Annotated in this window: 66 protein-coding genes and 1 riboswitch; of the genes, 46 read left to right on the top strand and 20 right to left on the bottom strand. The window is 34.5% G+C overall.

Features of this window, described 5'->3' with window-relative positions; translation table 11 throughout:
• Window positions 1-90: 90 nt before the first annotated feature.
• The 11 genes from ykzP (at window position 91) to cbpA (ending at window position 12,659) form a co-directional block, all read left to right on the top strand.
• Complete coding sequence (gene ykzP, locus AC1Q8L_RS05610; protein WP_000240799.1) at window positions 91-243, top strand: protein YkzP; 153 nt, start codon at window positions 91-93, stop codon at window positions 241-243.
• A 228-nt stretch (window positions 244-471) separates the two neighbouring features.
• On the top strand, window positions 472-1,548 hold the full coding sequence (locus AC1Q8L_RS05605) for a putative 2-aminoethylphosphonate ABC transporter substrate-binding protein (RefSeq protein WP_000750893.1): 1,077 nt from the start codon (window positions 472-474) through the stop codon (window positions 1,546-1,548).
• Between the two features lie 19 nt (window positions 1,549-1,567).
• Complete coding sequence (locus AC1Q8L_RS05600; RefSeq protein WP_000006196.1) at window positions 1,568-2,569, top strand: putative 2-aminoethylphosphonate ABC transporter ATP-binding protein; 1,002 nt, start codon at window positions 1,568-1,570, stop codon at window positions 2,567-2,569.
• Window positions 2,570-4,327: a putative 2-aminoethylphosphonate ABC transporter permease subunit gene (locus tag AC1Q8L_RS05595; protein ID WP_025118328.1), complete on the top strand. Its 1,758-nt coding sequence runs from the start codon at window positions 2,570-2,572 to the stop codon at window positions 4,325-4,327.
• A 21-nt stretch (window positions 4,328-4,348) separates the two neighbouring features.
• Window positions 4,349-5,143: a phosphonoacetaldehyde hydrolase gene (gene phnX, locus AC1Q8L_RS05590; protein ID WP_000687381.1), complete on the top strand. Its 795-nt coding sequence runs from the start codon at window positions 4,349-4,351 to the stop codon at window positions 5,141-5,143.
• Between the two features lie 15 nt (window positions 5,144-5,158).
• Window positions 5,159-6,256, top strand: a complete 1,098-nt coding sequence (gene phnW, locus AC1Q8L_RS05585) for a 2-aminoethylphosphonate--pyruvate transaminase (RefSeq protein WP_001004781.1) — start codon at window positions 5,159-5,161, stop codon at window positions 6,254-6,256.
• The gene (locus AC1Q8L_RS05580) at window positions 6,253-7,437 is read left to right on the top strand and encodes a saccharopine dehydrogenase family protein (protein ID WP_025118330.1); all 1,185 of its coding nucleotides are present in this window, start codon (window positions 6,253-6,255) and stop codon (window positions 7,435-7,437) included. The genes phnW and AC1Q8L_RS05580 overlap by 4 nt, the downstream gene beginning before the upstream one ends.
• Window positions 7,438-7,477: 40 nt before the next feature.
• Complete coding sequence (locus tag AC1Q8L_RS05575; protein WP_000117666.1) at window positions 7,478-8,260, top strand: DeoR/GlpR family DNA-binding transcription regulator; 783 nt, start codon at window positions 7,478-7,480, stop codon at window positions 8,258-8,260.
• A gap of 420 nt (window positions 8,261-8,680) precedes the next feature.
• Window positions 8,681-10,981 (top strand): NEAT domain-containing leucine-rich repeat protein, encoded by a 2,301-nt coding sequence (locus tag AC1Q8L_RS05570; RefSeq protein ID WP_492339424.1) that lies wholly within the window; start codon window positions 8,681-8,683, stop codon window positions 10,979-10,981.
• A gap of 298 nt (window positions 10,982-11,279) precedes the next feature.
• On the top strand, window positions 11,280-11,909 hold the full coding sequence (locus tag AC1Q8L_RS05565) for a class II aldolase/adducin family protein (protein ID WP_000895987.1): 630 nt from the start codon (window positions 11,280-11,282) through the stop codon (window positions 11,907-11,909).
• Between the two features lie 126 nt (window positions 11,910-12,035).
• Window positions 12,036-12,659 (top strand): cyclic di-AMP binding protein CbpA, encoded by a 624-nt coding sequence (gene cbpA / locus AC1Q8L_RS05560; protein ID WP_001264204.1) that lies wholly within the window; start codon window positions 12,036-12,038, stop codon window positions 12,657-12,659.
• A gap of 160 nt (window positions 12,660-12,819) precedes the next feature.
• Here the strand turns inward: cbpA and AC1Q8L_RS05555 are convergent, their stop codons facing one another.
• Window positions 12,820-13,590 (bottom strand): divergent polysaccharide deacetylase family protein, encoded by a 771-nt coding sequence (locus AC1Q8L_RS05555; RefSeq protein WP_098311729.1) that lies wholly within the window; start codon window positions 13,588-13,590, stop codon window positions 12,820-12,822.
• A gap of 480 nt (window positions 13,591-14,070) precedes the next feature.
• On the opposite strand from AC1Q8L_RS05555, the gene AC1Q8L_RS05550 reads away from it, so the two are divergent.
• Window positions 14,071-14,352: an aspartyl-phosphate phosphatase Spo0E family protein gene (locus AC1Q8L_RS05550; protein ID WP_000495527.1), complete on the top strand. Its 282-nt coding sequence runs from the start codon at window positions 14,071-14,073 to the stop codon at window positions 14,350-14,352.
• 29 nt (window positions 14,353-14,381) lie between these two features.
• Here AC1Q8L_RS05550 and AC1Q8L_RS05545 read toward each other — a convergent pair whose 3' ends face one another.
• Entirely contained in the window at window positions 14,382-15,878 is a 1,497-nt protein-coding gene (locus AC1Q8L_RS05545) for a DUF3149 domain-containing protein (protein WP_025118332.1), read from the bottom strand.
• A gap of 195 nt (window positions 15,879-16,073) precedes the next feature.
• On the opposite strand from AC1Q8L_RS05545, the gene AC1Q8L_RS05540 reads away from it, so the two are divergent.
• From AC1Q8L_RS05540 to AC1Q8L_RS05525, 4 genes are all read left to right on the top strand, one after another.
• The gene (locus AC1Q8L_RS05540) at window positions 16,074-16,520 is read left to right on the top strand and encodes a MarR family winged helix-turn-helix transcriptional regulator (protein WP_000203336.1); all 447 of its coding nucleotides are present in this window, start codon (window positions 16,074-16,076) and stop codon (window positions 16,518-16,520) included.
• 159 nt (window positions 16,521-16,679) lie between these two features.
• Entirely contained in the window at window positions 16,680-18,374 is a 1,695-nt protein-coding gene (locus tag AC1Q8L_RS05535) for a M3 family oligoendopeptidase (RefSeq protein WP_098311728.1), read from the top strand.
• Window positions 18,375-18,513: 139 nt separating this feature from the next.
• On the top strand, window positions 18,514-19,047 hold the full coding sequence (locus AC1Q8L_RS05530) for a DinB family protein (RefSeq protein ID WP_000941977.1): 534 nt from the start codon (window positions 18,514-18,516) through the stop codon (window positions 19,045-19,047).
• Window positions 19,048-19,149: 102 nt separating this feature from the next.
• On the top strand, window positions 19,150-19,266 hold the full coding sequence (locus tag AC1Q8L_RS05525) for a DUF6254 family protein (protein WP_000038355.1): 117 nt from the start codon (window positions 19,150-19,152) through the stop codon (window positions 19,264-19,266).
• Window positions 19,267-19,277: 11 nt separating this feature from the next.
• Here AC1Q8L_RS05525 and kinB read toward each other — a convergent pair whose 3' ends face one another.
• Window positions 19,278-20,486 carry a sporulation sensor histidine kinase KinB gene (gene kinB / locus AC1Q8L_RS05520; RefSeq protein ID WP_000964151.1) on the bottom strand — a complete coding sequence of 403 codons (1,209 nt, stop codon included), beginning with the start codon at window positions 20,484-20,486 and terminating at the stop codon, window positions 19,278-19,280.
• Window positions 20,487-20,692: 206 nt separating this feature from the next.
• Window positions 20,693-20,736, top strand: a riboswitch (PreQ1 riboswitch).
• 93 nt (window positions 20,737-20,829) lie between these two features.
• Between kinB and queC the strand changes: the two genes are divergently transcribed.
• The 4 genes from queC to queF are packed head-to-tail and all read left to right on the top strand — an operon-like array spanning window position 20,830 to window position 23,208.
• The gene (queC, locus tag AC1Q8L_RS05515) at window positions 20,830-21,492 is read left to right on the top strand and encodes a 7-cyano-7-deazaguanine synthase QueC (protein WP_000711595.1); all 663 of its coding nucleotides are present in this window, start codon (window positions 20,830-20,832) and stop codon (window positions 21,490-21,492) included.
• Window positions 21,492-21,983: a 6-carboxytetrahydropterin synthase QueD gene (queD, locus tag AC1Q8L_RS05510; protein WP_000368414.1), complete on the top strand. Its 492-nt coding sequence runs from the start codon at window positions 21,492-21,494 to the stop codon at window positions 21,981-21,983. Before queC ends, queD begins: the two co-directional genes overlap by 1 nt.
• The gene (gene queE / locus AC1Q8L_RS05505) at window positions 21,976-22,692 is read left to right on the top strand and encodes a 7-carboxy-7-deazaguanine synthase QueE (protein ID WP_000036292.1); all 717 of its coding nucleotides are present in this window, start codon (window positions 21,976-21,978) and stop codon (window positions 22,690-22,692) included. The genes queD and queE overlap by 8 nt, the downstream gene beginning before the upstream one ends.
• Before the next feature lie 18 nt (window positions 22,693-22,710).
• The gene (gene queF, locus AC1Q8L_RS05500) at window positions 22,711-23,208 is read left to right on the top strand and encodes a preQ(1) synthase (protein WP_001986050.1); all 498 of its coding nucleotides are present in this window, start codon (window positions 22,711-22,713) and stop codon (window positions 23,206-23,208) included.
• A gap of 48 nt (window positions 23,209-23,256) precedes the next feature.
• Here queF and AC1Q8L_RS05495 read toward each other — a convergent pair whose 3' ends face one another.
• Window positions 23,257-23,442 carry a YkvS family protein gene (locus AC1Q8L_RS05495; protein WP_001165082.1) on the bottom strand — a complete coding sequence of 62 codons (186 nt, stop codon included), beginning with the start codon at window positions 23,440-23,442 and terminating at the stop codon, window positions 23,257-23,259.
• 260 nt (window positions 23,443-23,702) lie between these two features.
• Here AC1Q8L_RS05495 and AC1Q8L_RS05490 point away from each other — a divergent pair, with 260 nt between their 5' ends.
• Both AC1Q8L_RS05490 and AC1Q8L_RS05485 read left to right on the top strand, forming a co-directional pair.
• Window positions 23,703-23,858, top strand: a complete 156-nt coding sequence (locus AC1Q8L_RS05490) for a hypothetical protein (RefSeq protein WP_000461432.1) — start codon at window positions 23,703-23,705, stop codon at window positions 23,856-23,858.
• Window positions 23,859-23,946: 88 nt separating this feature from the next.
• The gene (locus tag AC1Q8L_RS05485) at window positions 23,947-24,549 is read left to right on the top strand and encodes a hypothetical protein (protein ID WP_000703093.1); all 603 of its coding nucleotides are present in this window, start codon (window positions 23,947-23,949) and stop codon (window positions 24,547-24,549) included.
• 35 nt (window positions 24,550-24,584) lie between these two features.
• Here AC1Q8L_RS05485 and AC1Q8L_RS05480 read toward each other — a convergent pair whose 3' ends face one another.
• Complete coding sequence (locus tag AC1Q8L_RS05480; RefSeq protein ID WP_000619546.1) at window positions 24,585-25,163, bottom strand: GNAT family N-acetyltransferase; 579 nt, start codon at window positions 25,161-25,163, stop codon at window positions 24,585-24,587.
• Between the two features lie 334 nt (window positions 25,164-25,497).
• Here AC1Q8L_RS05480 and ykzS point away from each other — a divergent pair, with 334 nt between their 5' ends.
• The 11 genes from ykzS (at window position 25,498) to AC1Q8L_RS05425 (ending at window position 35,100) form a co-directional block, all read left to right on the top strand.
• A complete protein-coding gene (gene ykzS, locus AC1Q8L_RS05475; protein WP_000356686.1) occupies window positions 25,498-25,692 on the top strand; it encodes a protein YkzS in 195 nt (64 codons plus the stop codon).
• A gap of 99 nt (window positions 25,693-25,791) precedes the next feature.
• Window positions 25,792-26,109, top strand: a complete 318-nt coding sequence (locus AC1Q8L_RS05470; RefSeq protein ID WP_000502199.1) for a hypothetical protein — start codon at window positions 25,792-25,794, stop codon at window positions 26,107-26,109.
• A 477-nt stretch (window positions 26,110-26,586) separates the two neighbouring features.
• The gene (gene nrdI / locus AC1Q8L_RS05465) at window positions 26,587-26,946 is read left to right on the top strand and encodes a class Ib ribonucleoside-diphosphate reductase assembly flavoprotein NrdI (protein ID WP_000959447.1); all 360 of its coding nucleotides are present in this window, start codon (window positions 26,587-26,589) and stop codon (window positions 26,944-26,946) included.
• Window positions 26,933-29,017: a class 1b ribonucleoside-diphosphate reductase subunit alpha gene (nrdE, locus tag AC1Q8L_RS05460; RefSeq protein ID WP_001215839.1), complete on the top strand. Its 2,085-nt coding sequence runs from the start codon at window positions 26,933-26,935 to the stop codon at window positions 29,015-29,017. The genes nrdI and nrdE overlap by 14 nt, the downstream gene beginning before the upstream one ends.
• An 81-nt stretch (window positions 29,018-29,098) precedes the next feature.
• The gene (nrdF, locus tag AC1Q8L_RS05455) at window positions 29,099-30,067 is read left to right on the top strand and encodes a class 1b ribonucleoside-diphosphate reductase subunit beta (RefSeq protein ID WP_001203025.1); all 969 of its coding nucleotides are present in this window, start codon (window positions 29,099-29,101) and stop codon (window positions 30,065-30,067) included.
• 215 nt (window positions 30,068-30,282) lie between these two features.
• The gene (locus AC1Q8L_RS05450) at window positions 30,283-30,663 is read left to right on the top strand and encodes a GntR family transcriptional regulator (RefSeq protein ID WP_000687503.1); all 381 of its coding nucleotides are present in this window, start codon (window positions 30,283-30,285) and stop codon (window positions 30,661-30,663) included.
• On the top strand, window positions 30,660-31,358 hold the full coding sequence (locus tag AC1Q8L_RS05445; protein ID WP_098311727.1) for an ABC transporter ATP-binding protein: 699 nt from the start codon (window positions 30,660-30,662) through the stop codon (window positions 31,356-31,358). Before AC1Q8L_RS05450 ends, AC1Q8L_RS05445 begins: the two co-directional genes overlap by 4 nt.
• Window positions 31,355-32,146 (top strand): hypothetical protein, encoded by a 792-nt coding sequence (locus AC1Q8L_RS05440; RefSeq protein ID WP_000080431.1) that lies wholly within the window; start codon window positions 31,355-31,357, stop codon window positions 32,144-32,146. The genes AC1Q8L_RS05445 and AC1Q8L_RS05440 overlap by 4 nt, the downstream gene beginning before the upstream one ends.
• Before the next feature lie 14 nt (window positions 32,147-32,160).
• Window positions 32,161-33,063 carry an ABC transporter ATP-binding protein gene (locus AC1Q8L_RS05435; RefSeq protein ID WP_098311726.1) on the top strand — a complete coding sequence of 301 codons (903 nt, stop codon included), beginning with the start codon at window positions 32,161-32,163 and terminating at the stop codon, window positions 33,061-33,063.
• Entirely contained in the window at window positions 33,063-33,839 is a 777-nt protein-coding gene (locus AC1Q8L_RS05430) for an ABC transporter permease (RefSeq protein ID WP_000475427.1), read from the top strand. Before AC1Q8L_RS05435 ends, AC1Q8L_RS05430 begins: the two co-directional genes overlap by 1 nt.
• Before the next feature lie 247 nt (window positions 33,840-34,086).
• Complete coding sequence (locus AC1Q8L_RS05425; protein WP_000558812.1) at window positions 34,087-35,100, top strand: CPBP family intramembrane glutamic endopeptidase; 1,014 nt, start codon at window positions 34,087-34,089, stop codon at window positions 35,098-35,100.
• Between the two features lie 28 nt (window positions 35,101-35,128).
• Here the strand turns inward: AC1Q8L_RS05425 and AC1Q8L_RS05420 are convergent, their stop codons facing one another.
• Both AC1Q8L_RS05420 and AC1Q8L_RS05415 read right to left on the bottom strand, forming a co-directional pair.
• Window positions 35,129-35,311, bottom strand: a complete 183-nt coding sequence (locus AC1Q8L_RS05420) for a DUF3913 family protein (RefSeq protein WP_000707107.1) — start codon at window positions 35,309-35,311, stop codon at window positions 35,129-35,131.
• 100 nt (window positions 35,312-35,411) lie between these two features.
• On the bottom strand, window positions 35,412-35,864 hold the full coding sequence (locus tag AC1Q8L_RS05415) for an Lrp/AsnC family transcriptional regulator (RefSeq protein WP_001175505.1): 453 nt from the start codon (window positions 35,862-35,864) through the stop codon (window positions 35,412-35,414).
• Window positions 35,865-35,987: 123 nt separating this feature from the next.
• Between AC1Q8L_RS05415 and AC1Q8L_RS05410 the strand changes: the two genes are divergently transcribed.
• The 3 genes from AC1Q8L_RS05410 to AC1Q8L_RS05400 all read left to right on the top strand — a co-directional run bounded on the left by AC1Q8L_RS05410 (window position 35,988) and on the right by AC1Q8L_RS05400 (window position 37,451).
• Window positions 35,988-36,401, top strand: a complete 414-nt coding sequence (locus AC1Q8L_RS05410; RefSeq protein WP_072939645.1) for a carboxymuconolactone decarboxylase family protein — start codon at window positions 35,988-35,990, stop codon at window positions 36,399-36,401.
• 10 nt (window positions 36,402-36,411) lie between these two features.
• Window positions 36,412-36,966, top strand: a complete 555-nt coding sequence (locus tag AC1Q8L_RS05405; protein WP_000184438.1) for a cysteine hydrolase family protein — start codon at window positions 36,412-36,414, stop codon at window positions 36,964-36,966.
• Between the two features lie 86 nt (window positions 36,967-37,052).
• A complete protein-coding gene (locus tag AC1Q8L_RS05400; RefSeq protein ID WP_000435265.1) occupies window positions 37,053-37,451 on the top strand; it encodes an SseB family protein in 399 nt (132 codons plus the stop codon).
• A gap of 39 nt (window positions 37,452-37,490) precedes the next feature.
• On the opposite strand, the gene AC1Q8L_RS05395 is transcribed toward AC1Q8L_RS05400, so the two are convergent.
• Window positions 37,491-38,411, bottom strand: a complete 921-nt coding sequence (locus AC1Q8L_RS05395) for a S66 peptidase family protein (RefSeq protein ID WP_000640065.1) — start codon at window positions 38,409-38,411, stop codon at window positions 37,491-37,493.
• A 115-nt stretch (window positions 38,412-38,526) separates the two neighbouring features.
• On the opposite strand from AC1Q8L_RS05395, the gene AC1Q8L_RS05390 reads away from it, so the two are divergent.
• Complete coding sequence (locus tag AC1Q8L_RS05390; protein ID WP_000495269.1) at window positions 38,527-39,615, top strand: NAD(P)H-dependent flavin oxidoreductase; 1,089 nt, start codon at window positions 38,527-38,529, stop codon at window positions 39,613-39,615.
• A 21-nt stretch (window positions 39,616-39,636) separates the two neighbouring features.
• Here the strand turns inward: AC1Q8L_RS05390 and dltD are convergent, their stop codons facing one another.
• The 5 genes from dltD to AC1Q8L_RS05365 all read right to left on the bottom strand — a co-directional run bounded on the left by dltD (window position 39,637) and on the right by AC1Q8L_RS05365 (window position 43,962).
• Window positions 39,637-40,812: a D-alanyl-lipoteichoic acid biosynthesis protein DltD gene (gene dltD, locus AC1Q8L_RS05385; RefSeq protein WP_001030287.1), complete on the bottom strand. Its 1,176-nt coding sequence runs from the start codon at window positions 40,810-40,812 to the stop codon at window positions 39,637-39,639.
• Window positions 40,809-41,048: a D-alanine--poly(phosphoribitol) ligase subunit DltC gene (gene dltC / locus AC1Q8L_RS05380; RefSeq protein WP_000807310.1), complete on the bottom strand. Its 240-nt coding sequence runs from the start codon at window positions 41,046-41,048 to the stop codon at window positions 40,809-40,811. The genes dltD and dltC overlap by 4 nt, the downstream gene beginning before the upstream one ends.
• A gap of 68 nt (window positions 41,049-41,116) precedes the next feature.
• Window positions 41,117-42,292, bottom strand: a complete 1,176-nt coding sequence (gene dltB, locus AC1Q8L_RS05375; protein WP_000127936.1) for a D-alanyl-lipoteichoic acid biosynthesis protein DltB — start codon at window positions 42,290-42,292, stop codon at window positions 41,117-41,119.
• On the bottom strand, window positions 42,289-43,803 hold the full coding sequence (gene dltA / locus AC1Q8L_RS05370) for a D-alanine--poly(phosphoribitol) ligase subunit DltA (RefSeq protein WP_000770503.1): 1,515 nt from the start codon (window positions 43,801-43,803) through the stop codon (window positions 42,289-42,291). Before dltA ends, dltB begins: the two co-directional genes overlap by 4 nt.
• A gap of 12 nt (window positions 43,804-43,815) precedes the next feature.
• The gene (locus tag AC1Q8L_RS05365; protein ID WP_000440293.1) at window positions 43,816-43,962 is read right to left on the bottom strand and encodes a teichoic acid D-Ala incorporation-associated protein DltX; all 147 of its coding nucleotides are present in this window, start codon (window positions 43,960-43,962) and stop codon (window positions 43,816-43,818) included.
• Window positions 43,963-44,299: 337 nt separating this feature from the next.
• Between AC1Q8L_RS05365 and AC1Q8L_RS05360 the strand changes: the two genes are divergently transcribed.
• From AC1Q8L_RS05360 to AC1Q8L_RS05340, 5 genes are all read left to right on the top strand, one after another.
• A complete protein-coding gene (locus tag AC1Q8L_RS05360; protein WP_001082810.1) occupies window positions 44,300-45,469 on the top strand; it encodes an amidohydrolase in 1,170 nt (389 codons plus the stop codon).
• A 224-nt stretch (window positions 45,470-45,693) separates the two neighbouring features.
• Entirely contained in the window at window positions 45,694-45,870 is a 177-nt protein-coding gene (locus AC1Q8L_RS05355; protein WP_000929009.1) for a hypothetical protein, read from the top strand.
• Window positions 45,863-46,309 (top strand): flavodoxin, encoded by a 447-nt coding sequence (locus AC1Q8L_RS05350; RefSeq protein ID WP_000041153.1) that lies wholly within the window; start codon window positions 45,863-45,865, stop codon window positions 46,307-46,309. Before AC1Q8L_RS05355 ends, AC1Q8L_RS05350 begins: the two co-directional genes overlap by 8 nt.
• A 24-nt stretch (window positions 46,310-46,333) precedes the next feature.
• Window positions 46,334-47,107, top strand: coding sequence for a hypothetical protein (locus AC1Q8L_RS05345; protein ID WP_000544579.1), 774 nt, complete (start codon window positions 46,334-46,336; stop codon window positions 47,105-47,107).
• 152 nt (window positions 47,108-47,259) lie between these two features.
• Window positions 47,260-47,421, top strand: a complete 162-nt coding sequence (locus AC1Q8L_RS05340; protein ID WP_000651086.1) for a hypothetical protein — start codon at window positions 47,260-47,262, stop codon at window positions 47,419-47,421.
• 2 nt (window positions 47,422-47,423) lie between these two features.
• Here the strand turns inward: AC1Q8L_RS05340 and AC1Q8L_RS05335 are convergent, their stop codons facing one another.
• Entirely contained in the window at window positions 47,424-48,326 is a 903-nt protein-coding gene (locus AC1Q8L_RS05335; RefSeq protein WP_000378974.1) for an aminoglycoside phosphotransferase family protein, read from the bottom strand.
• A gap of 83 nt (window positions 48,327-48,409) precedes the next feature.
• Here AC1Q8L_RS05335 and AC1Q8L_RS05330 point away from each other — a divergent pair, with 83 nt between their 5' ends.
• On the top strand, window positions 48,410-48,928 hold the full coding sequence (locus AC1Q8L_RS05330; RefSeq protein WP_000715250.1) for a hypothetical protein: 519 nt from the start codon (window positions 48,410-48,412) through the stop codon (window positions 48,926-48,928).
• An 81-nt stretch (window positions 48,929-49,009) separates the two neighbouring features.
• Here the strand turns inward: AC1Q8L_RS05330 and AC1Q8L_RS05325 are convergent, their stop codons facing one another.
• The 3 genes from AC1Q8L_RS05325 to AC1Q8L_RS05315 form a co-directional block, all read right to left on the bottom strand.
• Window positions 49,010-49,159, bottom strand: a complete 150-nt coding sequence (locus AC1Q8L_RS05325) for a hypothetical protein (RefSeq protein WP_000828707.1) — start codon at window positions 49,157-49,159, stop codon at window positions 49,010-49,012.
• An 18-nt stretch (window positions 49,160-49,177) separates the two neighbouring features.
• Entirely contained in the window at window positions 49,178-49,351 is a 174-nt protein-coding gene (locus AC1Q8L_RS05320; protein ID WP_000341062.1) for a hypothetical protein, read from the bottom strand.
• 76 nt (window positions 49,352-49,427) lie between these two features.
• Window positions 49,428-50,786: an MATE family efflux transporter gene (locus AC1Q8L_RS05315; RefSeq protein ID WP_000665559.1), complete on the bottom strand. Its 1,359-nt coding sequence runs from the start codon at window positions 50,784-50,786 to the stop codon at window positions 49,428-49,430.
• Window positions 50,787-50,972: 186 nt separating this feature from the next.
• On the opposite strand from AC1Q8L_RS05315, the gene uppP reads away from it, so the two are divergent.
• Complete coding sequence (gene uppP, locus AC1Q8L_RS05310; RefSeq protein ID WP_000796253.1) at window positions 50,973-51,764, top strand: bacitracin resistance undecaprenyl-diphosphatase; 792 nt, start codon at window positions 50,973-50,975, stop codon at window positions 51,762-51,764.
• 31 nt (window positions 51,765-51,795) lie between these two features.
• Here the strand turns inward: uppP and AC1Q8L_RS05305 are convergent, their stop codons facing one another.
• Window positions 51,796-52,383, bottom strand: a complete 588-nt coding sequence (locus AC1Q8L_RS05305) for a thioredoxin family protein (RefSeq protein ID WP_072939643.1) — start codon at window positions 52,381-52,383, stop codon at window positions 51,796-51,798.
• A 33-nt stretch (window positions 52,384-52,416) separates the two neighbouring features.
• Complete coding sequence (locus AC1Q8L_RS05300) at window positions 52,417-52,848, bottom strand: YrvL family regulatory protein (RefSeq protein ID WP_098311725.1); 432 nt, start codon at window positions 52,846-52,848, stop codon at window positions 52,417-52,419.
• A gap of 161 nt (window positions 52,849-53,009) precedes the next feature.
• On the opposite strand from AC1Q8L_RS05300, the gene AC1Q8L_RS05295 reads away from it, so the two are divergent.
• A complete protein-coding gene (locus AC1Q8L_RS05295; protein ID WP_000081434.1) occupies window positions 53,010-53,429 on the top strand; it encodes a MarR family winged helix-turn-helix transcriptional regulator in 420 nt (139 codons plus the stop codon).
• Window positions 53,430-53,584: 155 nt separating this feature from the next.
• On the top strand, window positions 53,585-53,740 hold the full coding sequence (locus tag AC1Q8L_RS05290; RefSeq protein WP_000184928.1) for a hypothetical protein: 156 nt from the start codon (window positions 53,585-53,587) through the stop codon (window positions 53,738-53,740).
• 22 nt (window positions 53,741-53,762) lie between these two features.
• On the opposite strand, the gene AC1Q8L_RS05285 is transcribed toward AC1Q8L_RS05290, so the two are convergent.
• Entirely contained in the window at window positions 53,763-54,998 is a 1,236-nt protein-coding gene (locus tag AC1Q8L_RS05285) for a dicarboxylate/amino acid:cation symporter (protein WP_000814809.1), read from the bottom strand.
• Between the last annotated feature and the right edge of the window lie 602 nt (window positions 54,999-55,600).

The following is a 55,600-nucleotide window of genomic DNA, read 5'->3' as shown; positions in this document are numbered from 1 at the left end:
TTATGTACTTGTTAACACTTGCCAGTAATAATTATTTTAAGTTGTTTCAAACTAGAGTAGAAAGTGATTTCTTGAGAGCAGGTGAATGTATTGGTAAAAAGAAAAGTGAAACAAAATGCGGCAATCAATAATAATAAAACTCCGAAAGAAAGCTTACCAGATGCAGAATTTGCATTAGAGTATGAAGGAGAAAATAGCGCAAAGTATGCTAATCGTAATTCAAAAAAAGGGAAACAAAAATGAGGCGTTTTTTACAAACGCCTCATTTTTTTGTGGGATTATAAAGGTTTTTTTAATTATTTGTAAATTTAGTGTTTTCTATTAGCAGAAAAATGCGAAAAAACATAGAAGTAGCAACGTATTACACAAAAACAAACAACAAACAAAAGATTAATGTTGGTTTAATACTGCTTTTACACTAGTTGTTTATATTTGAGTTGTACATAAGATTTGTAAAAGGAGAGAGAAACAGTGAAAAAAACAATCTTTAAAGCTGTAGCGACTGGAATGGTATTTTCGTTATTAATGGGGTGTGGTGCAAAGAAGGAAGAAAGTGCTGGAGCGAAAGTGAAAGATGACAAATTATCTGGATCATTAACTGTTTACACAGCAATTGAAGAAGAGCTTGTACCAATTTATCTTGATTCCTTTAAAAAGAAATATCCTGATGTGAAATTGAACATTGTACGTGATTCAACAGGAGTTATTACTGCGAAATTGCTAGCTGAAGGGAAAAATACACAAGCAGATGTTGTATGGGGAACTGCGGCATCAAGTCTATTAGCTTTAGATAAAAAAGATATGTTAAAAGGATACTCTCCAAAAGGAGCAGATCGTGTTCTTCCACAATTTAAAGATGATAAGCAACCTGAAAAATGGGTAGGAAATACTGCATTTATGACGGGGATTGCTGTAAATAAAGAAGAGTTAAAGAAGAAAAATTTACCGATGCCAGAATCATATGAAGATTTAACGAAACCAGAGTATAAAGGAACACTTGTTATGCCACATCCAGCATCATCTGGAACAGGATTTTTAACAGTTTCTGCATGGCTACAAATCATGGGTGAAGATAAAGGCTGGGATTACATGAAGAAACTTCATGATAATATGGCAAGTTATACGCATTCAGGATCAAAACCAGCGAAATTAGCAGGAGCAGGTGAATATCCAGTCGGTGTATCAATGGTTTATAGTGCTTTAAAAGAGAAACAAAAAGGTGCACCAGTTGAAGTTGTACTGCCGAAAGAAGGATTAGGGTGGGAAGTAGAAGCGAACGCACTTATTAAGAAAGATAATGCGAAAAATGATAAATTAGCACAAGCATTTTTAGATTGGGCAATTACTGATGATGTAATGAAGTTATACTTTGAGAAAAATGGATTTGCGACAATTAAAAATGATTATAAACTTCCAGAGGGATTCCCGAAAGATGTTACTGAAAAATTATATAAAAAGAATGACTTTAAATGGGCAGCAGAAAATCGTGACAAAATCTTAGAAAAATGGGAAAAAGAGTTTGGCCAAAAAGCAGAACCGAAAAAGTAAGTGAGTGGGAGAGAGAAAAATGAGCGAATATTTATCAATTCAACACATTCAAAAACAGTTTGATGCATTTACAGCGTTAAAAGATATTTCTTTTACTGTGAACAAAAATGAGTTTGTTTGTTTATTAGGCCCGAGTGGCTGTGGGAAAACGACGTTGCTTCGCATTTTAGCGGGACTAGAGGAACCAACGACTGGCAGTATAGCTGTGAATGGAAAAGATATTACAGCATTGCCTCCTGGAAAGAGAAACTTCGGAATGGTTTTCCAATCGTATGCTTTATTTCCGAATTTAACAGCACTTGAAAATATTGAATACGGCTTAAAGACAAAAAAATATGGGAAAGCAGAAGTGAAAGAGAAAGCGCTAGATGCGTTAAAACTTGTAGATTTGCTGAATGTAAAAGATAAATATCCTGCTCAAATGTCTGGTGGACAACAGCAGCGAGTAGCACTTGCACGTGCGCTCGCTCTGTCTCCAGATATTTTGTTACTCGATGAGCCGTTATCAGCTTTAGATGCAAAAGTGCGTGAAAAATTACGTAGGGAAATGCGTGATTTGCAAGAGAAAATAGGAATAACGACGATTATGGTAACGCATGATCAAGAAGAGGCATTAACGATGGCTGATAAAATTGTTGTAATGAATCATGCGGAAATTATGCAGATTGGAACACCAGAGGAGATTTATCAAAGACCAGCCAATCCGTTTGTGGCAGATTTTATTGGTTCTATTAATTTCTTTTCGAAAAATAACGAAGAACATGCAATTCGTCCTGAACATGTAACAATTGTACAAAAGGACGGTATTAAAACAGTTGTGGAAAGTATGGAATTTCGCGGATCTGTATATCGGACGGAAGTGCGAGTCGTAGAAGAAAACACACACCTTTATAATGAGAAAATTGTAGTGGATATATTAGCATCAGAAGTAGAAGCAACGGCTATTAGAAAAGGAAAGCCGATTCAAATCTCTTTCTCAGAAAATCATATGTTGTCATATGGAAAGAAGGTCATTGTATAGATGGAGATGTTAGAAAACTATAAGGTAGAAAGTACGAAAAAAAAGATTAAGAGAAGTATAGGGAAAGAGGAATGGATCCAAAGGCTCGTAATTATCGGTATGATTCTTTCCTTCCTTATCATACTTGTATTACCGCTATTACAACTATTTACACAAGCTTTTTATAATAAAGATGGAGTTTTCATTGGTTTAGCGAATTTCAGTAAATATTTCACAACACCAACTTTAGTTCAGTCTTTACAAAATACAGTATGGATTTCGGGCGCAACAACAATGATTTCAGTTGCAATCGCATTCGTTTACGCATATGCAATTGCCCGTACGAATGTTTTTGGAAAGCGCGTATTTCAGTATGTAGCGTTATTACCATTGTTTGCACCAACGATGATGCACGGTATAGCACTTACATATTTATTTGGTAATCAAGGGCTAGTAACGAAAGGAATGTTTGGTTTATTTGAAGGTATACAAATCCCTTTATATGGACCAATAGGAATTGTAATAGCTGAAGTTATGTATACATTTCCGCAAGCCTTTCTCATATTGCTAATTGCCTTTCAAGGATCTGATTATCGTTTATATGAAGCTTCTAATATGTTAGGAGCCAGTAAAACAAAGCAATTTTTCACGGTTACTTTACCTAGTGTAAAGTACGGATTAATTAGTGCAATGTTTGTTGTGTTTACACTTAGTTTTACTGATTTTGGGGCACCAAAAATTGTTGGTGGGCAATATAATGTGCTTGCTACTGACGTATACAAACAAGTAATTGGACAGCAAAATATGCCGATGGGTGCAACTGTCGGAATGATTTTATTAATCCCAGCTATATTCGCATTTGTAGTTGATCGTATTACGCAAAGAAAGCAGGCGAATTTCTTATCTTCAAAAGCAGTACCATACAGAATAATAGCTAATAAGAAAAGAGATGTAATCTCATTCATATATTGTAGTGTGATTACCCTTATGATCATTCTATTATTTGTTGCAGTTGGTATTGCTGCAAGTGTGAAAGTATGGCCATATAATATGAGTTTTACATTTGAGCATTTTAATTTTTCCAGTTTAACAGGAGATGGACTTGAAGCATTTAAAAATAGCGTAATTGTTTCAGCAGTTACAGCAGTTATTGGGGCGATCTTAACATTTGTATTCGCATATGCAATTGAGAAAATAGACCAGCTACAATTTTTTAGAAAAACAGGTTACTTTTTCTCTATAGTGCCGTTAGCGATACCAGGTTTAGTACTCGGATTAGGATATGTCTTTTTCTTTAGTCAACCAACGATTCAAATTCTTGGACTATCAGTAACGAATCCGTTTCATTCTTTATACGGAACAATCGCTGTATTAGTACTAGTAAATATCATTCATTTTTATTCTGTAACATTTGTCACGGCAACGACTGCCTTAAAGAAATTAGACCGGGAGTTTGAGCTTGTTTCGCAGTCGATGGATATTCCGTTTTATAAAACATTCTTCCGAGTAACAGTACCAATGTGTTTACCAGCAATTTTAGAAATGGTAATGTACTACTTCGTAAATTCAATGGTAACTGTATCGGCAGTTGTGTTCCTATATGCAGCTGATTTTAAACTAGCTGCCGTATCAATCGTAAATATGGATGATGCAGGAAATGTAGCGCCAGCAGCTGCAATGAGTGTACTTATTGTTGTTACAAATATTGTAGTGAGAGTTGTATATGAATGGGGAACGAAAGCACTTCGTAACCGAACTTCACAATGGCAAAAAAGATAAGTAAGAAGGGTGATGGACAGAATGAAAATTGAAGCAGTTATTTTTGATTGGGCAGGTACGACGGTTGATTACGGATGCTTTGCACCACTAGAAGTATTCATGAAGATTTTTCATAAACGCGGCGTTGAAATTACAGCAGAAGAAGCACGTAAGCCAATGGGATTATTAAAAATAGATCATGTAAGGGCACTAACAGAAATGCCTCGTATTGCGGATGAGTGGAAGCGTGTCTTTGGTCACTTACCAACAGAAGCAGACATTCATGAGATGTATGAAGAGTTTGAAGAAATTCTCTTTTCTATTTTGCCAAATTATGCTAAGCCGATTGATGGGGTAAAAGAAGTAATCGCTTCTTTACGTAAGAGAGGCATTAAAATCGGTTCAACAACTGGTTATACGAGAGAAATGATGGATATTGTAGCAAAGGAAGCAGCGTTACAAGGATATAAACCTGATTTTCTTGTTACGCCAGATGATGTTCCAGCAGGCCGCCCATACCCATGGATGTGCTATAAAAATGCAATGGAACTTGGTGTGTATCCGATGAACCATATGATAAAAGTAGGGGACACAGTATCAGATATGAAAGAAGGTAGAAATGCTGGAATGTGGACAGTTGGTGTAATTCTTGGAAGTAGTGAGCTCGGTTTAACGGAAGAGGAAGTGGAGAGTATGGATTCGGTAGAGCTTCGTGAAAAAATAGAAATAGTTCGTAATCGGTTTGTTGAAAATGGGGCTCATTTTACGATTGAAACGATGCAGGAGCTCGAAAACGTAATGGAACATATCGAGAAACAAGAACTTATTATTTCATAAAAGGGGTACGGGATCATGAATGAAAATCACTACTTATTATTAACACCAGGACCATTAACGACAACAAAATCAGTAAAAGAAGTTATGCTATACGATTGGTGTACGTGGGATGTTGAATATAATACGATGGTGCAAGAAGTAAGAGCTAAACTTGTATCGTTAGCGACGAAGGAAGAAGAGAAATATACAACAGTGTTAATGCAAGGAAGCGGTACGTTTTCAGTTGAAGCAGTAATTGGTTCTGTTATTCCGGGAAATGGGAAGCTTCTCGTTTGTACAAATGGTGCGTACGGTAAGCGCATTGTACAAATGGCAGAGATGTTACAGATTGATGTAGTGGTCAGCCAAACAGAAGAGTGGGAACCTACTAATATTGTAGAAGTAGAAAAGTTATTGGAAGAAGATAAAGATATTACGCATATTGCAGTTGTTCATTGTGAAACAACGACAGGCATTATAAATCCAATTGTAGATGTATGTAAATTAGGAAAGCAGTATGGAAAGGTTACAATTGTTGATGCGATGAGTAGTTTCGGCGGGATTGAAATAGACATTGCTGATTTACAAATTGATTTTTTAATTAGTAGTGCGAATAAGTGTATTCAAGGGGTTCCTGGATTCGGATTTGTAATCGCAAAACGTGATGAATTATTGAAGTGTAAAGGGCAAGGACGCTCTTTATCTCTTGATTTATATGATCAATGGGAAACGATGGAAAAACAAAATGGGAAATGGCGTTTTACTTCACCTACACATGTTGTACATGCTTTTTATCAAGCACTACTTGAACTAGAAAAAGAGGGTGGAGTAAGAGCGCGTTACAATCGATATTACAACAATCAAAAACTACTAGTGAATAGAATGGGAGAAATCGGATTTAAGCCACTAGTAGATGAGAAATATCAATCTCCTATTATTACATCTTTCATTTATCCAAAAGGGGAGTTCGAGTTTCAACAGTTATATAACGAATTAAAATGCTATGGATTTGTTATTTACCCTGGGAAAATTTCGAAAGTAGATACGTTCCGGATTGGAAATATAGGTGATGTACATGAAGAAGATATTAATCGCTTAGTTGATAGTATTGCTAAAGGAGCTGTTATTGGGTGAAAGTATTTTGTTTAGGTGGAGCAGGTAAAATTTGTCGTGAAGCTATTTTGGATTTAGTTCAATTTTCATCTTTTGAGACGATTACTGTAGCCGATTTTAACGAGGAAGAGGGCTGTAAAGTAGTAGAATGGCTCAACGATCCTCGTGTTGATTTTGTAAAAGTAGATGTAACGAATCACGAGGATACGGTTGCAAAAATGAAAGGTTACGACATTGTAATGGACGGTACGACGATAAAGCTAAACGGATTGTCGACTCGCTGTATTGCAGAAGCAGGCTGCCACGGTGTGAACCTAAATGGATTTGGTGAAGAAAATGAATCGCATGCTATATTTGTTCAAAATGAAAAAACATGTTTGCCTGGGTTTGGCATGACGCCAGGTGTAACGCAAATGATGGCAATGCATGCAGCAAATCAACTGGATACTGTAGAGTCTGTCCGCGTAAGTCACGGTTCGTATCGTCCGATTGCTTTTTCTGCTTCAATTACAGAGACAACGACATATGAATATGATCCAGATTTACCATCGCGTACAGTGTATGAAGATGGTGAATTTAAACAAGTACTTCCGTTTGCGCGTCCGAGAGAAATAGAATTGCCAGCGCCTTATGGTAAGGAAACGCAGTATATCATTCCGCATTCTGAAACGATTACGTTAGCAAAGGCACTAGAAAATAAAGGTGTCAAACTGATAGAGACGAGAGGGACTTGGCCGAAGCAAAATATGCAACTTGTACGTGCTTTATATGATTACGGCATATTGCGTAATGATCAGATTGAAATAAACGGGAAAGAAATAGGCATTATGGATTGTATTTCGCAGTATTTATTGCAATCGAAAGAAGGACAAGAAACAGAGCTTTATGGTTATGCACTTCATGTAGAAGTAATAGGTATGAAAAATAATGAGAAGCAAAGACATGTGTTATATCATACACATCCGTTATCTGATGGTTCTGTTGTAGGATGGGAAAAATTAAGGGCGTATACGAGAAACGTCGGTATTCCATTTGGGATTGCTGCAGAGTTAATTGCAACTGGAAATGTAAATAGGGTGGGTGTTGTTACGCCTGAAGAAGCTTTTGAAAATCCACAATTAATTTTTGATGAACTAGCAAAGCGCGGTATTCATATTCATGAAGAAGTTTCTACTTACAAAGAAAATTATAACTTTGTATAAGCAAGGAAGCTTATGAGGGAGATATAAATGAGGTGAATCTATGTCTGTAGTAGGAGAAGAAAGAAAGCGAACCATTCTTGAAAAGGTAGAATTTAAAGGAAAAGTAAAGGTTTCAGAATTAGCGAGAGAATTTGCTGTATCAACAGAAACGATTCGTCGATATTTAGAAGAATTAGATCGTGAAAAGAAGCTGAAAAAAGTGTATGGTGGAGCTGTTCAACTTCCAGGCGCTGGGGTAGAGGCGCCAATGTTAGAAAGAGAAATGCTACATATAGAAGAGAAGAAAAGAATTGGTTATAAAGCAGCGACATTTGTAGAAGATGGTGATGTCATTGCAATTGATGATGGAAGTACACCGCTTCAAATGGTTCCATACCTTGTTCATCGTAAAAACTTAACGATTGTAACAAGTTCATTTCCAGTCGCAACACAATTAATTTCTTCTATTAATAAAAAGATGTTTCACGGTGAAGTTTTATTTATAGGTGGAAAAGTATCTCCAAAGCATTCGCGTGTATCAGGGTCTATTTCTCAGCAAGTAATACAGCAATTCCATTTTCATAAAGCGTTCGTTTCGATTGATGGGTTATTACCTAGCTTTGGAGTTTCCAGCTTTGAATTAGAGAAAGCGAAATTGTCAGAGGCGATGATGAAATTAGCTGAGAAAACATATATTTTATGTGATCATACGAAGGTAGGCGTGAAAGGGAATTATCGTATAGCAGCATTTTCACGTATTCAACATGTAATTTGTGATAAAAAAATGCCATATAGTTTTGAAGAAGAACTTATGAAGCATAATATTCAGTGGACAGTTTGTTAAATAAAGTGAAAGTACCTAAACTCCCGCCTAATTTTTAGGAGGGAGTTTTATTGTCTGCAAATCGTAAAATAAAAGATTTGCATTTATGCAAAAAGTGGACACATTTTCTCATCTCTTTCATATAATTTACCAATACAAAAAAAGTTGGTCGAAGGAAAGAAGGGAGAACATGTCAGAACGAATATATAATAAACTTGTATTGTACGCGAATATTTTGCAAAAAATTGGTGTCATCAATGAGAAGGAAAAAAGTGAAATTCTTCATACGATAGGTAAAAAAGCCCTTTGAATAAAGGGCTTTTTATTTTTTATCTTTAAAAATATAAATTTAATGTAATATTCTCATTGACAATGATAATGATATTCATTATCATTTATTTGTAGGTAATTGATAAGGGTTATCAATTATAAAAATTGTATATGATAGGGGATATTATTTTGAAAAAAAATTATATGAAGGCGCTAGTAGTAGCGACAACATTAGCAATTCCATTTGCTACGTATTCTACTCCAGCATTAGCGGCATTAAAAGTTGAAGCAAATCAATCGGTAGCAGCAGCGAGTGATCGCACGTATGATACTGAAATTAAAATATATAAGGACCAAAAAGACGAGCCATCTATGGTTTCTCAATATATAAAAGATCCTAAAGTAACGATTGCAGCTGGTAAAAAAATTGTCACTGTAACAATGCAAGATAGCGATTATTTTCAATATCTTAGAATAGAAGATAGAAACCAGCCTGGTGTATTTCATGATGTGAAGGTTTTGTCAGAAGATAAGAGGAAGAACGGAACGAAAGTAGTCCAATTTGAAATTGGCGAGTTTGAGAAGAAGCACAATATGCAAATGCATATACTTATTCCAGCTATTGGATATGATCACAAATATCAAGTTCAATTTGAAATTAAAGATCCAACTGTAGGTAACAAAGAAACAGAGAAACCAGATGATAACTCTAATTCAGGCAATACGGAAACGGATAATCCAGTTGATAATCAAAATATGATAACAGATAACAAATTAAGAGAACTTGTGAATAAAAAAGTATTTAATAGAAAAGATTTAAATACACCAATTACGAAAGAAGAGTTATTACAAGTAAAGGATTTATTTTTAAATACAAATGAGATACTTGATTATAGTGCATTAAAATATATGCCAAATTTAAAATCTTTAACAGTTGCGAATGCGAAGATAAAAGACCCGTCGTTCTTTGCGAACTTAAAGCAATTAAATCATTTAGCTTTGCGTGGTAATGAATTTGCAGATGTAACGCCACTTGTTAAGATGGATAATTTAGAATCTCTTGATTTAAGTAATAATAAAATTACAAACGTTACACCACTAACTGAAATGAAAAATGTAAAAAGTTTATATCTATCAGGCAACCAAATAGAAGATGTAACAGCATTAGCGAAAATGGAACAACTAGATTACTTGAATTTAGCAAATAATAAAATTACGAACGTTGCTCCATTAAGCGCTTTGAAAAATGTAACATACTTAACCTTAGCAGGTAATCAAATTGAAGATATTAAAGCGTTATATTCATTACCTTTAACAGACTTAGTATTAACACGTAATAAAGTTAAAGATTTATCCGGCATTGAGCAAATGAAGCAATTAGAAGAATTGTGGATCGGGAAAAATGAAATAAAAGATGTTACTCCTCTAAGTAAGATGACACAGTTAAAACAATTACACTTACCTAACAATGAGTTAAAGGATATTACGCCATTATCAAGTCTAGTAAACTTACAAAAGCTTGATTTAGAAGCGAATTATATTTCAGACTTATCACCAGTGAGCAATTTGAAAAAATTAGTATTTCTAAGTTTTGTTGCAAATGAAATCCGTGATGTCCGACCAGTTATAGAACTAAGTAAGACGGCTTATATTAATGTCCAAAATCAAAAAGTATTTTTAGAGGAAACAGAAGTAAATAAAGAAGTAAAAGTACCTATATATGAAAAAGATGGTGAGGTTTCTACGAAAATCCGTCTGAAGAGCGATAACGGTACATATAGTAATGGTGTAGTGAAATGGAGTACACCAGGTGAGAAAGTATATGAATTTGGTGTGAAAGATCCATTCGCGGATACAGGAATCTTCTTTACAGGATCTGTTATTCAAAATGTAGTAGAAAGTAAAGACGGTAATACATCTAAAGAAGATGAGAAACCAGAAGTGGTAGAATTTAAAGATGTACCAAAAGGACATTGGTCAGAAGAAGCAATTAATTACTTAGCGAAAGAAAAGTTATTTATAGGCTATGGAAATGGTGAATTTGGATTTGGGGATAACATTACTCGTGGACAAGTAGCACTTCTAATACAAAGGTACTTAAAATTAGAAAATAATCTAAAACCAAAAACGACATTTACAGATACGAAAGGAAATATGTATGAAACGGCTATTGATGCAGTAGTTCAAGCTGGTATTATGACAGGGTATGGAAATGATACATTCCGTCCAGATGGAGTATTAACTCGATATGAAATGTCAGTAGTACTACAAAGAGTATTTCAGTTAAAAGAAAATGAAAATAGTGCAGAGAACTTTAAAGATATACCAAATGGCCATTGGGCGAAAGGATATGTGAAAGCTTTAGTAGATAATAAAATATCAAAAGGTGACGGGGAAGGGAACTTTTTAGGAGATAATTTCGTAACACGTGAACAATACGCACAGTTTTTATATAATGCAATAAAGAAATAAGGTGAAACTTTAATCAGTGGGGGTCTTACTGTCCGGCAAATAGCGGGATAAAAAATGAGGGAAATAAGCTATTCTTTAATTAAAGAATAGCTTATTTTTTTATGTGCAAAATGAAATAGGCAATAGATAGAAGTATAGACATATGAATAGCCTATTTTAAAGAAGAACCACGAAACTATATTGACAAAAAAGCGTTCTCATGTGATAATTCAATTAAATTTTTAGAATAATCAAAAAATATTCCTTTTACATAGAAAGGATTCGAACCTTATATGAATATTATGCCGGGGGTGACGAAATGTTATTTTTTCTGAAGAAATGGAATGAATTAAAAGATGTGAAATCTGAATTGGCACTTCGTGATTGGTTTTATGGTACCAAAATTAGTTTATCGCTATGTACGTCAAAAGAGCCGTTAACATTCTTAGTAAATATTGAGGGAAGAGATAAAGGGCTATTTTCGGAAGAAGATTTTATTGTCGTAAATTGCATGTGCGAGTCAGTATTTGAAAATGAAGAAAAACCAGCTGCAGAGTCATTTATGCATGCAGATATTTATAAAAAAAGTAGTGCAGGATGTATTTTACAAGTGCAGACTGTAGATAGTCATTTAATATCAGAGTTATATGGAGAAGAAGGAGAAGTAACGTTCGATAAACGCAGTGTGGAGCGTGTTTTCGGAAAAGAAGGTATAACAGAAATGACAATTCCAATTGTAGAAGATGAAAAAAAATTCGCTGATTTATTAGAAAGTAATGTTCCGAATTTCATTGAAGGTGGAGGAGTAGTTCTTGTTCATAATTATGGCATGATTGTGTGGGGGAAAACGCCAGAAGAATCGAAAAAATGGCTAGAGGGTATAGAATATTTAATGAACTATCATGTAAAGTTATTAATGATTAAGGGCGCAAGGAGCTCTGTTATATAAAAATGTATGTGATATGGATACAAGTTAATAAATAAATGAAAGCGTTTTAAAAATAATTTCACTCATAAAATATAGGTCTCCTTATTATATATAGATTACATGTTGACATGTAAGGAGGAACATATTTTGCGAGTTAAATATCATTTTCTGCCAAAGCAGCAAGTAACATTTTGCAAAATAAATGATTCTGGTGAAGAGGCACTGCAAATGATGAACGAAACGGGATTTCGAGCCATCCCGGTATTAGCAGAAGATGAGAAGAAATTCACGGGGATTATTTATAAAGTAGATTTATTAGAAAAAAAATGCAATAGCGGATTAGATCATGTAAGTGCAGGAGATATGCTTGACAATTCCGATGCATTTATTTTTGAAAAGGATTCCTTCTTCAGAGCCTTTTATGTAATTCGTCGGCTTCCGTTTTTAGCCGTGCTAAATGATTATAATGAATTTGTCGGTATGTTAACGCATTCGAATATATTTGATGTTATTGAAGATTCATTTGGTATGCGAACAGGTGGTTATATATTAACAATTGCAACACAAGATTGTAAGGGGACGATTAAAGAGCTTGGGACATTGTTAAAAGCATATAATATCGGTGGTTTGTTTACACTCGATAACGGTGATCAATATATCCGTCGGGTTATTGTAAATATATCAGATGAGTTAGATGAAACAAGATTAAAGCAATTAATCGGAAAAATAGAGAAAAAAGGATTCAGAGTGAGTCATGTAGATTATATTTAAGTTAAAAAGAAAAGTACCTATCTGTTATATACAGATAGGTACTTTTTTGTCCCGTTATTTGTGGGCGGTAAGATCCCCACCTCAAAATTCAGTGAAAGCAATGGGGGGCTTCCCGTAAAAGCCCGATTGGTGAGGGCTGGTTATATGTGAGTAATGAACTTTATTTTGAAACAGGAGGCGGGGATAATGCTAGATCAGATAAAAAAATAAAGTCTGCATGCTCACGAATTTTAGGGATAGAAGTTTCAATAACGCGTGATGTAATTTCACCTGGGGGGCCCACATGCCCGATAGCTACCATAATAGGCTTTTCTTGAATTTTTTTGATGAGTAATTGGGCTTGTTTTGAAATATGTCCTGCTGTATACACATCATCAAAAAATAGTTGGTTTTCAATAATAGGAACTCCTAATTCTTTTCCGATTTTTGGGACGACACTATTAGGATTCGTTTTACTATCTAAGTAAAATAAACCGTGTTTTTTACAAGCAGCAAGTATAAGGCGAACAATTCTTTCATCTGCTGTTACTTTTGACCCCATATGATTGTTCATTCCAATTGCATGCGGAACTTCTTGAATTGCTTGTTCAAGTCGGTTGTTTATTTCTTCATCGCTTAAATCGGTTGTAATGGCTTTTGGTCCAAGCCATTCTTTTTTACCTTTAATAGGTTCCATTGGCATATGTATAATAACTTCATGACCTTTTTTATGGGCAGCTATTGCATCTTCTTTTGTGGAAGGAAGAAAAGGCATAACAGCAACAGTTAGTGGAATTGGAAGTGACAACATTTGATTAGTCCCCTTCATATTATTGCCGAAATCATCAATGACAATAGCAACTTTATTCGTATGAGCAGTTGCTTGAATAGGAAATAAGAAGGACGGTAAAAACAAAACAATGATGAATAATACAATCGTATATTTTCGCATATAAATATTTCCTTTCTCTTGTTATCCCGCTATTTGTGGGTAGTAAGACTCCCACCTCAACATTGGGCTGGATAGGTGGGAGATTCACTGTCAATAAACGCTCGATTGGTGAATGCTAATAATCAGTGGGGCTGAACAAAAAACACTGATGAAAGTTTCACTTTATCAATCATCATTATGTTTTGCTTTTTTATATAAATTAAACAAAAAATGTCGAAGAAAAGTAGGTGGAAAATTAAGAATCCCCGGTTTACGTAGAATTTGTAAAAAAAGAAGATGAAAAAAATGTCTATTATTGCGAATGTATTTACAAAGATAGAATAATTTGTAATAATTCTCAAAGTGAGGGTAAAGATTTGTAAATTACAGGGAGAAAATGTTAAATTTTCTGATTCTTCAAATTTGCATATGATTAAGTAGTTAAAAAAGTCAATGGAGAAGTGAACTTGAGAGCATGGAAGTATAATAAGGGGGATATGGATGTTTACTGTAAAAAGGAAGTACACATTAGAAAAGCTTTCACGTGATATTCATATGAAACGTGAAGAAATGATTCAACTAGGATTAACAAGTGGGCTAAATAGTAAGGAGACAATTCAAGTTAGTCAAGAATTGGACAAGCTTATTTTACAATATCAGTGTTATAAAGAAAAACAAACACCGAAATGGTTTTCAATTATAAAAATACCTATTTTCCAAATCGGGTATGAAGGAAAATCAAATAATTTTTGGCGAATGCTTGTCGCTGGTTTTATGAAATAAGTATAATTACCCTTATAGGATAAGGATAATTATACTATGTGTAACGGAATTTCGATATGAACTGTCGTTCCTTCGTTTTCTGTACTGTCAATAAAAATATGCCCATTATACATCTCTACAATTCGTTTACATATGACAAGTCCAAGACCTGTTCCAGTATCTTTATTAGTAAAGAACGGATGAAAGAGGTGTTTTTGAATATGTTGTGGAATCCCTTTCCCAGTATCTATAATCTGCAATTGTGCATGTGTTTCATTGTTTTTTACTACAATGGTTAGTGTATCATTAGAAGTCATAGCCTCAATTGCATTTTTTGTAATGTTTAAAACCACTTGTTTCATATGGTCTTTCGAACAACGGATATGAACAGGATGGTCTGGCAAATGTAAATGGAATACAATGTTATGTAAATTCGCCTCAGATTGAATAATTAATGCTACCTCATTTAGAATTGTTCTTACATCATATGTTTGTTCGATGATGGCGGTTGGCTTTCCGAGAATAAGAAATTCACTTACAATTTCATTGATTCGCTCTATTTCTTGTTCAATTACGGAAAAGTAGAACTGATCTTGTTCATCTTTATATTTCTCTTTTAATAGAGCGACGAGTCCTTTAATTCCAGTAAGAGGATTACGGATTTCGTGTGCTGTACTTGCTGCAAAAGTTCCAACTAATTCAATTTTCTGTAGTTCGTTTTGTTGTCTTTCAAGTTTTGTTTGACGTTTTAACAACATATATTGAGCAAGTAAAAATAAAATAGACATTAAAAATAAAGTAGCGATACACTCTATTGCAACCCACTGGTATAAGGTTTTCTGATGAATAGGTAATGGAGAAACAGAGACCTTCCAATTTAATCTTTGGAGTGGGGTAGTAAGCATATTAGAATGCGTATCACTTGTGTCGTTATTATCATCGGTTAGAAACACTACATCATGTTTATCAGTTACCTCAAAATGGTATTGTGGTTTAATGGCATTTAAAGAAGATGAAATGTAATCAAAGCGTAAACTAGCTAATAATAATCCTGAGAGCTCTTTCTGTTTATTGAATATGGGGGTAGCGATCATAATAGCTTTATGTCCAAGAACGCGATCAGTAATGACTGATGATACAGTGGTTTTTTTAGTTTGTAGCACGTCTTGAATATATTTACGGTCTGAAACATCTATAGGCTTTGATTCATCTTCAGATGCGATTGTAATGACCCCTTCTGGTGTAGCGTAATATAAACCAGAAAAGCGTGCATCGTTCCCATCTGTATCATGTACAATTTGTTTAATGCCGTTTATATTACCAGTCTCGGTGCCTACAACTTTTGCAAGCATGTCTAAAGCAGAAATTGCTTCACCAAGATGATGATCTAAATAATCTCTATATAAAAAGAGAACTGTATGAGCGGATAATTTGTTTTCCTGTTTCATTTTATATGTATGATACGAATAAAATGTAGCACCAATCCCTATTGTCGGTAGGATAACAAGCAATATATATATAATTATGCTTTGGAATTTGACTTTCAAATGTGGTACTCCTTCTTTTTTTATTATCATTATATATAAACTATGTTAAAATTGTCATGTTTTTATTCAAGAATGATTCTTAATATATTAGGGGAGAGGAAATGGATGAGTGAATGCTCATTCGGAATTCACATGAAGTATGAAGTGGCATTTTCTTTTTATTGGTGAGAATTTAAGTGAAGGGTTGAAAGTTGTATGACATCAAATAATGAACGAGAAGATATTTCTCAATCTTTAAAAGTATTTATTGCATTATCTCGTGTACATCGTTCTGTTATGGATACTACAAATAAATCTATACAAAGTAACGGGTTAAATCCAACTGAATTTGCTGTATTAGAACTGCTATATCATAAAGGCGGTCAACCACTCCAGCAAATTGGTGAGCGCATTTTAATAGCCAGTGGCAGCATTACATATGTTGTAGATAAGCTGGAGAAAAAGGGATTAGTAAAGAGAATCCCATGTCCGAATGACAGACGTGTTATTTACGCGCAATTAACTGAGTCTGGCGAGAACTTTATTGCTTCTATTTTTCCGGGGCATGAGAAAGTTATACATCAGTCTTTTGAAATGTTAACGAAAGATGAAAAAGATGAATTACTTGATCTATTAAAAAAAATTGGGAAGTATGAAAAATAATAATATGTTCCAAAGGAGCTTTGGATAAATAAATCCAGGGCTTTTTTATTTGCAATGAACTCAGAGTAGTCACTGCCGAATTTTGTTGAAAATTAAGAGGGAATTCGAGAATACGTATTGAATTATAATAAAGGTATGTAATGGAGAGGAGGCTCGTTCATGTCATTTAAAGACTATGAATATAAACGCCCAAATATTGAAGAGTTAAAAGAGAAATTTACTGTTGCTTTAGAGAAGTTTGATAACGCAAAAACTGTAGAAGAACAAAAACAAGTCATTCATTCAATTAATGAAATTCGCAACGATTTTGGGACAATGGGAAACCTTTGTTACATTCGCCATTCTGTTGATACGACGGATACTTTTTATAAGGAGGAGCAGGATTTCTTTGATGAATACTCTCCAGTTGTACAAGGATATGGTACAAAATATTATAAGGCACTTATTAATTCTCCATTTCGTGAAGAATTAGAGGCGTATTATGGAAAACAATTATTTGCTCTAGCAGAATGTGATTTAAAAACATATTCAGATGAAGTCGTGAAAGATTTACAATTAGAAAATAAATTATCGTCGCAATATACACAGTTATTAGCATCCGCAAAAATTGACTTTGCTGGAGAAGAAAGAACGTTATCGCAATTGATTCCGTTTATGCAAGGAAAAGAAAGAAGCGAACGTAAAGTAGCAAGTGAAGCATACTACGGATTTTTAGCTGGAAATGAGGAAGAACTAGATCGTATTTATGATGAGCTTGTTAAAGTGAGAACGAAAATCGCAAAATCTTTAGGTTTCAAAACCTTTGTTGAACTTGGATATGCAAGAATGTACCGTACAGATTATAATGCGGAGATGGTGGCTAATTACCGTCAGCAAGTGCTGGATTATATCGTTCCCGTTACAACGGAATTAAGAAAGCGACAACAAGCACGTATCGGTGTAGAGAAGTTAGCTTATTACGACGAAAACTTTGAGTTTGCTACAGGTAACCCAACTCCAAAAGGAGATGCGGATTGGATTGTTGATCATGGAAAGACGATGTATAAAGAGTTATCGGCTGAAACAGATGAATTTTTCAATTTCATGCTAGATAACGATTTATTAGATTTAGTTGCGAAAAAAGGAAAAGCTGGTGGCGGATATTGTACATATATTGAGAATTATAAAGCGCCGTTTATTTTCTCAAACTTCAATGGAACATCTGGTGACATTGATGTATTAACACATGAAGCAGGTCATGCTTTCCAAGTATATGAAAGTCGTAAATTTGAAATTCCAGAATATAATTGGCCAACATATGAGGCATGTGAAATCCACTCTATGAGTATGGAATTCTTTACATGGCCATGGATGAAGCTATTCTTTGAAGAAGATGCAGATAAATATTACTTCTCTCACTTAAGTTCAGCACTTCTGTTTTTACCTTATGGTGTATCTGTTGATGAATATCAACATTATGTATATGAAAATCCTGAAGCATCACCTGAAGAGCGTAAGACAGCATGGCGTAACATAGAGAAGAAATATTTACCGCATCGTGATTATGAGGATAATGATTATTTAGAGCGCGGTGGTTTTTGGCAACGTCAAGGGCATATTTATAGCTCACCTTTCTATTATATTGATTACACGCTTGCTCAAATTTGTGCGCTACAATTTTGGAAACGTGCAAGAGATAATAGACAAGAGGCATGGGAAGATTATGTGAATCTGTGCCAACAAGGTGGAAGTAAATCGTTCTTAGAATTAGTAGAAGTTGCAAATTTAACATCACCATTTGCTGAAGGCTGTGTGAAAAGTGTTATTACAGAAATTGAAGCATGGTTACATGCGATTGACGACACAAAATTGTAAAAAACATGCGCTTTTTTTCACATGTTTAACATCGACATAATGGGAAAATGATGAGATAATAAAAGAAAATTCAGAATGCTAAAGAGGTGTTTCTAATAAGGAGCACCTCTTTTCACCAACAAAAAGGGGGGAAAGAAGTATGCTTCAATCTAATATGGATGTGAGTTTAGAAAGTTTAGTAAGCTCATTACAGTCTACTCGAAGCACGCTATTATCAGAAATTGAAATGTTAAATGATACAGAAGTGAATGTAAAGCCACGCCGTGATAAATGGAGTATTATTCAAATTTTACACCACTTGCATTTAGTTGAACAATCTGTCACGTCTGCCCTTGTATATGCTTTACAAAAAAATGAAAGAAACATGACTCCATTTAAAGACCTCCAACTTACGCTTGATCGCACACATAAACGAGAAGCTCCTCAGCAAATGCAACCAACAGAAACTTTAATGAAAAAACAGCAAGGAATTCAATTACTAGAACATTCACGACAAGAACTATTACATGCGCTTCATAGTGTTATAGATGAAAAAGATCTATTTGAAAATGGATTAAAGCATCCTGTTTTTAATGATCTGAATTTGTATCAATGGGTTCAATTTCTTGATTTGCATGAACAAAGACATCTTACGCAATTAAAAGAGGCGAAACATGCAATTTTGCAGCGCTAAAGTGGAAGAAGTGGGAAACCACTTCTTTTTTTGATACGTGCATAGTTTTCTTTCTTATTTTGGAATACTACATGGAGAAAGAAAAGAAGGAGTTGAAAAAATATGTCTAAGAAGAAGCGAGAAGAAGAGCGCGCCTGGAAAGCGCGTAAAGAAAATCAACAACCGCACGGAAAAGTGAAAGCTTTTGCTGAATTAGTTGAAGGAACAGAAAAAACGTGATGATTATTTCATCACGTTTTTTGTATGAGTGGAAAAGTTAATAAAAAGGTTGTACCGATTCCTTTTTCACTTATAATATCAATTTTTCCATTCATAGCTTGAACAACACTGAATACGACCATCATTCCAAGTCCAGTGCCTTTTTCTTTCGTTGAATAGAAAGGCGAGCCAAGACGTTTTACTTGTTCTGAATCCATACCGACTCCTGTATCTTTTATGTATAACTGAATATGCTTATGATCAGGAACTAATGTGAAATAAAGATCACCGCCTTTTGGCATAGCCTCAATGCAATTTTTTAAAATATTTAATAAACATTGATTTAGTTTTTGCTTTTCTCCAGCGATAAAAAAAGAAGTGCTTTGCTTTATATAATGAGTACGTACATTTGTTAAATTAGCAAGCGGTGTAATTAACGACAATGCATGTAGTAATTCTTCTTCTAACTGTAATGTTTGTTCTTTTTCAATGCTTGGTTTAGCAAAGGTTAAATAATCTGTAAGAACATGATTTGCTTGTTCAATGCCGTTAATGGCAATGTCGATATATAATTTTCGTTCCTGCTCAGTGCATGTATCTGATTGTAACAGTTGTAAAAACCCTTTTGTTGAAGTTAATGGATTGCGAATTTCATGAGAGATAGACGCTGCCATTTCACCAATTAAATGAAATTTTTCAGCATTTATAAGTTCGTTTTGGAGACGAACTTGAGTTTGTAATATGTGTAGTAAATATAAAATTAGAATCGTACCAAGCATTGAACATAACTCATACACAATAATATGCGGTATATAATCAGTCTTATTTGTAACCTTTGAAAGGAAGAAGGGTATCCAACTAAATCCGTATGTGAGACTGTAGATAATAGCAAGTGTTATTTTTATACGATTAGAAGTTCGATTGAAAAATTTATATGTTAATAGTAGAACAATAAATAGAAGAACAGAACCGATAAGAGATGGGAAAACACCGATCCCACCTAATAATAAGCGATATATGTTTAATACAACTAAGATAGAACCACCAGCAATAGGCCCTCCCGTTAATGTACCGACAATTAATACAATATGGCGCATATCAAATTGAAAACCATTATTTGTTTTTGCTGCAAATGTAATACAGAGTACGGTAGCGAGGCAACAGAGTACAATGAATATAGCTGAATTTAATTTAGGAGAGCGTTTCCCTTTTTGATTCCAAAATAAATGATATACGAGCATTGTAATCAGGATGAATAATATATTTAAAAAGAGATAAATAATAAAGGATTTCAGTGGGATGCCTCCTCTCTTCTTATATTAAATTAATCATACTATAAAATGAAAGAAATGAAATGATAAATAGCGGAAAAATCAGAAATTTTTACGCTAGTATACAATATGTTACAATAAGCTGTGTCAATGAAAGAAGAAATTCCGTGCACCGCGCGGGAGAGGTTCGCGAACTCCCTCTATAAAAAACTATGGAAACAACAATATCTTTAGGTATTGTTTTGTTTTTTTATTGTGACAGTTCAAGAACGTTCTTTCTTCTTATTTATAGTAGAGAAGGAGAATGAGTGAAATGAAAAAAGAAAAAGCAGTTGTTGTTTTTAGTGGAGGACAAGATAGTACGACATGTTTATTTTGGGCAATAGAGCAGTTTGCAGAGGTAGAAGCTGTAACATTTAATTACAATCAACGTCATAAGCTAGAAATTGATTGTGCAGCGGAAATTGCAAAAGAGCTAGGAATAAAGCATACGGTACTAGATATGAGTCTATTAAATCAACTTGCTCCAAATGCGTTAACGAGAACGGATATGGAGATTACACATGAAGAAGGTGAATTGCCATCGACATTTGTAGATGGACGAAATTTACTCTTCCTATCATTTGCTGCTGTATTAGCAAAACAAGTTGGAGCACGTCATATTGTAACAGGTGTATGTGAAACTGATTTCAGTGGTTATCCAGACTGCCGTGACGTGTTTGTGAAATCGTTAAACGTTACTTTAAATTTATCTATGGATTACCCGTTTGTCATTCACACGCCACTTATGTGGATTGATAAAGCTGAAACATGGAAATTATCAGATGAACTTGGAGCATTTGAGTTTGTTCGGGAAAAAACATTAACATGTTATAACGGAATCATTGGTGATGGTTGCGGTGAATGTCCAGCATGTCAACTTCGTAAAGCAGGATTAGATACGTACCTACAGGAACGCGAAGGAGCGAACAACTAATGGATAACTTTTTTGGATTTCGCATCGTAGAGAATTTGCAAAAAATGGACAAGGATATTCAGCGTAAACAACTCAAATACCATAATAAAAGAGTAATGGTCAGCAAGGAATTTACATTTGATGCAGCACACCATTTACACTGTTATGAAGGGAAATGTAAAAACTTACATGGTCACACATATAAAGTTGTATTTGGAATTAGTGGATATGTAAATGAAATAGGTCTTGCAATTGACTTTGGAGATATAAAAGAAATTTGGAAGAATGAAATCGAAATTTATTTAGATCATCGTTATTTAAACGAAACGTTACCTGCAATGAATACGACTGCTGAAAATATGGTCGTTTGGATTTATGAAAAGATGGCAGAAGCACTAACAAAAGAGAATCGAGTGAACGAATATAAAGGAGCTCGCGTTGAATTTGTTCGTCTATTTGAGACGCCGACTAGTTATGCGGAAGTAAGACGGGAGTGGATGCTCGATGAGTAAAATCCCTGTCTTAGAAATATTCGGTCCGACTATTCAAGGTGAAGGAATGGTTGTAGGGCAAAAGACAATGTTTATCCGTACAGCTGGTTGTGATTATAGCTGTGCTTGGTGTGATTCTGCTTTTACGTGGGATGGATCAGCTAAAGATCAAATTAGACAGATGACACCAGAAGATATTTGGGATGAGCTTGTTGCAATTGGAGGAGAAAAATTTTCTCATGTTACGATTTCAGGCGGAAATCCGGCATTACTGAAAAATATTGAGTTTCTTCTTTCAATATTAAAAGAAAATGGAATGCGAACGGCAATTGAAACGCAAGGGAGTAAATGGCAAGATTGGTTACTTCAAATTGATGAGGTAACAATTTCTCCAAAACCACCAAGTTCGACGATGAAAACAGATTTTCAGAAGTTAGATGCTATTATTCAGAAACTAGCAGGAAAAGATATTAGTTTAAAAGTAGTAGTATTCGATGATCATGATTTTGAATATGCAGTTAAGATGCACGAACGTTATCCAGGTGTACCATTTTTCCTGCAAGTAGGAAACGATGATACAAAAACAGTGGATGATGCGATGCTTATTAAAAAATTATTAGATAAGTATGAGTGGCTGATTGATAAAGCTGTAAATTGTAAAGAGATGAATGATGCAAAAGTATTGCCTCAGCTTCATGCGTTAGTATGGGGAAATAAACGCGGCGTCTAACGAGAAGGGATGTTTAAAATGACTGGAAGATTAGATGAAGATTTAAAAGATGTAACATTATTAGGAAATCAAAATACAAAATATTTATTTGAATATAGCCCAGAAATATTAGAGGTATTTGATAATAATCATCCAAACCGTGATTATTTTGTAAAATTCAATTGTCCTGAATTTACAAGTTTATGTCCGAAAACAGGACAACCAGATTTTGCAACAATTTATATTAGCTATATTCCAGAGCAAAAAATGGTAGAGAGTAAATCTTTAAAGTTGTATTTATTTAGTTTCCGCAATCATGGTGATTTCCACGAAGATTGCATGAACGTTATTATGAACGATTTAATTAAATTAATGGATCCACGTTACATTGAGGTATGGGGGAAATTCACACCACGTGGTGGCATTTCAATTGATCCATACTGCAACTACGGTCGCCCAGGGACGAAGTATGAACAAATGGCTGACTACCGCATGATGAACCACGATCTATATCCGGAAACAATTGATAATCGTTAATAGAAAGAAAGAGCCTGTATAGTATACAGGCTCTTTCTTTCTATTATATTATGCATTTTGATTAATGACAGTATAGTTTTTATGACTTACAACTGTAAGAGGTTCCATATCTAGTTCTCTAAAATTCTTCATAATTGTTATATCAACAATAACAGAGTTTTGATTTACTTTTTGAACACGGCCTTGCATTCCACCTTTAAATTCGATGATATCTCCAGTTTCTGCGATCTGCATAAGCAACTCTCCTTGTTACAGTTTTCCCAAAAAAAGAATAAATTTGGGTTTTTTTATTTCCTCCTATTTTGAACCATATTTCCTACTTTGTAAATGTTTCCAAAGTAAAAATTCGAAAAATATTCACTTTTTGTAAGAAAATATGTAGAAAATCCATGTTATTTGAAAAAAATAGCAAAAATGCGGGAATCTTTATATCGAGGTATAATGAAAAAGTAGAATAACCTGCTGAAGTGGGAGAAATTAGAGGCGGTAAAATGATGTTTGAATTTGTGGGGAGTGTTATAGCTTTAATTTTATTTTTATTTTCTTATATGCATTTAAAAAAGATTCGTCAATATGATACGAGTACATATTTTGATGGGATGGATGGTATCCATGCTTCGATAACGCATGATAGTGGTGGGGAGATGTAAAGGTATATGACTTTCTTTTCTTGCGTGGTATGATGTTTAGAACTAGTGCATAATAGAGTTCGTAAGTGATGAATGGAGAGTGAAAAGAATGAAGATTTCTTTTATTCGTCATGGTTGTTTAGGTCGTATAAGAGAACCGATGACAATTAATTCATTTCACGAATGGATGAAACAGTATGATTCCGAGTCAATGATACAAAAAGCTAAAATGCCGATAGAAACAATAGAGGCAATTGAAGCAGCGAAATTTGTCTTAACAAGTGATCAAAGGCGTGCTGTACAATCAGCAGCTGAATTAACGGATTCTTTATCTTTTATGCAAAACTCTCTTTTTAGAGAAGCTGAAGTTCCTTCATACTTTTTTGCTCCGAAGTGGTTGAAATGCACAATTAAGGTATGGATGTTCATTGGGCGCACATTATGGATACTTGGCTACCATAAAGATGTTGAGTCTTATAAGGAAGTAAGAGAGAGGGCAAGGCAAGCGGCTTACCTGTTACATCGTTATGCTCTCGTACATGGAAGTATTGCTCTTGTAGGTCATAATTATTTTAATTCGATGATTGGAACGGAGCTGAGGGCAATGGGATGGTCTGGTTCTCCTATTTTGCATAGAAAGCCATGGGGATGTACAACATATACGTTTCACGAGGCGATGGATGGAAATATATTAAATACGAATTTAACATAAAAGCACACGATTTATATAAATCGTGTGCTTTCTTTTTAAGATATAGAAATTTTGACGTTTAATGGTTTTACGAGATGAGCATAAGGTTCGCCTACTAGCATAACAATTTCATCTTTTTTATAACCTAACTTTTCGTATAGTGAATAGGCGCGTTTGTTTTCTAAATTAACAAGTAAAGCGATTTTTTCATGCCCTTTTTCAGTTGCATAGATTTCGGCAGCTTCAATTAATTTAGAACCAATACCTTTTCCACCGTGTGCACTTGAAACTGATAATGTATCAATGTAATACTCATCAAGCTCAGCTTCTTTTTCTAACGTAATCGATTCATCTTTATGTAATTCTCTTAAGTGATGTACAATTGGTGCGTCAAGCTGTGTTGCTTCACTACCGTGATAAGCGACAATAATTCCAACTGCACTTTCGTCTTGTTCATAAATAAAACAGTTTTCGTAGCTCAGACGGTTATTTTCTTTTGAGAACCATGTCTCAAGTCCTAGTAATACTTCTGCTTCAACTGTGCTACCTGTGATTTTTTCAGCAATTTCATGCAGAGCATTATACAATAAAGGAGCTATTGCCATTGCATCTGTCTTTTTTGCTTTCCGAATCATAGTATCCCTCCTAGTTCTATTTGTATATTGTAGCATAGTGGTATGGAACTTTGCATAATTGAATGCCGAAATGTTTGATATAGAGAAGTAGCTATGTTAGTATATGATATTTAGTGGACATATAGTAAAACGATATTGTTTGCGAAATAACGAAAATAAAATCATGGCATAACAACAAGATAAAGTGAAATGTTAATCAGTAAGATTTTTTGTTCATTCCACGACTGATTAGTAGTCAACACCAATCGGACTACCCGCAAATAGCGGGATAATTTTACAGTTGTTGACCTATAGAATATACGATAGAATAAAATATTGCAGAGAGGTGAAATACATGGATAAAGAATTAGCAAATACAATTTTAGATCAGCTGAAAAATGGTGAAATAACGGAGTATGTTGTTACGAAAGATGTATTTTATACGTTCAGAGAAGTTGTTGTAAATAGAGAAGACTTTAAGCATTTCATTGGTAACGCACAGCGAGGCGGGCAAGTGATTTATACATATTCAGAAACGCCACGTTCATAAAGGGGAATTTTGATCAGCAGGGCATCCCTCACTGATTAGTAACCTTCACCAACTGGACGTTTAATGCGGAATAAATAAAAGATAAAGGAGAGGGGAATTATGGGCGATTTTAAACAAGGCATTTTACCACATTGGGATTATATGTGGAAAGATAGAGCCGGCAATAGATTTATGGGAATGGTTATGTATCCAGAGAAACGAAAATGTTCAGCAAAAATGCTTCAGAAAATAAAAAGAGCATATGAAGAAGCGATAGAAATTAAAGTAACTGTACAAGTTCAACATACATATCAGTATGTAGAAGGAATGATTGTATACTTTGATGAAGAGGCTCCTGTATGTACAATGCTTGATAAAGATGAAAATCCACATCACATATTTGTAAAAGATATTTTGCGTATTGAGCACTCTGAATAAACTTTTCATAAATAAATTGAAGTTCCATAATAATAATCTTTTTCTATAATAGTTATCTTTTAGTATGTAACGAGAGACGAAAGTATATGTATAATATATTTAATAAGGTAAATTTGATAAATGTAATCGTTTTTTAGAGCAGATTATCGTTTTATATCTGTTCTTTTTTGCGTGATGCTGGAGAAATATATTTCTTCAGCATCTACCGTTTTATGACAAAATATATTGTTAACTTTTTTAAAAATAAGGTTAAATTCGTTGACAACTTTTTTGAAAAGCACTTTATTGACATGAGTTTTAGAATGTTGTTTCATAGTCATTGTATTGAAAAAAAACGGCTATCATGTCGAAAAGTAAAAGTTAAAAAAAGAAAGAATTTATACATATATCTTGTGTCTTATTTTGAAACGTAATACAATATATAGAGAAATCAAGAACAACATATAGAGAATATAGATTTGAGAGGGAGGGTCGGAAATGTTAGTTGCATATGATTCTATGACAGGAAACGTGAAGCGTTTCATTCACAAATTAAATATGCCGGCCGTTCAAATTGATGAAGATCTAGTAATAGATGAAGACTTTATTCTTATTACGTATACAACAGGTTTTGGCAATGTACCAGAACGTGTTTTAGACTTTTTAGAGCGCAATAATGAAAAATTAAAAGGCGTATCTGCAAGCGGCAATCGTAACTGGGGAGACATGTTCGGTGCAAGTGCTGACAAGATTTCTACTAAATATGAAGTGCCTATTGTATCAAAATTTGAGTTATCTGGAACAAATAACGATGTAGAATATTTTAAGGAAAGGGTGCGGGAGATTGCGACACATTGAACTGAATAATGAAATCACGCAAATGCAGGACGGTTTTTATCAGCTTCATAAAGATAAAGAGGCATTAGAAGTCTTTATGGAAGAAGCTAGAGAGAATACCGTTCCTTTTAATAGCGTGGCAGAGCGAATGGAGTATATGAAAGAACATGATTACTATTACAACGTTCTGGACGAGTATAGCTTGGAGGAAGTAGAGGAAGTATATAACATCGCTTATGGTGAAAACTTCGAGTTCCAATCTTATATGGCAGCATCTAAGTTCTACAAAGATTATGCGTTAAAAACGAATGATCAAAAACAATACTTAGAAAGCTATGAAGATCGTGTAGCAATTGTTTCATTATACTTAGGACGCGGTGATGTTTCGAAGGCAAGACAATTCGCAAGCATGATTGTAAAACAAAACTACCAACCAGCGACACCAACCTTTTTAAATGCGGGAAGAAGCAGAAGAGGAGAAATGGTGTCTTGTTTCTTGTTAGAGATGGACGATAGCTTAAATTCGATCGGCTTTAACATTAATACTGCGATGCAATTATCGAAAATCGGCGGGGGAGTAGCTTTAAACTTATCTAAGCTACGCGCACGTGGTGAGCAAATTAAAGGTATCGACAACGCTGCAAGTGGTGTAGTACCTGTTATGAAATTGCTTGAAGATTCGTTTTCATATGCGAATCAACTTGGCCAACGAAAAGGTGCCGGTGCAGTATATTTAAACATTTTCCATTGGGATATTATTGAATTCCTTGATACAAAAAAAATAAATGCCGATGAGAAGAGCCGTATTCAGTCTCTATCAATCGGAATTATCGTTCCAAGTAAGTTCTTTGAGCTTGCTGAGAAAAATGAGCCTTTCCATGTTTTCGCACCTTATACGGTTTATAAAGAATATGGCAAGCATTTAGATGATATTGATATTGATGAAATGTACGATGAATTAATGAGCAATCCGAAAGTGAAGAAGAAGCCACTAGATATTAGTGCACGTGATATGCTTATTAAAATCGCTATGATTCAGCTTGAGTCTGGTTACCCATACTTAATGTTTAAATCAAATGCAAATAATCAACATCCATTGAAGGATATTGGAACTGTGAAGATGTCGAACTTATGTACAGAAATCTTCCAGCTTCAAGAAACTTCAGAAATAAATGATTACGGTACAGATGACATTATCCGTCGTGATATTAACTGTAACTTAGGATCGTTAAATATCGTAAACGTAATGGAAAATAAAGAAATTCGTGAAGCGGTTCATGCAGGAATGGAAGCTTTAACAGCTGTTTCTGATATGACGATCATTCCGAATGCACCAACCGTGAAAAAAGCAAATGACGAGCTTCATTCAGTTGGACTTGGAGCAATGAATTTACACGGGTATTTAGCAAAAAATAAAATCGCTTATGAAAGTGCAGAAGCGAAAGAATTCGCTCGTACATTCTTTATGATGTTAAATTACTACTCTATTGAGAAAAGTATGGAAATCGCTACAGAAAAAGGCGAGACATTTAAAGACTTCGATAAATCTGATTATGCGAATGGCACATACTTTGAAAAGTATGAAACGACAGATTACAGCCCAGTAACTGAAAAAGTTCAGCAACTATTTGAAGGAATTCATATTCCAACAAAAGAAGATTGGACAAGTTTAAAAGAGCAAGTGCAAAAGAATGGTTTATACAACTCATATCGTCTTGCCATTGCTCCAACACAATCAATCAGTTACGTTCAAAATGCAACTTCAAGCGTAATGCCGATTGTAAGTCAAATCGAATCAAGAACATATGCGAACGCGACAACATATTATCCAATGCCGTATTTATCAAAAGATACGTTCTGGTACTATAAATCTTCTTACGATATGAATCAGTTTAAATTAATTGATTTAATCGCAGAAATTCAAGAACATATTGACCAAGGAATTAGTACAATTCTTTACGTTAATAGTGATATTTCAACACGTGAATTAGCACGTTACTACATCTATGCACATAAAAAAGGCTTAAAGAGTCTGTATTATACGAGAACACGTAAATTAAGCGTGGAAGAGTGTGTGGCTTGTACCGTTTAATATAAAAAGTGAGACATGATGAGCAGGGTTTTCTGAACCCTGCTCATGCTTAGTTATCATATTTAGAGAAGGGGCGATTTAATGCGTGCGGTAAACTGGAACAAAAAAGAAGATGATTTTAGTTTAATGTTTTGGAAGCAAAACATCGCTCAGTTTTGGACAGAAGAAGAAATTGCGGTTTCGTCTGACAAAAATACTTGGGTGCAATTATCGAAAGAAGAGCAAATTGCTTATAAGCGTGTATTAGGTGGTTTAACACTTTTAGATACGAAACAAGGTGGCGAAGGAATGCCACTTGTACTTGTTCATCTTGAAAATTTACAAGCGAAAAGTGTATTAGCTTTCATGGGAGCTATGGAAGAAGTACATGCGAAGAGTTACAGTCATATCTTTACAACGTTAGCTACTGAAGAAGAAATTGATGATATTTTTGACTGGGTAGACAATCATCCATTACTTGAGAAAAAGGCCGGTATTATTACTGGTTACTATCGTCGTTTGTTAAAGCCTGAAGTAACGAAAAAAGAGCTATATATGGCAATGGTAGCAAGTGTGTTCTTAGAAAGTTATTTATTCTATAGTGGATTCTTCTATCCGCTTTACTTAGCTGGTCAAGGAAAACTAACAGCAAGTGGTGAGATTATTAACTTGATAATTCGTGATGAGTCAATTCACGGCGTATTCGTCGGTATTTTAGCACAACAAATCTTCGCAGAACTTTCTGCAGAAGAGCAACAAGAAGTGCAAAAAGAAACACAAGAGTTATTAATGGAACTATATGAAATTGAAATGGCCTATACAGAAGAAATTTACACTTCTATCGGTCTTGTAGAAGATGTAAATCGTTTCGTTCGTTACAATGCGAATAAAGGGCTTATGAACTTAGGACTTGAGCCGAAGTTTGAAGAAGAAGAAATTAACCCAATCGTTTTAAATGGTTTACGTACAGATACGAAAAACCATGATTTCTTCTCTGTAAAAGGAAATGGTTACGTAAAAGCAACGAACGTTGAAAAGTTAGCTGACGATGACTTCGTGTTTAACTTTTGATATAGGATTATAAAGAAAAGCTGTCTTATTCATTGATAAGACAGCTTTTCTTTATAATTTTGTTTACATAACACTATTATTTCTGTATAGCGATTTATGTTTGGGAAGTTCTATTCGGTTAACGGATAGAACTTTTTGTAATTAAATGGGTATTTACAAACTTTTTGTATCAGTGTATTATTTAACTAGTACACTGATACAAAAGGAGGGAAGAAATGAAAATAGAGTTTTCTCCAAATATACCAATTTACATTCAGGTAATGGAATACATAAAAAAAGAGATCGTAACAGGACATTTATTGCCTGGTGATAAAATTCCCTCTGTCCGTGAATTAGCGAGTGAATTACAAGTGAATCCAAATACGATTCAGCGTACATTTCAAGAGCTAGAACGGGATGGAGTTGTTGTAACACGTAGAGGAATGGGACGGTATGTAACGAATGAAGGGGAGAAAATTATGGAGCTGCGAAAAGAGATGGCGAAAGAATTACTTCATTCTTTTATAGATGGAATGGACAATTTAGGTTTTTCAGAAGAAGAAATTCTTACAATTCTTCGTTCTTCATTACATGATAAGAGGGAGGAGAGCCAATGACAGAGCTATTAAAAATAGAAAACTTATGGAAGAGATACGGATTAAAAGCAGTGATCCGTGAATTAAACATAGAGATTACGGAAGGGAAAATCGTTGGGCTTGTTGGAGATAACGGGAGCGGGAAAACGACGTTATTGAAAATGATTGCAGGCTTGCAACACCCTTCTGAAGGCAGTATCACAATAGACGGTAAAAAGGTAGGATTACAGACGAAAGAAATCGTTTCATTCATGTCCGATAAGCCAGTCTTTGATGATTGGATGACTGTAAAAGACGCTTTATTTTTCTACCGGGATTTTTATAAAGACTTCGATATTCAAAAAGCGGTAGATACGATTGCAGAATTTAAAATACCGTTAGAAGAAAAAATTACAGCATTGTCAAAAGGTATGATAGAGAAGCTGCAAATCATTTTAACATTTTCTCGAAAAGCGAAGCTATACGTACTGGATGAGCCATTGGACGGGATAGATCTTGTTTCTAGAGAACATGTACTTGAGTTAATACTTAAATTTTATCGTGAAGATTGTACGCTACTTATATCGACTCATTTAATAAGAGAAATCGAAAATATATTCGATGAAGTAATCTTTTTGAAAGATGGAGAAATAATATTACATGAAAATGTGGAAGAACTACGATTTCAAAAGGGGAAAGCAGTACATGAGCTGTTTAAGGAGGCCTATGAGAAATGAGTCAGCTTTTTCTTTATCTGTATAATTGTAATAAGAGAAAGATAGCCATTATTTACTTTGGTTTTATTACAGTTTCATTAATTCTTTTATTTAATATGAAAGGAGTTTCAGGAGTTAGAATTTCAGGTAGGCAAGATATAATTATTATTATATTCTTTATCGTACTAGGTATAAATGGATTTGCAATTCTTTTAACAGGTATATCGTCTTTTCGGAAAATGTTAAAAAATTCTATGCTACGTTATACTTCTATTTCAGCAAAAAAGTATATATGTGCAAATATTTTATTCTGTGTACTACTCTTTATGATTTTGCTAGGAATAGGAATCATTTTTCTATACTATTTTTCTTTAAATATTTACAATGGAAAAACTAATTTAGGTATTCAGCAAGCAATACACAGTTTATATAATTATGGAATATTACATCATATGTTATCTATTTTCTTATGGGGACTAGATTTTCTTAATATGCTAGTTTCTATTTATTTTATTATAGTAATTGTAAAACTATTAAATGTGAAATCATCGATGAATAAAGTTGCTTGTTTAGTTTTATTCGTCATTTTTACCGCATTTAATGGAGGAATAACGTATATTTTTCAGCAAATAGAAAAGTATGTGTTTGCTATAAATAATATTGGATTTATAGATCAAAATGGTTTTTTAAATACATCATTTTATTCTGGTACAGAGATTACAATTTTAAATCTATTTTTTAATTGTTTATTAACAATTATATTACTAGTAGTTACAGGTCACATAGTCGATAAAAAACTAGAAGTCTAAAGGAGGAATCAGCATTGGGAAACGTAGTAGTAAAGTTAGAGAATGTTCGAAAAAGGATTGGTGGAACGGAAATTATTCGTGGTTTATCATTTGAGGTTCGTGAAGGAGAAGTATACGGATTCCTTGGGCCGAACGGTAGCGGTAAGACGACGACGATCCGTATGATGACAGGTCTTATTTCAATGACAGAGGGCGATATTACAATTTGTGGACATAGTATTCGCTCGGAGCGTGAAAAGGCACTAGAGCAAATTGGAGCGATTGTAGAAAATCCTGAACTATATGATTATATGACAGGAATGCAAAACTTAAAGCATTTTGCGAACATGGCCATTACTCCAATTAGTAAAGAGCGCATTGCTGAGATTGTAAAGCTTGTTGAATTAGAGCATGCGATTCATAAAAAGGTGAAAACATATTCACTTGGTATGAAACAACGTTTAGGAATTGCACAAGCATTACTTCATCAGCCGAAAATCTTAATTTTAGATGAGCCGACAAATGGATTAGATCCAGCTGGTATTCGCCAAATTCGTGATTATTTACAACGTTTAGCGAAAGAAGAGAATATTGCTGTAATCGTATCAAGTCACTTATTGAGTGAAATTGAATTAATGTGTGATCGCGTTGTTATTATTAAACAAGGTGAGTTTGTACAAGAGTACAACTTACATGAAAAAGTGAAACATGATGAGGCAGTCGTTGTAGCGTTTGAAGTAGATGAAGTTCAGAAAGCAAATGAAATCATTAAAGGTAAAGCAAAAGGGAATGTAATTGTAGCATCTGTAACAAAAGACAACATTCCGCAACTTGTAAAAAAACTTGTTTATGCTGATGTGCTTGTATACGGAGTTACTGTTCAAAATAAAACGTTAGAGGATGAGTTCTTAGCGATTACTGGGGGAGTGAAAGCGTAATGTTTAAATTAATTCAAAATGAATTTTTAAAGTTGCATGCGAAAAAAGGTATGTATATTTTAATTGGTGTCATTGCGGCACTCGAAATTTTAGGTACTTTAGCAATGTTGAAGTGGGGAAAAGGTGATGAGTTTAAGGGATCATATTTAGATTATGCAAACTCAGAGATTGGCTTAATTGTTTTATTTACAACGATTTTTGGGATTACACTTGCTGCCCGTACTCTTACTGATGAGTTCCAAAAAGGTACAATTAAACAATTGTTAATCCGTCCAAGAAAAAGACTTGCAGTTTTATTTTCTAAATATATTACAGTGTTATTAGCAATGTTATTTATCGTATTAGCTGGTATGCTAATTGCAATGATTATTGGCGGTATTGTAATGGATGGTAGTAAAACAGAATTAACGTTAGGAATCGTAATGAAGTCCACTTTATATCAACTACTTTCACCATTCTTTTTTGCAACACTTGCATTTTTCCTAGCAAATGTCTTTAGAAAGTCTGTATTACCATTAATTATTACGATGTTCCTATTCTTCTTACAAGGTGCAATTAACATGGTATTAATAATGTTTGCAAAAGGTGTAGCGAAGTTTGTAGTATTCAACCATTTGGATTTAAGAGCTTACGATAGTAATAAATTAATCAATGGTGGAATGGAACCAACATTTACAGAATTTACGTTTACAACTTCATTATTACTTGTAGCTGCATACTTTGTTGTGTTACTTGTAGCATCAAGTGCATTATTCCAAAAACGTGACGTATTATAATAAAAGAAATCCCCGCTTGTAAAAACGGGGATTTTTATTACATAAATTTCACTTGGATTGCAACTTGAAGAACAGCGATATGGTATTTTAAGAGCTATGCTGTTTGAAATGATTTGAGAAAAATAGGAAGGATTTCAACTATATTCATATTATAATTTAGTTATCCTGCTATTTATAGGGAAAGGATTGCCTATAAAGTACTGATTAAAGTTTTATTTTATTTTTACTATCTTTGGGGGTGTTCTATATGCACTATGCATTTTCACGTATAAGGCTACGTAGCTTTTTTGGATGGATGATTATAGGGGTGTTCCTTATAATGATACCATTAGGTCTAGCAAATGTTTCTGAGAATACGATGGAGGTTATTTCACAAATAACTGTATTTTTTGTATTTCCGTTACTTTGGCTATACGTAAAAACAAATAAAAATAATGTTGTATTTAACAGTTTTTTTGATAAGCCAGGACGTTTATCTTGGGGATTAATTGTATTAGCAACGATAATGGGGATGATTTTTTCAGTTGGCATATCTCAGATTCAATTTTACATATTAGCACATACGTTACCGAATTTCTTAGTTACTATGCTAGAAGACGGAAATGTTATTAATACGAGTAACGTATATATGACGATATTTACTTTCATTTCAGCATGTGTGTTAGCACCTATTATGGAAGAGGTTATTTTTAGGGGATTTTTCTTACAGCGGATGGCTCATAAATGGGGAATTAAAAAAGCTGTAATTATATCTTCAATTATTTTTGGCCTAGGACATTTTGATGTTATTGGTGCGTTCATGTTTGGTGTCGTTATGTGTCTTTTATACATAAAAACAAAAAATATATGGACGAATATAGCTGTGCACGCTCTAAATAATTTGATTGCAACAAGTATGCAATTTTTCGGTGGAGAAGAAAGTGGTACAATCTCAATTACTGAATTACAAGCGCAAAGTAATTTATGGATTGGTATCGGTCTTACAGTTGTTGGATTACTATGGTTAATTCCGTATGTTTGGAAACAATGGCGTACAGTAAAAGAAGTTGGCGTGCCACCAGTACGTTTTATAAATGAGCAAAAAGTAGTAAATTCATCACAAGAAAATGAAGTGTATAGTCAAGTGATCGTAACCGATAGATTGATGGCTATAGAGTTACCAGATGAGGCTGTAAATAAGCTTCGGTTAGAAGAAAATGATTATGTAACAGTAGCTGTAGAAGAAGATAAAATTGTTATAAAGAAAGCACATAATAGATAATTAAAAAGTAGCTCTTAGGAGCTACTTTTTAATTTGTAATAATTTCTACACGAAAATTATTACCGTTCTTTACATATTTAATATCTGTAACAGTGCGGACTGTCTTTAAAATCTCCACTTTTTCACCAATTCGCGGGATGGTCGGAACATTGTCCCAAATACCAAGCAAGTCATCTAATTGTGCCGTTTTTTCATAAAACCAGATTTTCAATGTAAAGCCCCTTTCTCGAATTTTATGTATTTTAATACATAATATATTATTTTTATTCTTATTGTAAGGGGTTTTTTTATATTTTATGAATAAAAATAAATTAATCTTCTGGGAAGATATGTTCAATATCAGGAGTAAGAGATACTTCTGATAATACGATATGAGAAACTGTCGTTGCATATGAAGAAACATCATTGATAAATTCTTCAAGTTCAACGAGTGAAGGAACAGAAATTTTTACAATGTAGCATAAGCTTCCTGTTACTCGGTAACAAAAACTTGCAGATGGATAAGACTGAATAAATTGTTGCATACGTGTTGTATCACCATTCTTTAAGGTGATTTCTAAAATACAATCTAAAACTAGTCCTGCCTTTTTATAATCAATATCAATTGTGTATTTTTGAATAACACCTTCGCTTTCGAGCTTACGAACACGTTCTGAAGTAGACGGAGCAGATAAGTTTACTCGTTTAGCCAATTCACGCATCGAAAGGCGACTATCATTATATAATTCATTTAAAATTTTTCGATCAACACGGTCTAATTGCATTTGTAAATATACCTCCAGTAAAATAATGATTTTTGTAAAGGGAAAATATAAATTAAGATTCATATGAAATGTAAAGTGAACGTTATTTATTTTACAATAAAACAGAAGGAAATAGGAGGGGAAATGATGGAGAGAATTTCATTATCAAATGTAGGAGATACAAAGTTTCAAAAGTTATTAGGGCATAATTCGGATATATTACACTCGTGGAGTAAGTTAGAAGATACACTGTACAATAAAGGAACTCTTTCAGCAGAGTTGAAGGAGCAAGTGAGAAGAACATTAGCGTATGGGAATGAATGTCTGTACTGTATGGCAAAGGGAAGACCAGATGATGTGCAAAAGGCAGAGGAGATTGGTGTAGCCGTTACTTTTGCGCATACATTTGTTCATGACCGAAAAGCAATAGATGATACTATGTTTCACGCATTAAAACAATATTGGACAGAAAAAGAAATTGTAGAGCTTTGCGCCTATGTTTGCTTTATTACTGCGTCACAACAACTTGGTTTTCTATTTCAATTACAGCCAAATTAAGGGGGAAATGATGACAAATCAAATAGCACTTATCATAATCGATGTACAAAAGGCATTTCAATTACCAGATTGGGGCGAGAGAAATAATATTTTTGCTGAAGAAAACATGAGAATTTTGTTAGAAGAATGGAGAAAAAGGAAACGACCAGTTTTTCATATTCAACATGTAAATAAAGAAAATGCTCAGTCAATGTTTTATGAGAGAGCGGAAACGGTAAACTTTAAAGAAGAAGTGCAACCACTACTTGGTGAAGTGGTTATTCAGAAATTCGTTAACAGCGCGTTCATTGGGACAAATTTAGAAGAGCGATTAAGAAAGAACAAATGTAATGCAGTAGTGGTTGTAGGATTAACGACAAATCATTGCGTGGAAACTACGACACGAATGGCAGGGAATTTAGGATTTACAACATATTTAGTGAGTGATGCAACGGCTACTTTTAACCGTAAAGGTTTAGATGGTAAGGAGTATAGTGCAGAGGATATTCACAATATGACACTTGTAAATTTACATGAAGAGTTTGCTACGATTGTGACGACAAAAGAAGTGTTAAAATTATTTTAAGAAAATAATTGCGAATTATGTAGAAAAAAATAAGAATATTTCGTATAATCTAAGTACAATCATTTTGAAAATAGGGGTGGCATCATATGGAGCAAATTTCAGTAAAGAAATTAGAAGAGGTACTTGTTGTAGCAGGGGATGATAAACAGAAGCAAAAGGAATTTTATGAATTGCTCTTATCTACTGAGTTTTATGTTGCTGGTTCACTAGAAGCAGAGGACGGGGCAACAGAAGGAATACTTCGTTTGCGTCATTTCCAAGGAGAAGGTAGATGGATCGTTCCGTTCTTTACACAAATGGAATTTGTAAAAGATGTGTTGCCAGAAGGAACGCCCCTTATTACGATACGTGGGAAAGAGTTATTTGGTAGCATTGAGAAAGATGCTACAGCTGTATTAAATGTTGGCACTGATATAAGTAAAACATTTATTCCAGAAGAAATTGCAGATATCGCATCTGGACGAATTTTTAATTATTATAAGTAAAAGTAAAAGGAAAAGCGTAATCGCTTTTCCTTTTACTTTTTAATTTGAATATGAAGTGGCTATACCAGAAGAAATAGAGACTGTTTTATTATTCGTGTTTATTGTCGCTGTAGCTCCAAGTGGAATACCGATGTTTGGACTTATATGTCCAATTGGTAAATCGAATAGGACAGGTATATGATATGGCGCGAAATATTCATATAATATTGTTTGCAATGATTGAGATGGCTTTGAAGGAGTGCAGTCGTGACAACTTGTGAAAATAACGCCCCTGCACTCATTAAACTTTCCAGATAAAAGTAGCTGATTTAACATACGGTCAATGCGGTACGGTTCTTCACCAATGTCTTCAAGTAATAAAAGTGTATTGTCCGTATTTATCTCGTAGGGCGAGCCAATTATACTTGTTAACACAGCTAAATTTCCTCCAACTAACGTACTTGTAACTGTACTGTGAGAGCTAGGTACGATACATTCTGATGCAGATAAAATGGTTGAATACGGATGGAATAGCTGATTAAAAGAGGATAAAGATAGGGAATCAATACCTTTTCCTAGTTCTTCAATCATCGGACCATGAAATGTTATAAGCTTTGCATAACGTGAAACAGCAGTATGTAAAGCTGTAATATCGCTATATCCCCAAAAGATTTTTGGATTCTGCCTAATAACTTCATATTGAATGTGAGGAAGAAGACGAGCACTTCCATAACCACCTCGTGCACAAAAAATTGCCTTCACTTCATTATTTGTAAATGCTTCATGTATATCGTCAAGCCGAACTTGATCACTTCCGGCTAAAAATCCATATTTCTCGTAAACACTCTTCCCGATTATTACGGATAACCCCATCTCTTGTAATACATTCACACCTTTTAATACATTTTCGATTGTAGGTGGACCAGATGGTGCAATAATCATTACTGTATCACCTTGTTTTAATGCATTTGGATAAATCATTAAGCTCAGCCTCCTTCTCTTTCAATATATTCGCTTCATATGAAGTTCAACCCTTGCAAAAGCAGGGGAAAGCTTATCAAATAAAGAAGATATAAGGGAAATAGGAGGGAAAATGATGTTTACAAGTCGAGTAACAGACATATTAAAAATTGAGTATCCCGTTGTTCAAGCCGGTATGGCAGGCGCGATTACGACGCCAGAACTCGTTGCAGCAGTAAGTAATAACGGAGGATTAGGGACGCTTGGAGCGGGCTATATGAGCCCAGAACAAATTCGTGAAGCGATTTATAGAATAAGAGAACTAACAGATAAGCCTTTCGGTGTTAATTTACTTGTAACGAAAGAGATACAAATAGAAGAAGAGAAGGTAAATGAGGCGAAAGTATTACTAAGCGGAGTGAATAGAGAATTAGGTATAGAAGTAGAAGGAACGTTAAAGCTTCCAAAAAGCTATAAGGAACAATTACAAGTGCTATTAGATGAAAAAGTACCGGTCGTTAGCTTTGCATTTCAAACGTTAGAAAAAGAAGAAATAAATGATTTAAAAAGAAGTGGAATAAAAGTTATCGGAACAGCTACCCATGTGAAGGAAGCGAAAGTACTTGCAGAATTAGGGGTAGATATAATTGTCGGTCAAGGCAGCGAGGCAGGGGGGCATAGAGGAACATTTGTCGGGAAAGAACAAGATGCTATGATTGGTACTTTTGCGTTAATACCTCAGTTAGTAGGGGCTGTTCCGCATATCCCAATTGTCGCAGCAGGTGGTGTAATGAACGGAAAAGGGCTTGTTGCGGCATTGGCACTAGGAGCAGAAGGTGTTCAAATGGGATCGGCCTTTTTAACAAGTGAAGAGAGTATTACGCACGATGTGTATAAAGAAGCGGTTTTACATAGTACAGATACGAGCACAACGGTAACTCGTGCGTTTTCCGGGAAATATGCACGGGGTATCCGGAATGAATTTATAGAGAGACATGAAGGAAAAGAAGAAGGGCTTCCGATGTATCCAGTGCAAAACGTATTAACTTCTAAAATACGCCAAGAGGCAGCGAAGCAAAATAAGGAAGAATATATGTCACTTTGGGCAGGACAGGCAGCATCGTTGGCACGAATCGAATCAGCTCAGCATGTAGTGGAGCGAGTTATGAAAGAAGCGGAGAATGCAATCGAGCAATTACAAAATATATACAAAAAGACCACTTGAGTAATTCAAGCGGTCTTTTCATTAGTTTGCTTTATAAAATTGTTGGATGGCTTCGTCGATGTAAACCCAGCCTTTCCAACCTAAGTGCATATGATCTTTTAAGAAGTATTTATCGTATTCATGATTTGAGAAGTCGGCAATTGGATAACCAGCTTTTTCGATTTGCTCATGAACTTTCTTATAGTATGCTTCGCGGCGTTCTTTCGGGAAGCCAGCGTAGTCGTACCAAGGACCTTTGACAGGAACAGAAATAAAGAGTGGTTTTGCACCAGATTGTTTTAATAAATCAAGTACAATTTGTAAATCTTCATATTCTGGCGATTGGTCATAAGCATCATTTTTTAAGTAACCTTCACGTTGCTTTAATTTTTTCTTAATTTTGCTATTGAAATAATCATCTTCAATACCGTATTCATTAGATCCAGATTCTACTGCACCTGTTTGATCCGCATGTTTACGAGCCTCTTCCCAGTTCATTTGTTTTAATGAAGGATCAAGCTTTTCTTTGTGCGGTTTAATATTAAACATAGCTGTAAATAAATCTTTACGATCTAAAATGTTACGATAAATATAAGCGAAAGGTTTAGCAGCAAGTGCTTTTACTTTATACTTCGTATCATCATAAGCAATGCCTTCAAGCGAAATTTTTAATAAAGTTTCTTTTTTTACAATCTCAAAGTTTAATAAACGCTTTGCAATTTGTTTTTTCATTTCAGGTTTTAAATCATTGTTGAAAATGAAATGGTAACCTTGTTGCTTTGAAAAGTTAGGTGCAAAGTGCGTTTCATCAATACCTTGTGGTACAAACCATTGCGGAGAAAGAACGAATACCATTTTCTTATCTTTCAATTGATCCATTGTAGATGCGAAGTTTAACACATGTACAAGGTCTTGTGTTCCGCCGCGTCCAAGAAGGAATGGTGTGAACCCTTCAGGCTTTACTTTAAAATAATTAGATGGATGGAAAGCATCCATACGTGCGAATTCCGATGAACCGTACATCGGAAGATATTTTGGATTTGCTAACATCTTTTGCTGTAAAATCATACTTTGAATTTTTTCTTCTTTTAAAGAAGTAGCAGCTTGTTCTACTTTTTCATCACTTAAAAGTGGAAGTAGGAAGCGCGTTGGAATAAGTAAGAATACAGCAAAAAGGGCCAATGCTAAAAGCATCGGACCAAATTTTGCTTTGTTCATCGGATTTCTTCCAACTTCTTAATAACCATGTTTGGTGTAGCCCACTCGTCACGGTCAAAATCAGAAATAGAAACTTCAATATCTAAACGCTCTTGGAATTCAACTAATAAAGATACTACAGCGAAAGAATCAAGGATACCTTCTTCAAATAATTGAACATCTAAGTTTTCTTTCACAATATCGTTTTCACATACTTCTTCTAAAATATCTAATACTTGCTCTTTGAATTCTGCCATTTTTAAAATCTCCTTTATATCCGAAATATATTATATGTGCAACTTCTTAATGGAATAAGAAGGGTGCATTAAAAGTATCTGTTAAGGTGTCCAGAGAAGATTAGGAAACCGAAACATACAACGTGGAACGTAATTACAATCGCAAGGATGCGTGTGAATTTAGTGTTTGGCCAAAACTTATGCTTCTTGTTTTTTCGTTCGAAAATATCGAATAAAATAAACAGTGCGGCATGGTATAGACCATAAATAATATACTGCGCAACAGCGCTTCCTTGGATATGCCAAATTCCCATAATGAAAAAGTTTAAAAATGCACCGATATACGAAATTGTGTAACGGTTCTTAATTAACTTTTTCTTCGTTGCAAAAAAGACGAAACGCATGTAAATAAAATCACGGAACCAGAATGATAAACTCATGTGCCAGCGGTTCCAGAAGTCTTTAATATTACGACTAAGGAATGGCTTATTAAAGTTTTCTGGCGTTTTAATTCCCATCATATAACTTACACCAATTACAAAAGAGCTATAACCAGCAAAATCAAAGAATAGATATAAGCTATAGCTATACATGTAAATCATATTTGAAAAGATTGTATCGTGTTGAGCGAATGCTGGATCCATACAATATTGCTTTATTAAGTAAGCAATAATAAATTTATACAAGAAACCTTGGAAAATACGATTTAGTCCTGTATATAGTAAATTTTGATATTCTTCAGCGCTAGGTGGCTTTTGAATATCTTTTTGGAATCTTCGGTAACGATCGATAGGTCCTGTTGAAATCGCAGGGAAGAATAAAACGAATTCCCAGAAGTTAAAGAAAGAAAGCTCTTTAATTAAACCATCGCGAACTTCAAATACCATTTGAACTGCTCTGAATGTTACGTAAGATATACCTAGAAAAACAACAAGTTTTAACTCAGGTAATAACGATGCAAATGGTGCGATTTTTGCCAAAATAAGAGGCAAAATCGATAAAATAACAGCTATGCAAAATGTGAATGTACTATTATTTTGTTTTCTTAAAATTAAATAGCCTTTAATAAGGACATATTGCCAAATAATAAATGCAGCTAACATCATTGCTTGCTTCGGTTTATCCGAGAAGATAATAGCAATCATGACTAATGTTAAAACGGCATTATATTTACGCAACATTTTACCTTTTAATCCAGCTATGATAGTAGGTATTAATAAAATGCCCACTATAGCGAAAAAATAAAATGATCCATATGCGGTCATGCTGTAACCTCACTCAATAATTTTTTGCGATCTACCTTTCCATTTGGTGTCATTGGAATAGAAGATTGATACATGAATTTACGTGGAATCATGTAGTTTGGTAATCGCTCATTGAGTTCTTTTTTGATTGCAGATGTTAATTTGAATTCTTTTTCAAACGAATGCTCCCCAGGAACAACAACCGCTAATAAATAATCGTATTTCTCACCTTTTTTAATTGGAACGATAACTGCTCCTTCTACGTAAGAACACGCACGAAGGTGATGCTCAATTTCTTCTAATTCCATTCGATAACCATGCAGCTTAATTTGGAAATCAAGACGACCATTATAGAATAGAAGACCATTTTCAACATAGCCAGCATCGCCTGTTTTATAGGCACGCTCACCGTCAATCATAGTAAATGCTTTTTCTGTTAATTCAGGGCTTCCTAAATATCCAACGCTTACGCTTGGACCGACAATTACGATTTCACCTTTTTCACCATCAGGTGCAATCGTGCCATCTTCTTTCATAATAAGAAGGCGACAGTCTGATTTACAATAGCCAACTGGAAGTGATTTGTATTGATTAAGCACTTCTTCTGTCACGTGAATACCTGTTACAGCGACAGTAGCTTCTGTTGGACCATACGTATTCATAATTGTTGCTTTCGGGAAACGCTCAATTAATTTTCTAGCTACTTCATTTGGTAACACTTCACCGCAGAATAAGAATGTTTTCATGTTCGGTAGCATATTCTCAGAGAAAGATGCTTCCATTAAACACATTTCAGCAAAAGAAGGTGTGGAAGTCCATACTTGAATATCCGATTGCTCTAAAGAAGCAAACAAGTCTTTTGGACGTGCAATCATATCTTTATCGATTGCCCAAAGTGTACCACCTGTTACTAATGATGGGTAAATATCCATTACAGATAAATCGAATGAGAAAGGTGCTTGGTTTAAGAATACTTGCCCTGTTTGTAAGTTGAAATCTTCTACAGCCCATTTTGTAAAGCTAACAAGGCAGTTATAAGTAATCTGAACCCCTTTCGGATTACCTGTGCTTCCTGATGTGTAAATAATGTAGAAGTTCTCATCACCTTTTACCGCATGTTCAGGATTTGGAGTGTTCCCTTTATGAGTAAAGAAAATATCTTTTAAGTTGTCTTCACTTACGATGCGAACTGGTAAATCAGTTACAGTTACTGCTGTTGCCGATAAAAGTAATTTCGCACCAGAATTTTCAGCAATACGTTGTACACGATCAGCTGGGATAGATAAATCTACAGGAATGTAAGCATGTCCAGCTTTTACACATCCTAAAAAGTTAATAATCATTTCAGGTTGCATATGGCCATACACCATAATTGGTGAACGATCGTCTGGATACTCAGAAGAAATCCAATGTGCTAACGCATCAGAATCTTCCTTTAATTGTTTGTACGTAATTTTCGCATCTCGCCAAACAAAAGCGGTTTGATCAGGCGTTTCTGCAGCCCACTTTTCAATTTGTTCTAATAACTTCATAACGTTCCCACCCTAGAATTCATTGTAAATAAATGTACTTGTGTTTGTATCATGGAATCCATACAACCAAAGTAATGCAAATAAAATTGCAAGATAATAAACCGTCTTTGCAACCCATTGTGTGAGTGGTCGAGACCATATCTCTTTTAATCTTTCCATGTCTTTCCCTCTCTTAATGAAATAATAGCTCTTTGTAGGTATCATGTCCTACATTATTGTGAAAAAAACAAAATCCCACATTTTAGGTAAAAATAAGTCAAAAGGCTCTTTTCTGATATTAGCACTAAATACTAAAAAAGAAAATCCCTAACTTAGCAATTATATTACATTCAGCATGAATTTGTAATGGGTTTGACATGTAAATAGAAAGTGGATTGTGTGAATACATAAAAGTGGACTATAAGAATACGTAAAAATGCAGTATTTGTTTTTATTAATCATTTAAGACGGAGTAAAATTTTAAATTTCTAGTTCTTTTGAAAAGGAGGAAATTATCATGAATAGAGTGTGGAAGAGTCTAATTTCGGAAGAAAATATCGTGAAATGGAGAAGGCATTTTCATAAGTATCCGGAATTATCATTTCATGAAAAAGAAACTTCGCAATTTATATATGATACATTATGCTCATTTTCTTCTTTTGAAGTAACGAGACCGACGAAGTATAGTGTACTAGCAATCAAAAGGGGTGTGAAGCAAGGGAAAGTAATTGCGATTCGAGCTGATATAGATGCTTTGCCAATTCAAGAGGAGACAAGTAAATCTTATACATCTGTGAATAAAGGAATGATGCATGCATGTGGGCACGATGCTCACGCAGCTATATTATTAAGTACTGCAGAGGTGCTTAATAATATGAAGGAAGAGTTTGTAGGAGAAATTCGTCTATTCTTTCAGCATGCAGAAGAAGTATACCCTGGTGGTGGACAAGAAATGGTCGAGGCGGGTGTTATGGACGGTGTTGATTATGTAATAGGTTTACATGTTATGTCTGGCTTGGAAAGTGGGAATGTAGGAATTGTATATGGACCGATGATGGCAGCACCAGACGTATTTACAGTTGAGATCCAAGGCAAAGGAGGGCATGCGGCGCGGCCAGAAGAAACGATTGATCCTATCGCTATCGGAGCGCAGATTATTACAAATCTACAACATATCGTATCTAGAAATACAAGTGCTTTCATGCAAAGAGTCGTTTCAGTTACGCAGTTTCATGGGGGAGTGGCTGACAATATTATTCCTAGTACAGCAACTTTAATGGGAACTGTTCGTTCATTTAATCATGCATTGAGGGTGGAAGCAGAAGGGAAAATCGAAAAAATTGTGAAAGGAATTACAGAAGCACATGGAGGATCGTATACATATACGTATCGATATGGATATGATCCGGTTATTAATGATGAATATATTACGAAAATAGTAGAAGAAAGTGCACTACATTTGTTTGGGAATGAGCGTGTTGTGAAGCTTGAACCTTCTATGGGTGGGGAAGATTTTTCAGCATATTTAAGAAAAGCACCCGGTTGTTTCATTAAATTAGGAACAGGTAATGAAAATATATATACTTGTTATCCACATCACCATCCGAAATTTGACGTGGATGAATCAGCATTAATTTGTGGAGTGGAGCTATTTTTAGAGACGACTATAAGATTACTAAAATCATAGAAAAACAAAAAAAGGCAACTGCGCTCTATCGCAGTTGCTTTTATTTCTTTCCGTCAGAGAGGGCTGAGAAAGAACTATGCTCATTTATAGTATATGAATAGCTAACGGACAAGCTTGTACATTTTAATCATTTTTTTAAAAATAGTTGTTGACATTGATAATCAATGTCAATTAATCTAAATATAGTTGAAATTGATAATTATTATCAATAGGATGGATGCGACATGTTAATGAGAAAAAAATTTCACCTTCTACGGAGGGGATTAAAAGATAAAAATAAAGATGTTGATCAGCATATGGAATGGCAACGAAATGTAATTCGGTCTGAATATGTAGATGAGAAGAAGAGCATTCAAACAGAAAAAGAGATACAAAGTAAAGGGAGAGGTTCAGTTGAGTAAGTTAGTAATGATTTTTGCAAGTATGAGTGGAAATACAGAGGAAATGGCTGACCATATTGCCGGCGTAATTCGTGAAACAGAAAATGAAATTGAAGTTATTGATATTATGGATTCACCAGAAGCTTCTATATTGGAACAGTATGATGGAATTATTTTAGGTGCATACACTTGGGGAGATGGTGATCTTCCTGATGATTTCTTAGATTTTTATGATGCAATGGATTCTATTGATTTAACTGGGAAAAAAGCGGCAGTATTCGGATCATGTGATTCGGCTTATCCGAAATACGGAGTGGCGGTTGACATTTTAATAGAAAAGCTACAAGAGCGCGGGGCAGCAGTTGTGTTAGAAGGACTAAAAGTAGAATTAACGCCAGAAGATGAAGATGTAGAAAAATGTTTACAGTTTGGAGCTGAATTTGTAAAACACCTTTCTTAATGGCAGAAGGGAGCTGAAGAGCAAGTGCATGAGAAAATCTCAATCAAAACGATGACAGATTATCATTTGTATGATTTTATGCGGTGTCCGCATAAATTTTACTTTCGTCATATAAAAAGAAGAGAACCTTCTTCATTTGAATGGCAACAAATAGCGCAAATGATTGTGAATCAAATTATTAACGAGTATTACACGCTACCTGCGGGTCAACAAACGAAAATTGTACTTTTAATATTAATAGAAAAGTATTGGAAAAAAGTAAGGATTAATATGTTTGCTTCGAAGACGGAGTACTATATTGTATTAGCGAAGCTAACGGATCACTTATTACAGTTTGTTGAAAGGGATGATAGTCAGACACCACCATTGTTTTTATACGAGAAGTTTCAAACATATATGGAAGAGTTAGGTGTCCACATGTCATTGACATTTGAAGTTGGTGAGTGGAATGCTGAGTCGTTTGTAATTAAAAAGTATGTTGTCGATGCGGATGAGGAAATGCTTGCTCTTTGTCAGAAGCTAATGACAGTATTCAGTTATAAAGCTTTCGGCGTTCTTCCAGGAAAAATTGAAGTTATTAATTTAATAGAAGGAACTAAGTATGAGTACATTCCGAAACAGGAAGATATTATAACTGGAATGGCTGATTTATCTAGAATGAAAGAAATGTTACAGCAACCTGAGCATTATACAGAGCGTCATTTTCGTTCTGAGTGTATAAGTTGTGCGTTTCGTAGTGAATGCCAAGGGGAAGAAGTAAAGAAAGAAGCGAAACAGAAGAAAAATATAGTTCATTAAAGGATGCAACTTTGCATCCTTTTTTGTTATTGACATGAAAAGCTTTTCATCATTTACGGTATATTTGTAGCAGATTTTAATAAAGTGAAACTTTAATCAGTGGGGTTCAATCGGGCTACCCGCAAATAGCGGGATAAAGGGAGGAATAATCAATGAAAGATGAAACGAAAGTATTTCAATGGTTAAAAGAACAAAATGCTCCTTTTGAAATTCAACTGCAAATTTTACAGGCATTTCAATTGTATAAAGTTATTGTTGAAATGGATAAAAAGTTAATGATGTATGAGGAGAGAGTATATAGGGAGAGAATGTAATCTCATCCCTGTAATATCGTTTTTAGTTGTTCTGTACTTGTAATGAATTCGAGTTCATTCTCTGATTCAAAGTTATAAATAATATTATGTAGTAAAGGACTATATTGATAAAAGGTAGTAATGCGGTGAATGAGTAATGGATCATGATGAGAAATAAGTGTACTGTACTGTTCATATACAGATGTAGTAAACTCATGTCCGAAATCATAATATAGTCCTGCAAAATCAAAAGCAGGATCGCCAATTTGCGCATCACCAAAATCGATAACACCTGAAATGCGTTTGTTCTGCTTGTTAAATAAAATGTGATGATGTGTAAAATCAGCGTGAATGATTGTATCTTGAAATTTAGATGTAGCTAGACAGGCAAAGAAATTCTCGAATAAACGATTTAAGGCTGATTTCTGGAACGAAGTAAGATTGTTAGTAACATACTGATTTAATTTAGTTTGTAGCTCTTTCCAGTAGGTAAGTGTTTTTTCAATAGGGAATCCTAACGCTGTAACACTTTTTAGAGGAATACTATGTAGAGCAGCAAGGAAAGTTGCTAATTGTGTAATAAGTGCTTTTCGTTCTTGTTTTTCTAGTGTAGTAACTATTTCTGTTTTTAAAGGTTCACCATGAATGAGAGTATAGTAACTACAAAGCGGAATAGCATCAGTCTCCTTTTTATAGAATAGGTGATACTTTGGAACTTTAATTTCATGTAGTGAACAAGAGAGAAGTGTGCATAGTTCTTTTTCTAACGGAATTCGCATTGCATATTCCTTTTTTCGCGGGAAACGAAACAGTAGCTCATCATTTACTATAATTGCTACATTATCCCAACCTTCTTCATTTTGTTTATATGAATGTATAGAAAGATTAGGCAAAGCTTCTTTTATATAATGTTTGTAAGAGTCCATAATTGTTCCTCGTTTCTGAGTTAAGTTATTCTACTTTATGATATCAGAATTTTCTTTCTATATGTTAAAATATAGCTATCATTATGAAGAAGGGCGGGAGTATTACGAAAAAAAGACTGTTAATCATTTCTTTATGTATCGCTTTTGTATTGTTTTGGTCATATAAAGAGGAGGTTTTTGCTACCTTTAAACCGATTGATCATTACGAGTTAAATAAGGAATTAAAGAACAAAAGTATAGAAAATTTAACTCATAATGAAATGAAAAAGGTAGGAGAGCATTTTGTGACTGAACAACTATCAGTGTTTGAGTTTAATAATAAAGAAGATGTGAAACGAAAAGGTGAAGAAATATTTTTAAATAGAGGGTATGAACAATTAATGGAAAATTATTATCCAAATCGTTTTCGAGATTTAGAGTATAAATTTACAAGCGAGGAGATACGTGAAGAGACAGATGAGAGTTTTCTCTATCAAGCTGTAGCGTACGTTGCGGGTACTGAAAATGGTAAGAGAAGCGAAATGAAATTGAATTATGAAGTGAAAATTGTAAAGGTTAATAATATATTTATGGTGCTAGAACAAAAGCAGCGCGTACAATAAAGGAAATTCATTGCTCAATAGATCATTTGGGGGGGTACTACTTAATGCGGAATAAAAAGGCCCTCAAGTAATCAAGGACCTTTAAAGATTTTCATTTTGTTGACCAAGTTCTTTTTGAGCAATATATAAATTTCCTTGCTCCACTTGTTTAAGTGTATGAACAGAATCGCCTGCATATCCTTTTTGTGTTTTAACAGTTCTTTTGGAACGATTGGAATTTTGTCTCTTCATATAATAGGCCACCTTTCATCAAAAATAAACGAAAATGATAAGTATGAGTAATACAGCAGCGAAAATGGTAATGCCCATTAAAAACGAAGTGTTTTTATATTTAGGTGGCTTATGTACATCTTGCCGATATCCAGGTGAAATTTCAGGGGCAAATTCTTCATCGAATGATTGCTTTTTTTCTTTGTCGTCCATATGTACCCACCTTTCTTTTTCATTATATTATACGTTACAAGAAAAAATATGCATAAAGAAAACAGCCGCTTTATTATTAGCGGCTGTTTTGTGTTGTATATTTTCGTTGTACTTGAAAGAGACGGATAAGTAGGAAGGCAGCGCCAAATGCTAGACCGATAATAAGACCGATCCAATAACCTTTTGCGGCCCATTCTGTATATGTTGCTAATATGTAACCTAGTGGTAGACCTATTATCCAATAAGCAATTAAAGTCATAATTAGAGCAACATTTACATCTTTATAACCACGCAGAGCTCCTTGTACAGGGGTTGCAATTGCATCTGAAATTTGAAATAAAATCGCAAAGATAAGAAATTCTTTTGCTAAATGATGAACTTTTGCATCTGTCGTATAAATAGAAGCAATTTGATTATCAAAGAAGTAGAGAAGAATTGAATATAATAAAGCAAAGGCAAGGGCTAATCCAATTCCAATCAGTCCGTATTGTTTTGCATTATCGTAACGTTTTGCTCCAACTTCGAATCCGACTGCAATAGTCATTGCCATTGCTAAACTTAGCGGAGTCATATATAACAAGGAAGCAAAGTTCATAGCTGCTTGGTGAGCTGCAATAGTTGTCGTACTAAAATTACTCATCATGAGAGTTACCGCAGCAAAAATACTCGTTTCAAAAAAGATAGCAAATCCGATAGGAACGCCAAGCTTTAAGAATGCTGTCCAACTAGAAAGAGAAGGGCGATATAATTGTTTGAAAATGTTGAAAGAGGCAAAAGGCTCTTTCGTCTGAATAATAATGACTGTAATAATTAAAATGCACCAATATGTTGCAGTGGAAGCAATTGCTGCTCCGACACCACCAAGCTTTGGGAAACCGAAGTTACCAAAAATTAATAGGTAATTTAATATTACGTTAATTGGTAATGATAGTAATGTAATAATCATCGTTGTTCGAGTTTTTCCTAATGCATCAATAAATCCACGTAAAACAGTGTAAGTGAATAAAGGTATAATTCCTATTGCGATAATACTTAAAAATTGAGCTGCAATTCGTTCCACAGGTTCTTCTAAGCGCATGCCGTTTAAAATAGGTGAAACGACGAAGAAACCGATGAGGATAACAACGAAGCTAGCACAAATTGCTAAATAAACTGCTTGTATGACAACGTGGGGAACGTCCTTTTTTTTCTTGGATCCGACAAGCTGTGCAACAATGGGAGTAGTAGCCATTAAAATTCCTGTTAATCCCGTACTAACTGGAAGCCATATACTTGTTCCAATTGCAACACCTGCTAAATCAGTTGGACTTGCATGTCCTGACATTGTTGTATCAAAAAAACTCATCGCAAATAATGACATTTGCGTTACGAAAATCGGAAAAAATAGTAATACAAATTGCTTTAACTTTTGTGAAAATGAAGTAGTTTCTTTCATAAAATCCCCTTTCCATATAAAAAAACAAACTCTTACTATCATACAATTTAATCAAAGATTAGAAAAGAAATACGCGCCTACAACATATGAAACCAATAAAAAAAGGATGCACTTTGAAAAGGGATAAGGTATTATGATAAGGTGTGAAAAAATTACATATTATTTGTTATTAAGGAGGCACTACTTGTGGCTGATTGGTTAATTGGTTTAATCATGGGTGCTGTTGAAGGGTTAACAGAGTTTCTACCAGTATCATCAACAGGACATATGATTTTAACAGGACATTTAATTGGATTTGACGATGAGAGAGCGAAAGTTTTTGAAGTTGTTATCCAATTGGGATCGATTTTAGCAGTTGTTGTTATATTTTGGAAGCGTCTATGGTCGTTAGTTGGAATAGGTAAAGTAACAGACGGACCATCGTTAAATTTATTACATATTATTATCGGGATGATTCCTGCCGGGATACTTGGCGTATTATTCCATAGCACTATTAAAGAGGTTTTATTTGGTCCAGGACCAGTTGTTATTAGCTTAGTAGCCGGTGGTATTTTAATGATTGTTGCTGAGAAGTTTTCAAAACCAAGTACAGCAAGAACGTTAGATGAAATCACATATAAACAGGCATTTACAATTGGAATGTTTCAATGTTTAGCTCTTTGGCCAGGATTCTCTCGTTCTGGTTCTACAATCAGTGGTGGTTTATTAGCTCGCGTGTCGCATACAGCGGCAGCTGAATATACGTTCATTTTAGCGGTACCGATGATGGTAGCTGCAAGTGGATTAGATTTAATTAAAAGCTGGGATGTATTAAGCTCAGCAGATATAACGCTATTTGTAACAGGATTTGTAACTGCATTCGTTGTTGCGATGCTTGCAATTGTTTCATTCTTGAAATTATTATCTCGTGTGAAACTAACACCGTTCGCTTATTATCGTTTCATTTTAGCTGCGGTATTCTATTTCTTCATTATGTAATAAAAAAACCTGCCGAGCTCGGCAGGTTTTTTTATTTTACTATTTTTTTCACCATATTTTCCATTACATGCTCCCAAAGAGAAGTATCATCAGCTAATGTAGCACGGAAATTAGCATACATTTCTTTTTGTTTTTCTTCGAATGTTGGATCTTCTTTTTCAGGTAATGTAGCACGCATTGAAGTTACTAATTCTTGTACTTTTGGAGCGCGTGGTCCAAAGACGGCTTGTTCATTTCCATCTTTATCAATGAAAATAAAGATTGGAATCGCACGTGCTGTTCCATTTGTTAAATATTGATCCATTAATTCTAAGTTTTCGTCGCGAATTAATAAACTCATTTCAATATTTGCAACTTCAGAAATTCGTTTCATAACAGGTACGCATAAAAGAGCATCGCCACACCAATCAGCAGTTAATACGATAACACGCCAGCCGTCATTTTGACGTTCTTCTAATACAGGAAGTAATTCATTTGGAATTAAAAAGTTATTGTAAATGTGTAGTAGCTCGTATTGGTTTACTTGCATTTCATTCACATATGTATCAAAGGACATACCTTTATCAGCCCATTGTTGTAAGTTCATAATTAACACCTCTTTAGTAAGATTTGCTTTCATTGTACCAATTTTTATATAGAAAAGCTTGTATTCTTACTCTTTCTCGTCACTTAATAATTTATTTAAGAGGAAAAAGAATAGTACGACACATAATTCAGCTATGTTGGACATTTGTACGCTTTCTATCCAATCATCAGCAGTATGAATGACGAACGAATCTAGTGTAATTTCAATGAATGAGAAAAGAGTAATAGAAATCCAATTTGGCATGTTTTGTGTCAGTGGATATAGCAGCGCTTTGAAGAAACTGAAGATGAAAAATGTAATACTGTCTAAGAAAGTGATTAATAAAAAAAAGAGAAGTAACGCAGTACGTGAACTATACTCTATACCTGTAATTTGAAAGATTCCTACATATACAAAAAATATAAATGCAAAAATTATAATGAGAAAAAGAGCGATAATACTAATGATAATCGTTTTATCTTTTAGGCTGAGATTTGAGAATTTCTCCTCCTCATGCATTAAAATACCCCCTTTTTCTGGAAGTTAACTTCATTTTATCATGAAATACATATTAAAAAACTACGAATTATGGGAAAATAAGGTGACAAAAAGTAAGATTTCATGTAAAATTATTAATAAGGTTTTTATTTAACTAAATGAAATAAAAGGAGCTGTCAAAGTTGTCTCAAAATCGAGAGCAATTAATGGAAGAACTATCGACAAATGTGTTTGCTATGTTTCGCACATTGCGTAATGATATCGGAAAAATATTCGGTGGTTACATACCGTGGAATGAATTCATCGTCCTGAGAATATTAAATCGTACGAATAAAGAAATGGTATCGCGTGTAGCAAATGAATTAAATGTGTCGAATAGTCATATTACAGCTGTTACAGAAAAATTAATTAATAAAGGTTTTGTAACTCGTTCACGTTCTACATCAGATCGCCGAGTTGTGTATTTAGAGATTACAGAACAAGGGAAAGATTTAGTTGCGAAAATGGAAGATGCGAAAAAACAATATTTACAAGAAAGATTCTCTACACTTTCAGAAGATGAAATGAATGTAATGATTTCGATTTCCAAAAAACTTATTTAAGTGATTATAAACAAGAAAACGCTTACGTGATGAAAGAGAAGATCTTCCTTATATATGGAAGGTCTTCTTTCGTGTGTAATAGATGTTAAAAAATAAAATGTGTATGAAAAAAGATAGAGCGCCATACTACTAATACAAGGAAGGGAGGGAGAAATATGACGAATCGTAACGGTAGTAAAGGGAGCGGTAATCAAGGATCACCAAAGTCCGGCCAGTTTAATCAGGAATTTAGCACTGAATTTGAAACTGGTAATGATAATAAAGGGAAAGAATATCGTTCTAAAAAAGGGAGTAAATCAAAAAAGGAGTGAATATATTCACTCCTTTTTTGATTTACGATGCTGCCGATTGATCAGTATTATATTTTTCTTCTGATTTTGCGACAATCATTGCGCAAATTGCATCCCCAGAAATGTTTACAGCTGTTCTAGACATATCTAGAATACGGTCAATACCGATAATTAAAGCGATACCTTCTACTGGTAGATTTACTTGATTTAAAACCATTGTAAGCATTACAAGTCCAACACCTGGTACACCAGCAGTACCGATACTAGCTAGTACAGCGGTTAATACGACCATAGCTAATTGCGGTAATGTAAGTTCAACTCCGTATACTTGAGCGATAAATACAGTTGCTACCCCTTGCATAATGGCAGTACCATCCATATTAATAGTTGCCCCTAGTGGTTGTACAAATGAGCTTATCGCTTTTGGAACGCCAAGCTTATCTTGTGCTGTTTTCATTGCAAATGGAAGCGATGCATTAGAGCTAGATGTACTAAATCCAATTGCCATTACTGGTCCGAAATGTTTAAAGAAACGAACAATACTTTCTTTTGCTAATACCTTTAATAAGCCACCATATACAAAGACCCCGTGAATAATGAGTACTAACATAACGACAATCATATACTTGAACATCGCAGCGACGCCTGCAAGCCCCATTTTACCAACGGATGAAGCGAGCAAACCGAATGTTCCAATTGGGGCTAATTTCATAACGAGATTAACGAGATACATCATTAATTCGTTGCCCTGTTCAAGTAATGAATGGATACCTTGAACTCGTTTTCCTAAAATAGCTATACCGAGTCCAATCAATACGGCAAAGGCAATGATTTGTAACATGTTTCCGTCAGCCATCGCTTTTGCTGGGTTATCTGGTACGATATTTAGCAATGTGTCGACGAAAGATGTTTCAGTTTTTGCACCTTCATACTTAAGACCTTCTGTTTTAAAATTACCGCCAGCTCCTGGTTTTATAATAAGTGCAAATGTAACCGCTATAGAGATGGCAACCGCAGTTGTTACGAGAAAGAATGAAATTGATTTTAAACCGATTCTTCCAAGTTGTTTCGGATCTCCAAGGCCGGCAGCACCAAGTACGATAGAAATGAACACAACAGGAACAACTAGCATTTTAATAAGTCTAATAAACAATTGACCAATTGGGTTGAACACATATTGATTTAGTGGCTCAAAGATAGATGGAGCGGCTAAATTTAGAGTGAGTCCAACAACTAGACCTAGAAATAATGCGATTAAGATTGCTTTTGTTTGTTTCAATAAAATCCCCCCTTTTGTTTTTGCGAAATTCCTTCCTAAAGTAATTATACCGAAAAAATACCTAATTTGACAATATTTTCTGAATTTTTAGGTTTTTATTTAAGTACAGATAGATTGATTTTGTGTTTGGAAAATAAAATAGACCATCACATAGGATGGTCAAGGGAAGGGGACAATTTATGTCAATTTAATTAGGGATGGAAGTTGCTTTAAGACACTGGGGAATGTCTTATAAATTAGGGAGGAACAACTTCGATACATATACTATAAAAGATAGGTGTGACTCTCATGTGAACATAGGGTGAAAGAGAGAGGGAGTTTTAAATAAAAGATAGAAAGACAAAAAAATAAGACCATCATTTATAAGATGGTCAAGGAAGGGGACAATTTATGTCAATTTAATTAGGGATGGAAGCTGTTCAAAGACACTGGGGAATGTCTTATAAATTAGGGAGGAACAACTTCGATACATATACTATAAAAGGTAGATGTGACCTCTGTGTGAACATAGAGTGAAGGAGAGAGGAAGTTTTAAATAAAAGATAGAAAGACAAAAAAATAAGACCATCACATAAGATGGTCAAGGGAAGGGGACAATTTAT

This window comes from Bacillus sp. GW823-FHT06A11, assembly GCF_058795355.1.
Note: the sequence above shows the minus strand (reverse complement) of the source record. Positions and strands in the feature narration are given on the sequence as shown.

What these genes read in the sequence shown, in the direction of transcription:
- AC1Q8L_RS05360 (WP_001082810.1), top strand. Translation starts at nt 44,300, where the DNA reads ATGAATAGAGTGTGGAAGAGTCTAATTTCGGAAGAAAATATCGTGAAA.
- AC1Q8L_RS05595 (WP_025118328.1), top strand. Translation starts at nt 2,570, where the DNA reads ATGGAGATGTTAGAAAACTATAAGGTAGAAAGTACGAAAAAAAAGATT.
- AC1Q8L_RS05440 (WP_000080431.1), top strand. Translation starts at nt 31,355, where the DNA reads ATGAGTCAGCTTTTTCTTTATCTGTATAATTGTAATAAGAGAAAGATA.
- AC1Q8L_RS05320 (WP_000341062.1), bottom strand. Translation starts at nt 49,351, where the DNA reads ATGGACGACAAAGAAAAAAAGCAATCATTCGATGAAGAATTTGCCCCT.
- queF (WP_001986050.1), top strand. Translation starts at nt 22,711, where the DNA reads ATGACTGGAAGATTAGATGAAGATTTAAAAGATGTAACATTATTAGGA.
- AC1Q8L_RS05555 (WP_098311729.1), bottom strand. Translation starts at nt 13,590, where the DNA reads ATGCGAAAATATACGATTGTATTATTCATCATTGTTTTGTTTTTACCG.
- queD (WP_000368414.1), top strand. Translation starts at nt 21,492, where the DNA reads ATGGATAACTTTTTTGGATTTCGCATCGTAGAGAATTTGCAAAAAATG.
- AC1Q8L_RS05445 (WP_098311727.1), top strand. Translation starts at nt 30,660, where the DNA reads ATGACAGAGCTATTAAAAATAGAAAACTTATGGAAGAGATACGGATTA.
- AC1Q8L_RS05600 (WP_000006196.1), top strand. Translation starts at nt 1,568, where the DNA reads ATGAGCGAATATTTATCAATTCAACACATTCAAAAACAGTTTGATGCA.
- dltA (WP_000770503.1), bottom strand. Translation starts at nt 43,803, where the DNA reads ATGAAGTTATTAGAACAAATTGAAAAGTGGGCTGCAGAAACGCCTGAT.
- AC1Q8L_RS05425 (WP_000558812.1), top strand. Translation starts at nt 34,087, where the DNA reads ATGCACTATGCATTTTCACGTATAAGGCTACGTAGCTTTTTTGGATGG.
- queC (WP_000711595.1), top strand. Translation starts at nt 20,830, where the DNA reads ATGAAAAAAGAAAAAGCAGTTGTTGTTTTTAGTGGAGGACAAGATAGT.
- AC1Q8L_RS05495 (WP_001165082.1), bottom strand. Translation starts at nt 23,442, where the DNA reads ATGCAGATCGCAGAAACTGGAGATATCATCGAATTTAAAGGTGGAATG.
- AC1Q8L_RS05565 (WP_000895987.1), top strand. Translation starts at nt 11,280, where the DNA reads ATGTTATTTTTTCTGAAGAAATGGAATGAATTAAAAGATGTGAAATCT.
- AC1Q8L_RS05410 (WP_072939645.1), top strand. Translation starts at nt 35,988, where the DNA reads ATGATGGAGAGAATTTCATTATCAAATGTAGGAGATACAAAGTTTCAA.
- AC1Q8L_RS05300 (WP_098311725.1), bottom strand. Translation starts at nt 52,848, where the DNA reads ATGCATGAGGAGGAGAAATTCTCAAATCTCAGCCTAAAAGATAAAACG.
- AC1Q8L_RS05400 (WP_000435265.1), top strand. Translation starts at nt 37,053, where the DNA reads ATGGAGCAAATTTCAGTAAAGAAATTAGAAGAGGTACTTGTTGTAGCA.
- AC1Q8L_RS05355 (WP_000929009.1), top strand. Translation starts at nt 45,694, where the DNA reads ATGTTAATGAGAAAAAAATTTCACCTTCTACGGAGGGGATTAAAAGAT.
- AC1Q8L_RS05430 (WP_000475427.1), top strand. Translation starts at nt 33,063, where the DNA reads ATGTTTAAATTAATTCAAAATGAATTTTTAAAGTTGCATGCGAAAAAA.
- phnW (WP_001004781.1), top strand. Translation starts at nt 5,159, where the DNA reads ATGAATGAAAATCACTACTTATTATTAACACCAGGACCATTAACGACA.
- AC1Q8L_RS05550 (WP_000495527.1), top strand. Translation starts at nt 14,071, where the DNA reads ATGTTTACTGTAAAAAGGAAGTACACATTAGAAAAGCTTTCACGTGAT.
- AC1Q8L_RS05365 (WP_000440293.1), bottom strand. Translation starts at nt 43,962, where the DNA reads ATGGAAAGATTAAAAGAGATATGGTCTCGACCACTCACACAATGGGTT.
- nrdI (WP_000959447.1), top strand. Translation starts at nt 26,587, where the DNA reads ATGTTAGTTGCATATGATTCTATGACAGGAAACGTGAAGCGTTTCATT.
- AC1Q8L_RS05530 (WP_000941977.1), top strand. Translation starts at nt 18,514, where the DNA reads ATGCTTCAATCTAATATGGATGTGAGTTTAGAAAGTTTAGTAAGCTCA.
- phnX (WP_000687381.1), top strand. Translation starts at nt 4,349, where the DNA reads ATGAAAATTGAAGCAGTTATTTTTGATTGGGCAGGTACGACGGTTGAT.
- AC1Q8L_RS05480 (WP_000619546.1), bottom strand. Translation starts at nt 25,163, where the DNA reads ATGATTCGGAAAGCAAAAAAGACAGATGCAATGGCAATAGCTCCTTTA.
- nrdF (WP_001203025.1), top strand. Translation starts at nt 29,099, where the DNA reads ATGCGTGCGGTAAACTGGAACAAAAAAGAAGATGATTTTAGTTTAATG.
- AC1Q8L_RS05335 (WP_000378974.1), bottom strand. Translation starts at nt 48,326, where the DNA reads ATGGACTCTTACAAACATTATATAAAAGAAGCTTTGCCTAATCTTTCT.
- AC1Q8L_RS05470 (WP_000502199.1), top strand. Translation starts at nt 25,792, where the DNA reads ATGGGCGATTTTAAACAAGGCATTTTACCACATTGGGATTATATGTGG.
- AC1Q8L_RS05325 (WP_000828707.1), bottom strand. Translation starts at nt 49,159, where the DNA reads ATGAAGAGACAAAATTCCAATCGTTCCAAAAGAACTGTTAAAACACAA.
- ykzS (WP_000356686.1), top strand. Translation starts at nt 25,498, where the DNA reads ATGGATAAAGAATTAGCAAATACAATTTTAGATCAGCTGAAAAATGGT.
- AC1Q8L_RS05535 (WP_098311728.1), top strand. Translation starts at nt 16,680, where the DNA reads ATGTCATTTAAAGACTATGAATATAAACGCCCAAATATTGAAGAGTTA.
- AC1Q8L_RS05405 (WP_000184438.1), top strand. Translation starts at nt 36,412, where the DNA reads ATGACAAATCAAATAGCACTTATCATAATCGATGTACAAAAGGCATTT.
- AC1Q8L_RS05330 (WP_000715250.1), top strand. Translation starts at nt 48,410, where the DNA reads ATGAAGAAGGGCGGGAGTATTACGAAAAAAAGACTGTTAATCATTTCT.
- AC1Q8L_RS05315 (WP_000665559.1), bottom strand. Translation starts at nt 50,786, where the DNA reads ATGAAAGAAACTACTTCATTTTCACAAAAGTTAAAGCAATTTGTATTA.
- dltC (WP_000807310.1), bottom strand. Translation starts at nt 41,048, where the DNA reads ATGGCAGAATTCAAAGAGCAAGTATTAGATATTTTAGAAGAAGTATGT.
- dltB (WP_000127936.1), bottom strand. Translation starts at nt 42,292, where the DNA reads ATGACCGCATATGGATCATTTTATTTTTTCGCTATAGTGGGCATTTTA.
- AC1Q8L_RS05450 (WP_000687503.1), top strand. Translation starts at nt 30,283, where the DNA reads ATGAAAATAGAGTTTTCTCCAAATATACCAATTTACATTCAGGTAATG.
- queE (WP_000036292.1), top strand. Translation starts at nt 21,976, where the DNA reads ATGAGTAAAATCCCTGTCTTAGAAATATTCGGTCCGACTATTCAAGGT.
- AC1Q8L_RS05570 (WP_492339424.1), top strand. Translation starts at nt 8,681, where the DNA reads ATGATAGGGGATATTATTTTGAAAAAAAATTATATGAAGGCGCTAGTA.
- AC1Q8L_RS05490 (WP_000461432.1), top strand. Translation starts at nt 23,703, where the DNA reads ATGTTTGAATTTGTGGGGAGTGTTATAGCTTTAATTTTATTTTTATTT.
- AC1Q8L_RS05290 (WP_000184928.1), top strand. Translation starts at nt 53,585, where the DNA reads ATGACGAATCGTAACGGTAGTAAAGGGAGCGGTAATCAAGGATCACCA.
- AC1Q8L_RS05485 (WP_000703093.1), top strand. Translation starts at nt 23,947, where the DNA reads ATGAAGATTTCTTTTATTCGTCATGGTTGTTTAGGTCGTATAAGAGAA.
- AC1Q8L_RS05575 (WP_000117666.1), top strand. Translation starts at nt 7,478, where the DNA reads ATGTCTGTAGTAGGAGAAGAAAGAAAGCGAACCATTCTTGAAAAGGTA.
- AC1Q8L_RS05540 (WP_000203336.1), top strand. Translation starts at nt 16,074, where the DNA reads ATGACATCAAATAATGAACGAGAAGATATTTCTCAATCTTTAAAAGTA.
- AC1Q8L_RS05395 (WP_000640065.1), bottom strand. Translation starts at nt 38,411, where the DNA reads ATGATTTATCCAAATGCATTAAAACAAGGTGATACAGTAATGATTATT.
- AC1Q8L_RS05525 (WP_000038355.1), top strand. Translation starts at nt 19,150, where the DNA reads ATGTCTAAGAAGAAGCGAGAAGAAGAGCGCGCCTGGAAAGCGCGTAAA.
- dltD (WP_001030287.1), bottom strand. Translation starts at nt 40,812, where the DNA reads ATGAACAAAGCAAAATTTGGTCCGATGCTTTTAGCATTGGCCCTTTTT.
- AC1Q8L_RS05415 (WP_001175505.1), bottom strand. Translation starts at nt 35,864, where the DNA reads ATGCAATTAGACCGTGTTGATCGAAAAATTTTAAATGAATTATATAAT.
- kinB (WP_000964151.1), bottom strand. Translation starts at nt 20,486, where the DNA reads ATGCTCGTATATCATTTATTTTGGAATCAAAAAGGGAAACGCTCTCCT.
- AC1Q8L_RS05390 (WP_000495269.1), top strand. Translation starts at nt 38,527, where the DNA reads ATGTTTACAAGTCGAGTAACAGACATATTAAAAATTGAGTATCCCGTT.
- AC1Q8L_RS05340 (WP_000651086.1), top strand. Translation starts at nt 47,260, where the DNA reads ATGAAAGATGAAACGAAAGTATTTCAATGGTTAAAAGAACAAAATGCT.
- AC1Q8L_RS05305 (WP_072939643.1), bottom strand. Translation starts at nt 52,383, where the DNA reads ATGAAAGCAAATCTTACTAAAGAGGTGTTAATTATGAACTTACAACAA.